The following is a 46441-nucleotide window of genomic DNA, read 5'->3' as shown; positions in this document are numbered from 1 at the left end:
CAACAAACAACAAACAACAAACAACAAACAACAAACAACAAACAACAAACAACAAACAACAAACAACAAACAACAAATAACAAACAACAAATAACAAATAACAAATAACAAACAACAAATAACAAACAACAAACAACAAATAACAAATAACAACAGTCAACAGTCAACAGTTAACAGTTAACTTACTATTCCGATACTAACGGATTTGAGATGAGGACTTGAGTCTCGATGGAAGTCAAAGGAATTTAGTTTTGACTGCGAACTTATCGGGCTTATTTTACGGATAGATATAAACTGAGTGAGAGTGAATTCGGAACGATATTTTTTGAGCTAAACTTCCAATTTCTTTCAAATCTAAAAAGATCCAGTAACAAACTTTTATAAAATATTTTCTAATTATAGTAGAGATTTTTTAAGTTTTGACTTGGGGAGCGATCGCCATTTAGTGAGAAAATATAAAACCGAGAGCGACATAAAAAATCAGGCTTAAGCCTGATTTTTGGCAACACTACCCTGTGCTATAACCACTGGTGCATCCTATATTTTAACTTTATGAAATCCCCAAGACTGTCGGAGACGGCAAAGCAAGCCTCAACAAAGGAAAATCGCCTGCATTTAGAGCGACTGGTGAGCGCGACAGCACCCACACCCGCAGAAATCAACGCAGGTAGCGAAGTCGTTAGCGGGTTGACTCAAAACCCTAAAACCCTGCCTCCCAAGTATTTCTACGACGATCGCGGATCGAAGCTGTTCGAGTTGATTTGTCAGTTGCCAGAATACTACGTGACACGCACGGAGACGGCAATTTTGCAAGAGTGTGCAGGGGCGATCGCCCGTTTGACGGGCCCGTGCGAAATCGTCGAACTCGGTAGCGGCAGTTCCACCAAAACTCGGATTCTCCTCGATGCTTACAGTCAACTCCAATATCCCCTGCACTATTTGCCGATCGACATCAGTCCGACTATCCTAGAAAGCAGCGCTTGTCAACTGCTAACAGATTATCCGTCCCTCCAGATTCACGGACTTGTCAGCACTTACGAACTAGCCCTAGCTAAAATTGCACCGTCACCGTTGCCAACCCGAATGATTTGCTTTCTAGGCAGTACCCTCGGCAATTTAAACCATCAAGAATGCGATGTATTTTTCTCGCAAATTGTCGGTGCATTGCAGCCAGGAGAATATTTTTTATTGGGAATTGACCTAGACAAATCTAAAGATATTTTAGAGCCGGCCTACGATGACAATCAAGGAGTGACAGCAGCCTTTAACTTAAATATGCTGCGACATTTAAATCGCAAGTATGAAGGAAATTTTGATTTAGCGCAGTTCGAGCATTGGGCATTTTACAATCAAGAAGAATGTCAAATTGAAATGCACTTGAGAAGTATGAAAGCGCAAACCGCGAACTTGCGCGCTCTCAATTTAACGGTAGAATTTGCCGCTGGAGAAACTATCCGCAGCGAAATTTCTCGTAAGTTTAATCTGAATACGGTAAAGAAAGAACTTTCTGAGCGCGGTTTAAAGTCGGTGCAAGTTTGGACAGATCCAAAACAGTGGTTTGGTTTGATGCTTTGTCAGTTGACAGTTGACAGTTGACTGTGGGCAGTTGTCATTAGTTAGTGCGAGGGAAAGAAACCGGGTTTCTACGATTTTTGACAACCGGAACGAGAAATATCGCAATAAACCCGGTTTCTGAAATGGTAAGTGCATCCATTAACTTCTGAATTATTACTTTAGGGTTCGTGTATGAGATCCACAAACTAAAGCTGTGTCTACTACGCCCCCTACTTATCAACTATCAACTATAGCAATCCTAAATCATTTGTGAATTTCTTATTCCCTCCCCTTGGTAAGGGGAGAGTTGGGGTGGGGTAAAAAGTTTACGACTCATTTAGGATTGCCCTATCAACTATCAACTATCAACTGACAACTGTCAACTGACAACTGACAACTGACAACTGACTAATTAACAAATCGGCCGCTGCCCGGGTTTGACTGCGTGAATGTACTCGCTGCCCGATGTCGGCCATCCCCGCTTGTAATAGGCTTCCTCCGGCTTCCCCCAGCCCAACTGCAACAAAATTTCGAGAAAATCCAACTTTTCCCACTTTGAAAGACTGGCCCATTCTGTGCGCTGAGCTAGAGCCTCTACATCCACCGGCTCGATCGATCGAAAATCCTTCCCGCTGTTAATACTCAAATACAAATCCATCCCCGCAGTTACCTGCTGCCAAAATTCTAACATCGCAATCTTAGCTGCTGTCAGAGTAATCAAATCAACCGGTAAAGCTATCAACTCATCATCCACCGCCGGATAGCGCAGAGTATTGCCTTTAACCGCCATTTCCCGCCAGACAATCCCAGAAACTTGATGTTCCCGCTGGTATTCGTGCACCGCAGCCTTAAAATTTTGATAAGCAGTAAACTTTTGAACGCCCTCAGATTTGAGAAAACGATCGATCACCGGATTCCCTGTAGCAGGAGTTTCAGTCAAGTTGAGACGTCGCCCGTGCAAGCAGGCTTGGCGCTCTTCTTCGAGGATTTTAATGAGTTGGGCCGTGCTGTAGACGTTAGACATCTTTATTCAAGCAAAATCAATACATTTGCTGGTTTGGCTGATTCGATCGGCTAATTTTTACTAAAGATTCTTTTTTTTGTGAACAATATCACTTTTGCCGCTATTGTAACCCACATTCTGCAGATGTGGCTGAGCTTACTGGTATTTTTAAGCAATCAAAACTATGAAAATTTTCCTAACCTAATTTTTTTAGGTTTGATTTTTGCTTTTCGTGAAAATAACTATAATGTAGAAAAACTTAAGTTATTTTGTTTGAATTAGTTTGATATCGCGTGCGATCGATTAACTTCAACAAGATTCGATCGCGCGTGCGGGCTGGAGTCCGCAACATAAGAGGGGACTCGCATTCCGCACTACCAACTATTTTTGTTATGGTAATCGACCGGAGATGATATTATGCAGTAATGCAAGTGTAATTAATTCTGCACGCCTTAATATGCACAGTCCATTTAAAACTTTTATGGCGAAGTCTAAGGCTCTAAAATTGACTGGCTTTTTCCAATGTTTATGGATTTTAAAAGCATTTTGAATCTTATACAAAGATATTTTTGCTGTTAAAAATTCCTGAGTTTGTTTTCACAGATAATTGCACGTCTCCCTTGCTTTTTCCTGCTTGTTTCAACATCTCCATTACCATTTTCCTGTGATTGCGTCCTTCAGCCTTAATTCTTCTCGACTGACTAGAGCTTCGTAATAATCGGGTTTGATTTCTAGGGCGACTCCGTAAGAGTTCATGGCGTCTTGAGTCCGCTGCAATTTTTGCAAAACGTCGCCCCGCTGTGCCCAAGCTTCCCAGTTGTCCGGCTTGAGTTGAATCACTTGGTCAAATGCGACGAGCGATTCGGAATAGCGCTGCATTTTCCCTAGCAGCAAACCTCGCTGCACCCAGCCTTGATAGCTATCGGGCCAGATAGTAATTGCTCGATCGTAGGATGCTAGAGCTTGTTCGTATTGCTGCAAAGTTGATAGAGCGTGGCCGCGTTTCAACCAAGCTTCAAAATTGTCGGGCACGATTTTAATTACGCGGTTGTAAGCTGCGACTGCTTCTTCGTAACGCTGCAATTTTTCCAGGGCCGCGCCTTGCTGCAATCCTACTTTTGATGTGATTTCTGTTTCTGAACTCAAAGAAATTACTTTGTCATAACAGGCGATCGCTTCTTCGTACTGCTGCAAGTTTTCTAGAGCTTCGCCTCGGAAATTCCAAGCTTCTAGAAAATTCCCTTCTATTTGTAGGGCATTGCTGTAAGCGATTATCGCATCTTTGTAGCGTTCCAATTCTGCTAGGGCGATGCCTCTACCCAGCCAAGCTTCGGGGAAGTTTGGATTAATTTGAATTGCTCTGTCAAAAGCAGCGATCGCCTCTTCATAATCTCTCGATTCTGACAGGGTTTGACCGCGCCCGATCCATACTTCTGGATAAAAAGAATTAATTTCAATTGCGCGATCGAAACAAGCAATTGCGCCATCGCGCCACTGGTGTTTGAGCGCCATTCCTTTATAAAACCAAGCTTCGCAATCGTTGGGTTGCAGTTGCAGCACGCGATCGTAAGCTGTGACTGCTTCTCCGTATTTGTGCAGTTTTGCTGAAGCAATACCCCGATTGAACCAAGCCAGACTGTTTTGTGGTTGTAGTTGAATGGTGCGATCGTAAGAAGTTACAGCTTCGGCGTAGCGCTCGGCCTTCATCAGAGCCAAACCTCGGTTCAGCCAAGCTTCTGCATTAGTCGAGACGAGTTTGAGCGATCGCTCGTAGGCCGCCACGGCTTCAGCGTAGCGCTCTGCTTGCAGCAATACGTTGCCTTGCCGGCACCACATCGCGGGCAAATTTGGGTGAATTTGGGTGGCTTTTTTGTAACAGCTTGCTGCTTTATCCCACTCCTGCAATTCCTCTAAAACTCTGCCTTGCTGGTACCAAGCTTCGTGCTTTTCTGGATTGATTTCAATTGCTTTGTCGAAAGCCGCGATCGCTTCTGAGTAATTCTGTAAATTTAACTGTGCGCTCCCGCGCAGCATCCAAGCCCAATATTCTTCTGGATTAATTGCTATAGCTCGATCGCAACAGGCCACTGTTTCTGCGTAGGAGTGCAGTTGCTTGTAAGCTTTGCCCAGATTCAGCCACGCCCGGGCCCAGTCCGGCTTAATTTGCACCGCTTTTCCATAGCAAATGATCGCCGCTTCGTACCTTCCCGATGCGTACAATCTATTGCCCCGATCGTAATCTGGAAATGCTGCCACAATTCTTAAAATCGGTGGCAGTAGAGCTGGTTGGGGGTTTGACGAGTTTTCCGTGGCTGAAGTCGAGAGGTCTGGCATACGCCTTACATATAAAAAATTTAGTGGGTTGACAAGCTTGCGGTCTTATATATTAACTTATGCTGTTCTTAACTCGCTGCGGTTTTGAAACCAATTTAGCATATCAGGTCTTCTGCCACAAATTATATTTACTTGAGAGCAACTTAAATCTATATGTATAAAATTATGCACAGTTCCCGCTTTCAGTATTCGGCTGTAAAATGCCGTCGGGAAACAAACAAATATCTCGTCATCCTGATTTCAAAATAAATTTCATATGCTAACTGTACACAGACTTTTAGATTTTGCGGACTGCTTTACCGATCGCAATTCAAGGTCGATCGACCTTTCCTGCAATTATTGGTACCAAGGTAATTGTCCTCAAAGCGGCGAACTGCTGAGACTGCCCCGCACTCGAATGTCAGAGGAGCTCGCCAGGGGTTTAATGCAGTACCTTGCTGCGGACGCTTCCTACGATCGCGAGGGCAAGATGTACGGCATATTGCTGGTAGAGATGGCTTCGGGGGAACAGGGGATACTCAAAGCATTTTCCGGGCTGCTGAACGGTTGCAGCGTTGTGGAGGGCTGGGTGCCGCCGATTCCGGGACGATCGCGAGTTCAAGGAGAGGAAGCGCGCGCCTTAACTCAATTAGAAGCGATGAAACAGGAACTGATTGCACTGAATCAACTGCCGCAGCGACAAGAGTATCAAGCTTTATTGAGCGAGTTTGAATTGCAATTGCAATTATTGAACGAACAGCACCGAAACTGCAAGCAACAGCGAGAACAAAAACGCCAATTACTGTCTCAAACTCTCGCAGCAGAAGCACTCTCAATTGCTCTCGAACAATTGAATCAAGCCAGCCGTTTGGAGAAAATTGAACGCAGGCAATTGAAACGGCGGCGGGATGAAACATTGCAGCCGCTAAAACTCTTAATTGAAGCTGCCGATGAGCGGATGCGGGCGCTGAAAAAGCAGCGAAAAGAGCTTTCCCGCGAACTTCAGGCGCAGATGCACGCGGCCTATACGCTGGTGAATTTTTTGGGTAAATCGCGATCGCTCTTGCAATTGATGCCTGCCGGTGCTATTCCCACGGGAACGGGCGATTGTTGCGCGCCCAAATTGCTGCACTATGCTGCTGCAAATCATTTAAAACCCCTAGCAATGGCAGAATTTTGGTGGGGGCCGAGTTCTGGAGATAAGATTCAAGGGGAATTTTATGGTGCTTGTGGCGATCGGTGTCAGCCGCTGATGGGTTTTTTGCTTTCTGGATTGGGTGAAAATAAATCAAAATTACCGATTCTTTATCAAGATGAGTGGTTGATTGCTGTCAACAAGCCCTGCGGATTGCTATCAGTTCCCGGTCGATATTTAGATACTCAAGATAGCGTTCAAAGCCGCTTACAAAACTATTTTTACGATGATTTGAATTTGAAGAATGTTCACCGATTGGATTTAGAAACATCGGGTATTTTGCTCCTGGCTCGCGACAAAGAAATCCACAGCCAATTGAGCGGCCAATTTGCTAACAAACAAGTTCGCAAAGTTTATGAAGCGGTGCTTTCTGGGACTGTAAAAATTGATGCCGGGACGATCGAACTTCCACTTTGGGGCGATCCCGAAAATCGCCCTTACCAGCAAGTGAACTGGGAGTGCGGAAAGCCCAGCGTTACTGGCTTTGAGGTAATGGCGAGGGAGGGAAATCATACTCGCGTCGAGTTTTTGCCGCTGACGGGGCGCACGCATCAGTTGCGGGTTCATGCAGCGGATGTGGGAGGGTTGGGAATACCGATTTTGGGCGATCGACTTTACGGATGTCGGGCACAGGCTAGCCGATTGCACTTACACGCGCGGGAACTTTCTTTTGCACACCCGCAGTCGGGAGAATGGCTGCACTTACAGGCGGCGACTCCATTTTGAGCACGCGGGCGATCGTGTAGCAAGCATTAATCGATCGGGCAATATGTGATGCCGCGAGCATTCCAGGCGATCTATTCAAGTTATATTAAGCTTATCCCCGACAATCCGTGCGGGAGATATCACCTTAATTAGGTTAACAGTTAACTGTTAACTGTTATGTAATTTCCCTGATTCTTCAGTTGAGTAAATATCAAAATTATGACCACTCAAACAACCTCTCCACTCCTGCTCAGTTCCTTCAAAATCGGAGATTTACCCTTAAAAAATCGGGTAGTCATGGCACCCCTGACGCGGAGCAGAGCCGGTGAATCGCGGATGCCCAACGCCTTGATGACAGAATATTACACTCAGCGAGCCTCCGCTGGTTTAATCATTACAGAAGCTACGGTGGTTTCTACTCAAGCTAACGGTTGGCTGAATACGCCCGGTATTTATTCAGACGAGCAAGGCGAAGCTTGGAAACAAATTGTGAATGCAGTTCATGACCGCGAAACACCGATTTTTATGCAGCTTTGGCACTGCGGACGAGCTTCCCACAGCAGTTTTCATGAAAACAATCAATTGCCAGTTGCAGCATCTGCCGTCAAAATCAACGGAGAAGGCATTCATACTCCTGCGGGAAAACAACCCTACCAAACCCCCCGCGCTCTAGAAACCGATGAAATCTCGCTGGTTGTAGAAGATTATCGCAAGGCGGCGGAACGGGCAAAAATGGCAGGTTTTGACGGTGTAGAAATTCACGCGGCAAACGGCTATCTCATTGACACATTTCTGCAAACCAGAACCAATCACCGCACTGATTCCTATGGTGGGACAGTCGAAAATCGCTACCGTTTTCTTAAGGAAATTGTAGAGGCGATTATCACAGTATTTCCGGCAAACAGAGTGGGAGTTAGACTTTCTCCCAATGGTGTTTACAATGATATGGGTTCTCCAGAATATCGAGAAGATTTTCTGTATTTCGCAGGGCAGTTAAATGCCTATGATTTAGCTTACCTTCACTTGGTGGACGGTCTGGCATTTGGCTTTCACGAATTGGGAACGCCGATGATGATAGGAGAGTTTCGCGATGTGTTTGCCGGGCCGCTGATTGGCAACTGCGGATACACTCAAGAACAGGCTGAAACGGCTTTGAGCAGCAAAGTTGCGGATTTAATTGCTTTTGGTCGCGATTTTATCAGCAATCCAGATTTGGTAGAGCGTTTCGCTAATGGTTGGCCGCTCAATCCGCCTGCAGAAGTTGGGGTGTGGTATTCTTTTGGGCCTGAAGGTTATATCGATTTCCCGACTTATCAGGAATCTCAAGCTATTTCCTGATGAGGTTTGATCGTTCGGACTTTAGTCCGCATCAAAATTAGCGGACTAAAGTTTTCACTACAAACCTGTGCTTTTGAATGTAGGAAAATGTGCTCCGGTGTCGATCGCCCATCGTCCAAGTTGAGATCGAGAACGTTTGGGCCTATCCTATTAAACTGAAGGCATCTCAAAACATCCGAGCTACTAGCTCAGGCTGAGAGTGTCCAAAAATAATCAATAGCGATCGAAGTATTTTTAAGAAAATGGCACAAAATCACAAGTCAACAGTTATCATCACCGGCGCATCCTCCGGCGTCGGCTTGTACGGCGCGAAAGCCCTTGCAGACAAAGGATGGCACGTAGTCATGGCCTGTCGCGACGTGCGGAAAGCCGGAGACGCAGCCCAAGAGTTGGGCATACCTCAAGGCAGTTTCTCCATCATGCAAATTGACTTGGGAGATTTGGAAAGCGTGCGACGGTTTGCTAGGGAATTCAAGGCTAGCGGCAGGCCTCTCGATGCTTTGGTGTGCAACGCGGCAATTTATATGCCTTTGATTAAGGAACCGCTGCGGACTCAGGAGGGTTACGAGTTGACGATGACTACGAATCACCTCGGTCATTTCCTGCTGTGCAACTTGATGATGGAAAATATGAAGCCTTCCTACTATAACGATGCGAGAATCGTGATTTTGGGAACCGTGACTCACAATCCAGACGAGTTGGGCGGGAAGATTCCGCCGCGCCCGGATTTGGGAAATTTTGAGGGCTTTGAAGCGGGTTTTAAAGACCCGGTTTCGATGGTTGACGCTAAGCAGTTTGAACCCGTCAAGGCTTATAAAGATAGCAAAGTTTGCAACGTGCTGACGATGCGGGAATTGCACCGCCGCTTTCACGAATCGACGGGGATTAATTTCACTTCGCTGTATCCCGGATGCGTTGCGGATACGCCGCTGTTCCGCAATCACTATCCTTTGTTTCAGAAGCTGTTCCCGCTGTTTCAGAAGAATATTACCGGGGGTTATGTGTCGCAGGAGTTGGCTGGGGAAAGGCTGGCGATGGTGGTTGCAGATCCCGAATACAAGCAATCTGGCGCTTATTGGAGTTGGGGAAATCGTCAGAAAAAAGATGGCAAATCTTTTGTGCAGAAGGTTTCTCCGCAGGCGCGGGATGATGAGAAAGGCGAGCGGATGTGGGAGTTGAGCGCTCGGTTGGTGGGTTTGACTGACGGGGCTCCAATGGGTGCTGCTAGTGCTGGTCGATCGGCATAATATTGTGTCTGCACTGCTAACCGGCTCAGGTCGTTTGCACTACAAACTGTTTGTGTCAGCGACTTGACATGATGTAGTTGATAGTTTGTGCACCACAATCTCAGAAACCGGGTTTTTTACTTTGTCTGCGGGCTGTGACGAAGTGAACGTATGAAAAACCCGGTTTTTTGCTATTGGTACGATCGCCCCATCAACCTCAAAGCACTGGTTGGGCGATCGAATAAATCGATTTTTTATACCGTTGGCGATCGAATGTCGAGATATTGTTGCGGATCAGCATCCGGTTGATGCGTAAGTTTTGGGGGACGAACACCGGAGCGATTTTTGGGTTTTTGGCCGTTGCGAAACTTTTGGTGGCGAAGGTTGTTGGCTTTTTTGCGGTTAAGATTAATTTTAAGTTTAGGGTGCACGGGTTCCTGAAAAGATTTTCACCCAATTATTCGAGATAATTAGATCCTATGGCTTGTCGATCGCAAAAACTTTTTTTAATCGCTGGAATTTTTGGCTTAGTTTGGTTGGGAAAACCAGCGAAAACATCCGCTAGCCATGTTGCAATTTTTACCTCCAATGTTGAGGATTTGACCGCAGTCAGTAGCGATCGCGATCGACACGAGCGAATCACTGATATTAATCTTGACACTCGCGAAGACTTGCTCGCCCCAGCATCAGAGCGATCGGCTTTGCCACCAATTATACCTGCAGGAACTCCCGATTTACAGTCAGAAGTTGCCAATTGGGCCGATCGCACCTCGATCGCCAAAACTCAAGAAACGGCGCTTTCTAACTCAGGTAAACCGCTAGAAGAAAGTATTAGCGCCCAAAAAACGGGTTTGGAGGGCGATCGAGATTCGCAACTAATTTCAAATCCGGTGACATCGGAATTAGAACCGAGTCCTGTCGCGATCGCGAGTACAGACAATTCTGATAACAATATCAGCCAACTGCCCAACCCAATTCAACCGAGAGAGCCGGAATTTCCCGCACCAATTACCCCCGAACCGCCTCCACCCTCTCCCCTCCAGCCAACCCCAGCAACACCTGTTCCCGGCGACACCAGACCGGGGATTCCGGGTACAATTCGGGTGGAGCGCTTTGAATTTGAGGGCAACACGGCTTTTAGCGATCGCGAACTGGCAGAAGTTACGCAGCAATTTGCGGGGCGCGAAATCACCTTTGCTGAACTGATCGCAGCCGAAGCAGCCGTCACTCAAAAATACGTAGCAGCCGGATACATCAATTCCGGGGCTGTAATTCCCGCCAACCAAAGCTTTCCCAGGGAAGGAGGCGTGGTAAAAATTCGGATTGTAGAAGGCGGGTTAGATGAAATTGTGATTACTGGAAACAGACGCTTGAATTCAAGTTACGTGCGATCGCGCCTCGAACGCGCCACCAGAAGGCCGCTCAATCGCGATCGGCTGCTGGAAGCCTTGCAAATGCTGCAACTCGACCCCTTAATTGCCAATATTTCCGCCGAATTGCAAGCCGGAAGCCGCCCGGAAAACAGCCGATTGGAAGTGCGGATTAAAGAAGCAGACAGCCTCAGCGGCGAAGTGTTCGCAGACAACAACCGATCGCCCAGCGTCGGCAGTTTTCGGCGCGGCGTGCGCGTCAATCAAGCAAATTTGCTGGGTTTGGGCGACGGATTGGAGGTATCCTACGCTAACACCGACGGTAGCAATGAATTTAACGGTAGCTACACAGTTCCCGTCAACGCGCGCAACGGCACAATTCGGTTTGCTGCGGGTGCTGCGAGCACCAACGTGATCGAGGAACCCTTTGCTGCGGCAGAAATTGAGGGTAAATCGCGCACTTACGAGTTAACTTACCGCCAGCCGATTGTCGAAAAGCCCGATCGCACTTTAGCTTTGGGAGTAAGTTTATCGCGCCAAGAAAGCGATACATTCCTGTTGGGGGAACCATTTGCGCTGTCGGCGGGAGCAAACGATCGCGGGGAAACGCGGGTTTCGGCGGTGCGGTTTTTTCAAGAATACGTGCAGCGAAATACCCGACAAGTGATCGCGGCGCGATCGCAGTTTTCCGTCGGTACCAATTTGTTCGGCGCTACTGAGAACAATAGCGGCCCTGACAGCCGTTTTCTGGCGTGGCGCGGACAAGCGCAGTACGTGCGGCTGTTAGCGCCGGAAACCTTGTTGATAGTGCGTTCCGACATTCAATTAGCCGATCGCCCCCTGCTGTCTCTCGAACAAATCGGGATCGGTGGCGTTCAAAGTGTGCGCGGATATCGCCAAGATTTACTGTTAACTGATAGCGGTGCGATCGCCAGTGCGGAAGTGCGAATCCCGGTTTGGCGGGTGCCGCAAGTCAAAGGATTGTTACAAGTGGCTCCGTTTGTCGATTTTGGGGTAGGCTGGAACCATTCAGGAGAAAAACCGAATCCTGACTCTGATAAGCTCCTGGGTGCGGGTTTGGGGCTGATTTGGCAGATGGGCGATCGGTTGAATGTGCGTCTCGACTATGGTATTCCTTTGATAAATGCTCGATCGGGCGATTCCCTACGGGATAGCTCCGCTTCACGAACTTTCCAAGAAAAAGGCTTATACTTTCGGATTAATTACTTTGCTTTCTAAATTTTAAGTTGGGTTACAAAATTGATAAGTAATACCAATTATTTATGAAGCTGCACATAATGGGAACCCTTATTTATTTCATTGCAGTTTCCCACCAAATCAGCAAAGGATGATTTCGAGGAGGTTGATATCTCGCTTTAACTCGAATTGCACTCAATGTGGCTTTTAATGTTACTGAGTCAATATTTGATTTTTCCGACCAATGTTCAATTACTTCCAGTGTTGATACAATTTGGATGTGAGGAGCCTCTTTTCTTAGAAAGGCGATCGCTCTCTTATCATCAGTTGCAACTGCCCATTCGCGGTGAAAGGCGATCGCAAATGTTGCAGATTCTCCTTCATCCCTCATTTGAGCAGTATAGTTGATGAAAGTTTCTGCCTCTGCTTCCGATTCAAAATCTACGATCGATATTAAACCTTCTTGAACCGCCTGGTCAAAATAAATTGCACCTTCACTCTCCTCATTCTCAATCCGCTGAAGCGTCTTTAATTCTTGCGATTTAACAACTTCAGCAACCACAATTTGAGCGGGAATAGCTGGCAATATTTCTAGAAATTTTCCCGAAGCATAGAAATTTAGAATACAGCAGGCATCTAGAACAATATGGGATTGTTTAATATTCATCGTTAATTACCCAATTATCCTACGCCTGACAAAGGTCTAAATCAGCAACTTCTTCGATTATTCCACTTGAATGTTCGCTTAATGATTCTGCAATTCGTCGGGCCTCCAGGCGATCGACACCAAGAAAATCAGCAAAGTGTCCTTCGGTAATTAACCCTCTATCTAGTGCTTCGATCGCTAAATGCTGATAGTGAATAGGAGCCATATCGATTCGTTCCATGATAGGTTCTAAACCCATTTCCTGTTGCACTTTTCGGACTTTTAATCCTCGATCACGCAGACGCTCCCAAGTTCCAGATGGTAACAGTTTAATTGATTCTAACCGATAGATTAGAGCTTCAATAGACACTCCATAATGGTGAGCTAAAGTGAATAAATTTGTTGCAGTAAACTTGCCATGAGAACGGTGCATATCGTTAAATCGCTTGAGTAAATCACTTGTCGGCATTAGGAAATAATTAGGGAAAGTGTCTGCTAGTCTCTCGCTCTCTGGTTTCCTTTTATACTGATCGTCAAAATCAACTATGGGCTTCCGTCGATGAGCGAGAAAATGTAGGTAATCATGTGCTAATGACCAGCGTTTTCTCTCTTCAGGATGTCTAGCATTGATGGCAATGCAGCCACCCATTTGTTCGTTGTAGCTATAGATGCCTGAGTATTTAGGTGGCATCTCTATATAAAAAATTCGTAATCCGACACTCTGTTCTAAAATATCTCGCAGACATGGAATAGGTGCATCACCAAGCCCAAGCCGTTGACGTTCTGAGATGGCAATACTTTCCGCTGCCGCCTCAAGTGGCATATTATCGATCTTGTACTCTTGTGGATAATTTCGAGGTAAGGGTGCATCCATCATCGCTTCTAGATCTAGATAGTTTTGGCACAGTTCCTCTAAGCGCAAAATACTGGGTTTAATCCGTGCTGCTTCAGCTTCATTCTGCCCAAATGCCGAGCGATATTGAACCTCAAAAGGTTCTGTAACAGCACGAGGCTGAACGAAATCGCCGATGGCTTTTCCATAAGCACGGGCGAGTTTAATCAGTTCGGTTGCTTTGATCCGGCGTTCTCCTTTCTCAATTGCAACAATAGTTGTTCTTGCAGTATCAATAATCTGGGCTGCTTGAGCTTGAGTTATGTCACAGCTTTTGCGGGCTTGTTGAAGGAGTGCCCCCAATCTCCCTAGATCGATGTTGTCTAATATATTAGTAGCCATTACAGTTTTCCTTAATCTTATTAAGCGATCGACTAGTTTCGATATAACGACTCACTCTCCGTATTCTTAATGAGGTTGACTGATAGTTGAGACTTTACATCATCCCACTCAGCGACATAGTTTTGATAAAGTCTAATTAACTTGCTCTGCATATCAAGAGTGGTCAACTTTTCTACGACTGAACATTGATCGACAATATCATCGATGATCGGAAATTTACGAGTTAACGCTTCCCACTGAACCTTATGTGAATTAGGTCGATTGAGTAAGCATCGTAGCGTCTCAACTTGTGCGAGCATATGTCGTAAACTCTCACTTGGATCTTTCGCTGGTGAATAATTTCCATGTAATATTAGATATCGAGTCTTATCCTCTATTTTAGCAGCACTAAGAGCTTGTCGTCGTAAAAGGCAAGAGGAGCAATATCCACACTGACTGATATTATGTCTGTGGGGGCTGTCGCATGACTTTGTTTGCGAAGATAGTCTACCCGTCACATCTTCTGCTAATATCTGACACATTTCAGATTTAGTTGAGAATAGGAATGGATTCCAGACCCGAAATGCCTCTCCTAGAAGCCCTGAGATGAGATCGCTCACTTTCAGCAAAGTCAATGGATGAACCGATCTGGTGTGATCTAATCCCAACGCAGATTCGCGATATGGAAGATTAATTGCACCAGTTCCGTTTTCATAAAAACAAAGATCTTGTCGCCCCATTAAAGATGCACAGGCAGCACCCAGCATCGCAAATACAACACCTCTTGCGCGGGTAATTTTGTTTTTTCTAACTGCATTGCTATCAAAGAAGCGAATTGGAACTCGGTATAAAGTACAACGATTTGGAAAAATAGATCTAATTTGTTTTTCTGTATCTTCCTGTAGCTTGTGAACGTTAACATTACCTCCAGTGCCAAAAAGTAAAAATGACTTTTCTGGATGCGATCGCAAACGTTGATAGAGACCAGCAAAGGCATCAAGACCACCACTCCACATAGCCACTTCACAATCCTGAGATGCTACGGGCAAAGATGGTTGGCGAACAACAGAACGTTCTGAATCTGATCTCTTTTGGAAGTCAAACAACCATAGACTTCCAGTAGCCCATTCAAGCAAAATTTCTAGCTGAGATCGAAATAATTCAGTATTCATTATTTCAGGATGACGGACTGCTAGTTTTACATAAATGCGACTTTGATCTTGGCGTAGATTTTGAAATGCAAGACGATCTGCGAAATGGATTGCAACAGCCAGATCGATTAGATCAGCAACTACAGATGGAAACTCTTGCTTGACTCGGTAGTTGAATTCTTCATCGTCTATCGTAATTCCAATAGAACTCTCCTTTTTAGTAGCATGATCTGTAAACTGAATACACCCATTATTATTTACCCCAGAGCCAAAATCTAGTGTGTAATCACTATCGTGAGCATGAAATTCCTTCTTCATTGTTAGCATAGGTCTTCATCCATATCTACTGGATTTACTTTACGGCGTGGTAGTCGTAATTTGGTTACACTTCCATCGATATTTGCCTTATTTGCCCAATTACCGATCGCAGAAACAACCGCAGGCTGAATTTCTTGAATTAGTTGTTTAAGAGTTCGATCATTCATCCCTGCAAGATGTTCATCGGTTAGTGGTATACGACCATGAAACCCTGATTCCAGGACTGTGGTCATGTATTGCCCCAAAATTGATTCCGAAATACTATTAGCAGTTAATCCTCGATCGTTGCCATACCTAAGCTCATGTAGGAAAGTCTTTCCAGCGCAAAGAATAAGCTCTTTAACGTCATGCCTTCCATTAACTTGAAGTATTTTTTCTATTTCCCTATTCGCAATACCCCAGTCAACAGAGTTATTCGCGCCCGCGATGTCAATAACCTGGGACAACCTTTCACCCATCTGTTGGGCAAGAACAATTGGTAGATTGCCTTTTTTTTGAAGATCTTGCTTCAGTGCTGAGATCGCCATCCGAGTACACTCATCGATACTCGCTTTCCCCTCACAGAGCGACTCATATAGCTTTTTATAGTACCCAAGCCCATTGCGGAAAATATCTCCATCAGCCATGTTCCGTGCTCCAAAAATAGGAGTTTGCTTACACCCTCAATTTAGAGCATTAACCTGACATTGTCAATAACTAAAAGTAAAAAAACTATAAAATGTCAGGTTAATGCGTAAGCCGATCGACTGTATTCGCGGTCTAAGTCTCTACAACATATGGGTGATCGTCCACTAAACTGGATCGATGACCAACACTACAGCCTAGGAATTGCCAGCCCTGTCAAGGTGCGATCAGACGTATTTACTTCATTCTAGGTGTTCTCTCACGAGAATCAACAAGATTTATTCTCGTGAACACTTGAAAAACAGCAGATCGGGTGATCGCCATTCTGTTTTCGACCTTGGTAAAAACCGTGGAAAGAGGCCCAAAGCCATCGGTGCATTATGATAAAGCAAGCAGCGATAAATTCTCGTCTTCATAAAATAATTTGATCGCGTTAAAATCCCGACGTAGCAAATTTTCAACTTGCAATGTCGAACAGTTTCCAAGGCGAAGCCAAATAACTTTCGGTGGATTCCCAAATACTAAACTCAGGTCGTGCATATCCGCGTCTTTTGAGACAATCATCAAATTATTGTATGAATGCATAATCCCAAACTATTGGGTCGATCGTTGCTTTCATTCCCATATCTCGAACGTGAAGCGAATTTGGGAAAATATCGCTCAAACGGTTCGGCAACTTGGGCGACAAGTTTTAATCAAAAAGTAATTTCATGCGGATAAGGGAGCAGTCATAAACCGACGCTCACGATCGGCAGCATAAGCAATGCAGGCTTTTAAATCTTCTCGCGTCAGATCGGGAAAATCATCAAGAATTTCTGCTTCGGTCATCTCAGAAGCCAGGTACTCAAGCACTTCATAAACCGTAATTCGCAAGCCGCGTACACAAGGCTTACCACCGCGTTTATTTGCTTCGATCGTGATGTGGTTGCGGTAGTTCATAAAAAAGCTTGGTAAGATTGTGTTCTCGACCTTTGCAAAATCTTAGCCTATGGCTGCGGATCTGGCAAGGTTGTTAATCTTGTTTTTAATACGATTTAACCCCTATTCTATGTCCCTAACTGCTGCAACAATTATTGAATGGATAAAACAGATATAGGCGAACTCAAAAAACCTTTATTATCGCGGGTCAGAATCGCATCCAACCCTTGAGCAACTGCACCAAAAATTTGAACAGCATCTTCAAAATCAACCAAACCAGAGTTGAAAGCTGATTCCAAAACGGCTCGATCAATAGGACAAATGACCATAGCAGTCAGCGTTTCTGAAACCGCTTGCCGTGCTTGCTCAACGCTGCGAGTATGTTTGCGAGAAATGTAGAAAATATCCGTGAGCGTTGTCGCCGTAACATAACCGATGAGTTGCCCAGCATCGATCGCTTGAAACAACAACTCTGCGTCTTGGAAAAATGGCTCTCGCTGTAACAGAAAATCTAGGACAATGTTGGTATCAATTAAAACTCTCACTAAAGATACTTCTCCACCCGTCGCGCTTCCAACATTGCAGCCACCTCCTCATCTGTCGGTGCGGGTTGGTCTGTCTTTAGCAAGCCTCGCATCCGCTGAATCGCACCAGCACGATCGACCCCGGTAACTCGCCGATCTTGTAAGGACTCAATGATGGCACCCACTAACGCAAGGCGATCGCTCGGTGGCAGTTTGAAAACGTGTTCCTTGACTTCTTGTAGTAACATAGACGGCTCCTAAGATTGAAGGTGTCTACCGTCTAGTATGAACGATTGCGTTTTCCATGACCAGCTTGATTCCCTCCATGACAGCTTCGTAAGAGCCATCACACCACTAAGCACCCTACAAGTTGGCATATTTCCTGTGGTTTCGGTAACTTGGGCGACAAGTTTTCATTGTCTTCTCGATCTTTGCCAAATATTAGCCTACGGCTGCGGAGCTGGCAAATTTGTCAGTTATCATTAACGCTGACTGTCAATTTTTATTAAGTGGCGGCCTCGCTACTTGGGTCGCGAACACTGGGGCGATCGCACTGATACGATCCAAATATATAATTCCGATGGAACCGGAAACGATATTATTTATCTAACAGGATTTAAGCTATGTCTCGCCTGTCTTCCGGCCTACTGTTTGCTTTCTTATTGCTATTTCCCTCGAAAACCTTCGCCCAAATCATTCCCGATAATACCCTGGGGCCGGAAAGTTCGCGCACAGTTGCCGATACTATCAACAATTTACCCTCCGATAGAATCACTGGCGGGGCAGCTCGCGGCGTTAACCTCTTTCACAGCTTGCGCGAATTTAACATCCGTGAAGGGCGGGGAGCTTATTTTGCCAATCCCAGCGGAATTGCTAACATTTTTACCCGCATCACGGGCGGTAACTCCTCAAATATTTTAGGAACTTTGGGAGTTTTAGGCAATGCTAATTTATTTTTAATTAACCCCAAAGGCATTGTCTTCGGGCCAAATGCGCGGTTAGATTTGCGCGGTTCGTTTGTAGGTTCAACGGCTGACAGTGTTGTGTTTGATAACGGCTTTGAATTCAGCAGCACCAACCCGCAAACATCACCGCTATTAACAGTTAATATTCCCATTGGCTTAAGATTTAGAGACAATCCCGGTACAATTGTCAATCAATCGACGGCGACGGGAAAGAGCAACCTGCCAGCATCTCCCGTACCAATTCCGATTACTAATCGAGTTGGTTTAGCCGTAGACCCAGGTCAAACTTTAGCACTGATTGGCGGTGACATCCAAATTCCAGGCGGCAATTTAACCGCCAATGGCGGACAAATTTTGCTCGGTAGCGCAGCCAGTCCCGGTTTAGTTAATTTGGCACTGACATCGGGCCCGCAGCAGGGGAGTTTAAGTTTAAATTATGACAAGATTCAGAACTTCGGCAATATTCAAATATCCGATGGAACGCTCATAAATACCAGTGGCATCGGTGGCGGCAGAATAGAGTTAAAAGGTGGCAATATCACCCTCGACGCTGCGCGATTTTATGCGATTACACTGGGCAATATTGATGGTAGAGGTATCGATATCGATGCCCAAAAATTGCGATCGCAAAACGGCACGCAATTTTCTACTTTGACTCTAGGAGATGGTGCCGGAGGTAATATCAACTTGCGCGCTGCTGATTCAATAGAAATGAGCGGGCTGGGAGTTGATGCCTTTCAACAGGTCGCAATTACATACCTGGTATCGGGAACCACAGACCCGTTCGATCCGCTATTTACGCTGTTTAATGCTAGTGCTGGTGCTGGTGCTGGGGGGAGTATTACCTTCGACACCGGACGCTTGCTATTCAACAATGGGGTACTCGGTAGCGGGATAACTTTTGGTAGTGGAAGGGGCGGCAATTTGATTGTTCGCGCCAATACTTTTGAGATGGTGGGTTCTGGAGTCAATAACGGGACGGCGAAAGAAAGTACCGGCGCGGGAGGAAGCATTACTGTTGATGTCAGTCGATTAATTATGCGCGACGGTTCTCTTCTGGGTACTACGAGTTACAGCAGCGGCCCGTCTGGGAGTATTAATGTTAAAGCTGCTGAATCAATCGAATTGTCTAACCGCGGCCCGAGAACAGTTGTGTCAACTGGAATTAGCACACTAACTATCGGTTCTACCGGCCCTGCGGGGAATATTAATGTTGAGACGAAGCGGTTGAGTCTCTCTGACGGTTCTGCGTTTACATTAGGAACGGGTGTTTTAGTTGGCAGGTTTTTGTTTTCTCAGGATGGCGGGCCTGCTGGAAATTTAACAGTTAGGGCTACTGAATCAGTAGAAATTTCAGGTATTTCTCAAGTTTTGACTAGCGGAATTCAGAATGCTAGCGCGCTGACTTCTGGAACTTTGAGTTCTAGTCGGGGCGGGGATATTCGTGTTGATACGCCCAGCCTCATTGTGCGGGATGGGGGGATAGTTTCTACGAGTTCTTTGGGTAGGGGAGATGTGGGGAATATTACTGTGAATGCCGATCGCATTCAAGTCAGCGGCAGCGGCAATAACGGTTTGTTTGTCAGTACAATAGATGCTTCGGTTGGTAAGACATTCGGTACTAATCCCGATGCTACAGCAAATGCTGGCTCGTTGAATCTGACGGCGCGCGATCGACTAACTGTCGCAAATGGAGCTACCATCACGGTGCAGGCTACGGGAACCGGACGCGCTGGTAATATTAATGTTGTCGCAAAGTCGATCGCCCTCGACAACAAAGCGAGAATAGACGGCACGACAGTATCGGGTACGGGTGCAAATATTAACCTGCAAGCGCAAGACATCCAATTGCGCCGCAACAGTCAAATTACCACCGATGCGGGCAATTCTGACGGCGGCAACATCAACATCAACAGCGGCATTCTTGTCGCCCTCCCCCAAGACAACAGCGACATCACCGCTAACGCCCGCACAGCAGCCGGCGGGCGCGTCAGCGTCAATGTCCCCAGTGTTTTTGGCTTTAGTGCAGTTACTCGCGAACAAGTCAGAAGCAGGTTGAATCTGGATGACGCTCAATTTGCCGATTTGCAAGTAAGTCCTACTTCCCTACTTGAGAGTAGCGACATCGCCGCGATTTCCCAAAGTGGGGGCCCGGCTTTGCAAGGGGCGGTAACATTCGGCGCCTCTGGGGTGAATCCCGCTCAAGGTTTAGTGGAACTGCCGCAAAATTTGGTCGATCGGGCGGCATTAATTGCTGCAAATCCCTGTCTCGAAGGGGGCGAAAATGAGTTTACAGTCAGTGGAAAAGGGGGAGTGCCACCGAGTCCTAACGATGTTCTCAACAGCGAATCTGCACCGTTTCAGTGGGTGGAAGAAGGAACTTCGGCAGCGAATTCTGGAACGGATTTAAGGGATGTTACGGATAGAAGTTCGAGGGAAGAAACGGAAAAAAAAGCTCAGGAAGTTGTTCCGGCGCGCGGTTGGGTGATGAATGCAAAAGGGGAAGTTACGCTGGTGGCTGCGGAAGTTGCGGGTCAATTTCCACAGCGCACGAGGCATCCTGTTTCGGTTTGTCAGTCCCGATGACCTGAAAATAGCTGATGCTGGAAAAATTATCTCCGAATGTCAGCTAACAAAAGGTTAATTATGTTTTTTCAAAATCTATAATTGTGGGAATTAAGCAGCATGACTCAGCTAAAAAGCCGAGAAAAATACTATATTTCAGTTTTCAAGTGGATGAAATACAGTAGGAAGGCAGCAGTGCCTTGTCCCTACCCGATATCGGTACTTAACTCTACAGAAAATCGCTATTTTTCAGGAGCTATTTACCTGTTACTTTTGAGTGGTTATTGGTGCTTTTTTCCCGGAAGCGCGATTGGCCAAATCATCCCCGACAGCAGCTTGGGTGCAGAAAGTTCGCGCACTGTTCCCGACACTATCAATAATTTACCCTTAGATAGAATCACTGGCGGTGCAACTCGTGGTTCTAATCTCTTTCACAGTTTCCGAGAATTTAATGTAGGTGAAGGACGCGCTACCTATTTTGATAATCCTAATGGGATTGCTAATATTTTTACCCGCGTTACTGGTGGCAACCCTTCCAATATTTTAGGTGTGTTGGGAGTGCAAGGCAATGCCAATTTATTTTTACTTAATCCCAAAGGAATTGTCTTTGGCCCCAATGCGAGGTTAGACTTGCGCGGTTCATTTATCGGTTCAACTGGTAGCGGTGTTCTCTTTGATAATGGGTTTGAATTTAGTGCAGCTAATGCTAATACAGTGCCATTGTTAGCGATTAATATTCCTGTGGGTTTAAGATTTCGAGAAAATTCTGGTACAATTGTCAACACTTCCCAAGCAATCGGCACCACACCAACCTTACCGCCATTGCCCGTAGAAATTCCTACTTCAAACAAACTTGGTTTAGCTGTAGACCCCGGTCAAACCTTAGCATTAATTGGCGGTGACATTCAACTGCAAGGAGGAAATTTAACAGCTTATACCGGACAAATATTACTGGGAAGTGTGAAAAGTCCAGGTTTAGTGCAATTTGAACCAACAGCTTTAGGTTTGAATTTAAACTATAGCAGTATTCAGAGCTTCGGCAATATTGAAATGAACGGCGCATTTATAAATACCAGCGGATTAGGAGGCGGGAAAATTGACATCAGGGGTGGAAATGTCACCGTCAGTAGTTCGGGAATTTATAGCCTAACATTGGGAAATATTGATGGCAGAAGTATTGATATTAATGCCCAAAACTTGCGAGTAGATAAAGGGTCGCAAATTCTCACCGCCACATTGGGAGATGGGAAGGGGAACAATTTAAATATCCACGCTACTGACTCAGTAGAAATGAGCGGGCTGGGAATTGAAGGCTATCAGCGGTTTTATAGCCAATATCTACCCTCTGGAACGTTCAACCCTTTTGACCCGCAAATAGTTCTGAGTGCTGGTACTGCTGGCAGTGGAGCCGCCGGAGAGATTAACATTGACACTGGACGGCTGCTTCTGCGCGATGGGGTACTGGGCGGTACAGTCACTTTTAGTCCTGGAAAGGCCGGAAATCTGAATATCCGTGCTAACACCGTTGAACTCGTCAGTTCTGCGCTCAGCAGCGGAACAAATCGCGGAAGTATCGGCTCTGGCGGCAGCATAACTGTTGAGGCTCAACGGTTAATCATGCGCGGTGGATCCAATCTCGTAACTATCAGCCGCAGTGATGGAGCATCGGGGAATATCGCCATTAAAACTTCTGAATCTGTAGAATTGTCGGGGAGTCTCCCTGGAAGTACGGCGCAAACTATCCTCGGCACCAACTCTTTCGATGGGAATGGGAAAGCTGGGGATATTACCATCGACACTAAGCGGCTGACTGTTTCTGATGGAGCCTCAATTACTTTATCTACGGGTTCGATTATTGGCGAAACCGTGTTTTCTACCAGTGGGGGGCCTGGAGGAAATTTAACTATCAGAGCTTCAGAGTCGATAGAAGTGAGCGGCGTGTCTGGAGTTTTAGGGGATGCGGGCTTCGCAGCGAGTTCTCTGGGTACTCAAAGTACAAGCTCTGCTAGGGGTGGAGATATCCGCCTCTCTACGCCCATGCTCACTGTAAAAAATGGGGGTATTATTTCTGCGGCTTCTTTGAGCGCAGCAGATGCGGGAGATATTACAATTTATGTCGATCGCATAGAAGTGCAAGGTATCGGGCGTAACAGTGGGTTGAGCAGTAGAATTGAGGCTTCGGCTGGTAGGGCGTTTGTTTTGGTCAATCCCAACGCTACGGGGAATGCTGGCTCATTGAATCTGAATGCGAATCGATTGAGTATCCGGGATGGAGCAACGGTTAGCGTTCAGTCTTTAGGAAGGGGAAGCGCAGGAAATATTAATGTTGTAACTGACTCAATTGCCTTGGATAACAAAGCCAGTATTGACGGTACAACTGACTCTGGCGGTGGGGGAAATATTAATATCAGGGCGCAAGATATCCAGTTGCGACGCGGGAGCAGAATTACTACCGATGCTGGTATTTCTGATGGTGGCAATATCAGGATTAATAGCGATACTTTGGTGGCTTTACCCAAGGAAAATAGCGATATTACTGCTAATGCGCGATCGGCCGCCGGTGGCCGCGTTAATATTAATGTCCCCAATGTTTTCGGCTTTAGCGCCGTTAACCGCGAACAGGTTCGAGGTACTTTGGGATTAACAGATGCTCAATTTGCAGATTTGCAAGTAAGTCCTACTTCTCTAGTTCCTACCAGCGATATTGCGGCGATTTCCCAAAGTGGGGGCCCGGCTTTGCAAGGGACAGTAACATTCAGCGCCTCTGGGGTGAATCCCGCTCAAGGTTTAGTGGAACTGCCGCAAAATTTGGTCGATCGGGCGGCGTTAATTGCTGCAAATCCCTGTCTGGAAGGGGGCGAGAACGAGTTTACCGTCACCGGGAAAGGGGGAGTGCCACCAAGTCCTAATGATGTTCTCAGCAGCGAATCTGCGCCGTTTCCGTGGGTGGAACCAGCGTTAGGTGGAAGTCAGCCAGTAGAAGGCCCCCTAGCATCCATAGAAGTTCGGCCAACAGAAATTATTCCCGCTCAAGCTTGGGTAATCGACGATCGAGGACAAGTAACGCTGGTAGCCTATAATTCAGGTGGTGGTGCATCTCTTCGCAGTCCGAAACCGACGGGTGTTTGCGTACCTCAATAGGTAATCTTCAGGTTTTAACTAACCCCTCGCTATTTTTCTAATACTAAATTAACCAGGCTTAAAAGATGCCCAGCCAATCTTCCGTCCTATTTTTTGCATTCTTACTGCTGTTTCCTTTCCCCGCGATCGCTCAAATTCTCCCAGATAATAGCTTGGGTGCGGAAAGTTCGCGCACAGTGCCCGGCACAATTAATAATTTACCATCGGACAGAATAGAAGGCGGTGCAACTCGCGGAGTAAATTTATTTCACAGTTTACAACAATTTAACGTGGGTGAAGGTAGGGGAGCCTATTTTGCCAATCCTAACGGGATTGCCAATATTTTTACCCGCGTTACTGGTGGCAACCCTTCCAATATTTTAGGTGTGTTGGGAGTGCAAGGCAATGCCAATTTATTTTTACTTAATCCCAAAGGAATTGTCTTTGGCCCCAATGCGAGGTTAGACTTGCGCGGTTCATTTATCGGTTCAACTGGTAGCGGCGTTCTCTTTGATAATGGCTTTGAATTTAGTGCAGCTAATTCTAATTCCGTGCCATTGTTAGCGATTAATATTCCTGTGGGTTTGAGATTTCGAGATAATCCTGGCACAATTGTCAATCAGTCAATTGCTCCTAACCCATCACCGCCTGACATTCCCTTACCCGTACCAATTTTTAAGAATATTGGTTTAGCAGTAGACCCCGGTCAAACCTTAGCGCTAGTAGGGGGAAATATTCAATTCGACGGGGGAATCGCTACCGCCAGTAGCGGACAAATTCTTCTGGGCAGCGTCAAAAGTCCAGGTTTAGTGCAATTTGAACCAACAGCTTTAGATCTGAATTTAAACTATAGCAATATTCAGAACTTCGGCAATATTGACATGAACAGTGCATTGATCAATACCAGCGGATTAGGAGGTGGAAGAATTGACATCAGGGGTGGAAATGTCACTCTCAGTAATTCAGGAATTTATGGCTTGACACTAGGAAATATAGATGGCAGAGGCATTAACATCAATGCCCAAAACTTACGATTAGATCGGGGATCGCAAATTTTCGCCTCTACACTGGGAGAGGGGAAAGGGAGCAATATTAATATTCGCGCTACTGACTTGGTAGAAATGATCGGCCTAGGAATTGAGGGCTATCAGCAGCTTACAGAAAATTTTCAGACATCTGGAACAGGGAACCCCTTTATTTCGCAAATTGTTTTGTTTACTAGCACTATTGGCAGTGGAGCCGCCGGGGATATTAACATTGAAGCGGGACGACTGTTGATGAGCAATGGGGTAGTGGCCGGTGCTCCCACCTTTGGTGCTGGGAATGGCGGAAATCTGACTATCCGCGCCAATACCGTCGAACTCGTCAGTTCAACGCTCTATAACGGAACAACGAACGAAAGCACCGGTCAAGGCGGAAACATTACTGTTGAAGCCCAACGGTTAATGCTGCGCGATGGCGGTGCTTTTGCCAGCTTCAGCCTTAGTGATGGAGCATCGGGGAATATTGCGATTAAAGCCAGTGAATCGGTGGAATTGTCGGGTAGTCTCCCTGTAGGTCTAGGGCAAACTCGGCTCGGCACGAATACTTTTGATGGGAATGGAAAAGGTGGGGATATCACCATCGACACTAAGCGGTTGAGTGTTTCTAATGGAGCCACAATTAGTTTAACGACTGGTGCGATTTTTGGCGAAGTCCTGTTTTCTACAAGTGGGGGGACTGGAGGAAATTTAACAGTGAGAGCCTCCGAGTCTATAGAAGTGAGCGGCGAGTCAAGATTTTTGGGGAATGCGGGTTATGTAGCAAGTTCTTTTGTTACTCAAACTGCAAGTTCTGGTAGGGGTGGAGATATCCGCCTCTCAACACCTAAACTAACTGTGCAGAATGGTGGCGTTATTTCTGCGGCTTCTTTGGGTATAGCAAATGCAGGAGATATTACAATTAATGCCGATCGCTTAGAAGTGCAAGGTATTGGGAGTAACAGTCGGTTGAGGAGTGGAATTGAGGCCTCGGCTGGTAGGGCGTTTAATGCTATTAATTCCAATGCTACCGGAAATGCAGGCTCGTTGAATTTGAGTGCTAATCAATTGATACTTAGGGATAGTGCAGTGGTTAATGTTCAATCTTCAGGAACAGGTAGGGCTGGCAATATTAACGTTGTAGCTAACTCAATTGCCCTGGATAATAAAAGCATAATTGATGGCACGACTGTCTCTGCTACAGGGGCAAATATTAACCTGCAAGCGCAAGACATTCAGTTGCGACGCGGCAGTAGAATCACCACGGATGCAGGTATTTCTGAGGGCGGTAATATCAGCATTAATAGCGATATTTTGATAGCTTTACCGCGAGAGAATAGTGATATTACAGCTAATGCTCGCACAGCTAGGGGCGGACAAGTTACGGTCAATGTACCAAATATCTTTGGCTTTACAAGCCTTAACCGCGAACAAGCCAGGAGTAATTTGGGATTAACAGATGCTCAATTTGCAGATTTGCAAGTAAGTCCTACTTCTCTAGTTCCTACCAGCGATATTGCGGCGATTTCCCAAAGTGGGGGCCCGGCTTTGCAAGGGACAGTAACATTCAGCGCCTCTGGGGTGAATCCCGCTCAAGGTTTAGTGGAACTGCCGCAAAATTTGGTCGATCGGGCGGCATTAATTGCTGCAAATCCCTGTCTGGAAGGGGGCGAGAACGAGTTTACCGTCACCGGGAAAGGGGGAGTGCCGCCGAGTCCCAATGATACCCTCAGCAGCCCTCCATCGCCGTTTCCGTGGGTGGAAGAGGCAGGAAGTTCGGCAACGAGCAATGTACGGGATTTAATGGATGTAACCGATAGAGGGAAGAAGGAAGAAGGGGAAATTCGGGATCGGGAAGTTGTTGCCGCGCGCGGTTGGGTGGTGAATGCAAAAGGGGAAGTTACGCTGGTTGGATACAATCCCGGTAATGGTGCTGACTCTCGCAATCCTCGATCGAACTCTCGTTGTGTGCCGCACTGAAAAGCTGAAAAAGGGGATCTTTCTTAAGTGAACCCTATTGAAATATATTATATATCCTCATCGAGGACTTCCAGCACTGATTTGGGCAACAATTTATCTTTAAACCAAACTACTTTTGCTGGCACATCTTTTACATTCACCCCAGCTTTTTCCAAATTTAGACGTTCGGAAATCGCTAAAATCAAATTATCGCATTCAGATTTTTGTACTTGAGCAAATTTTTTTTGTAAATACTCCGGCCGCCAATAGCCAACTATTTCTAATATAAACACTCGCCCGTCGGGATGCACTAAGCGAAAATCGGGAATCATCACGCTTCCGGGAATCGGAATTAAATCAACTTCTCGTTCGAGTTTCCACTCGGTCTTTAAGCTGTCCCACCTGTCGGCAAATGCTGCTTCTAACATACTATCATAGGGTTTGCCTGGGGGATAGTGGCTGACTAAACCGCAGTCGGAATTTAGCGTGAATTTACCTGTTTTCACAACCCCGCTAAAAGCATCTTTGGTTTGCAGGGTTGAGTGCATACTCCATTTTGTGACGTGTAGGAGTGCGGGCAGCATTTTGGCGAGGGCTAAGCCGTAGCGGGTGCTGGGTTTAAACAAGCTTGTGGGCCCGTCGATTGTGAGGGTAAAACCGTGGTCTGCATCGCCTTCAATGTAGGTCATTAACTGAAATAGTTTCAGATAGCGAAATAGGAGTTTGTATTCTCCTGGATCGTTGCGGTGGGCGGTTAATTTGACTTGACTGGCGCGATAAAATATGCCTTGAACTTGAGAAAGGTTGTATCTGTGAAGCAAGTTTTCGGGTGTTGGTGCGTCAAATTGGGTGAGGATTTTGTTTTCGTTTAAATCGGCGTATAAACCTGTTTTGATTTCCTCGGTAACGACTTCTCTGTTTAAGTCTTGGCTGAGCTCTGTGGCTACTGTTTCGAGGGTTAATTGGGTGGATTGCGGGCTGGGAGTCGATCGCGCTGACAACGCAAATACTCGCTGTCTCAAGTCTGATGGTTCTAGGGGGCTGACGACTTCCAAGGTGGAGAAACCGCCTTTGAGGAGGTGCGCTAATCCCCGTTTGAGGCGATAGTCGGGGCTGTCACCTTCTAATTCTAGTAATCGTCCGTCGAGTTCGCCTTGGGTTTTGCCGATCGACTCTTGAAAACAGTTGATCGTTTCCATAGCTGCTTCTAAGTTCTTAGCATCTATCTTCAGGCGGAGAGGGATGATTGATTCCCCATTTTGGCGGTGACTTAATAAATCGGTGGGTAACATAAGCAGTGAAAACTTTTACTCAATTTTTTGTTCGACAATCACCATAACTCCCCTAAGTTTTCCATCTTCTGTCAAGCTTTGGGTAGTCCGAATTCGCCGATTGTCACTGACAAGATTTATTGTTTCAACGGCCCTCAGAATGTTAGTTGCTTTGTCCCATATTTGAAAAACGATCAAATGATCTCCAACTTCTGTGGCTAGTGTCTTGTAGTTAGAAAAGATAGAGTCAGGACTTTCAATTTCCACCTGCCCTTCACCGACAACATGACCCACAAAGTTTTGGGTTTCAGTCTTGCCATTGGCATAAGTTTGAACGTTAGTTTGCCTCCACTCGTTGTCCACAATTTTCTGGGTTAACACGGCTGTAAAACGCTGGGTTTCTTGGAGGTCAGCATTGAGGATTGTCCAAGTTCCCTCCCAAACTCCTGTATGTTTGGGGAAGACTTTAAAGTTACTTATTTGTGTGATATCGATCATTTTCCAGTAATGTGAATTAGTTAATATTTAGATTATACACTAATTGGGAAATCTTAAAAATTCCGTGAAATCATCATTTTTGGCTCCCCAATTTCTGGGTGATTCTGCTGCTTTTTTAGTCGCCTCTCGGTTGACTCCGTAAATCGATTGTAGATTTTAGATTTTAAATAAACCTAGGAGTGATTTAATTATATAGCCATCTTTTCGCTAAGACTACCCATCTCATAACTAACTTTTTTAGGCTGACTACCAGGGAATTTCATCATCTTCTCCCCATTTTGCTGGTGATTCAGCCGCTTTTTTTGTTGTCTCTCGGTTGACTCCGTAAATTGGTGTTGGTTTGACAGTTTCTAATTTCGGATATGCTGTGGGCGGCGGTTCTATTTGTACTTTTGGTTGGGGTTTGTGAACTTGCATTCCTCCTCTGCGGCGCTGAGATGTTCTTTCTTCGCTGGTGTCTTCGGTGACGACTTCGTAGAGAATTGCTAATTTGTTTGCATCGCTGCTTTTGCGGAGAACTCGACCCAATCTCTGGATGTATTCGCGTTCGCTTCCTGTACCTGACAATATAATAGCAATTCTGGCATCGGGTACGTCCACTCCTTCGTTGAGGACGTGGGAGGCGACGAGGGTTTTGTATTCGCCGCTGCGGAAGCGATCGAGGATTTCGTGACGTTCTTTAACTGGGGTTTGGTGGGTGATTGTGGGGATGAGAAATTCTTGGGAAATTCGGTAAACTGTGGCGTTGTCTCCGGTGAAAATTAGGGTGCGCTGGGGAGAGTGTTCTGCTAATATTTGAGCTAAAATTCGCAGTTTTCCTTCGGTACAAAGGGCGATTTCTTTGGCTTGGCGGTGGGCTAGCATGGCGCGTCTTCCCAAGGGCGATCGCGCGCTGGCCATGATAAACTGTTTCCATCCTTCGAGGCTGGATATTTTGATGTTAGACTGTTTTAAGAAGTCGTTGCGAATGTTCATGAATTCGCTGTAGCGGTCGGTTTCTTCTTTTGACAGTTTGACCATGATTTGAACTATTTTATGGTCGGCTAAGGCATGGCCTGCCAAATCTTCGGGTCTTTTGCTATATACTGTCGGGCCGACGAGGAAATGTAAATCGCTGTGGCGGCCGTCGGTGCGATCTGGTGTTGCTGTCAGTCCGAGTCGAAAAGGGGCGATCGCATATTCGGATATTACTCGATAAAAGTCCGTTGGTAAATGGTGGCATTCGTCAAAAACCAACAACCCGTATTTATTACCTAAAGTTTCTGCATGAATGCTGGCGCTGTCGTAAGTTGCCACTAAAATTGGTGTTTTGTCCCGCGAACCTCCGCCCAACAATCCAATTTCGATGTCGGGAAAAGCAGCTTTCAAATTAGCGTACCACTGGTGCATTAAATCGAGAGTTGGTACTACAATTAATGTACTGCGACCCGTGACCTGCATGGCTAATTGTGCCAAATAAGTTTTGCCGGAAGCGGTGGGGAGGACTACTACTCCTTGGCTTCCTGCTTGCTGCCAAGCTGCTAAGGCTTCTTTTTGATGCGGGTAAGGCTGCATTTCGACGCTGGGTACGAGTTCGAGTGGTTCGTATCCCTTGGCTTCGTCGGTGAAATTAGTACACTCAGCTTGGAGAGATTCTACCAGCGGGCGGTAGTGAATTGCCCGAATTCGGAATTTTTCCACGCGATCGTCCCACGTAGCAAAGTCCACCCAGTCTCTGCCCTTGGGCGGCGGGTGCAACAATAGCGTTCCGCGATCGAATGTTAATGTAGGTATGCGTGACATTTGTTTTTGAGACGCGCTGAGTGCAAGCCTGTTAAATTATAGGCGATCGATCGAATATATTGACTCTTCTTGAAATTATCTGCGTTAATCCGTGTTAATCTACCCTAAATCTGCGATCGATCTAAAATTTAAGCAATTCAAATCCCACCGGATGAAAATCAAAAATTTGTTCGCCTAGCCCCAGCCGGATTGCCAAATCTAAAATTTCCAATGGTATTGTTCCGGTAGGAATTATTTTTAAGTTAGATTCGATCGGCATAAGCCTGAGATTTAGAGGTTGTAGATGGAAATAGGCGTTCCCAAAGAAATCAAAGATTTAGAGTTTCGAGTAGGGCTCAGTCCCACAAGTGTCCGGGCTTGTTCGGACAAAGGTCACGCAGTTTTCGTCGAAACGAATGCTGGTGTTGGGGCCGGTTTTACCGACGAGGACTACCTTCAAGCAGGGGCTAAGATTGTATCAAAGGCTTCAGATGTCTGGAACCGGCAACTAATTGTTAAAGTTAAGGAACCACTTCCCGTTGAGTATCCGCTGCTTCAAAAAGAGCAGTTGCTATTTACATATTTGCACTTAGCAGCCGATCGCGCATTAACCCAGCAATTAATCAACAGCGGAGTCCAAGCCATCGCCTACGAAACCGTCGAACTCCCCGACCGGAAATTGCCACTGCTAACACCGATGAGCATTATTGCAGGGCGTTTGGCCGTGCAGTTCGGAGCTCGGTTTTTGGAACGACAGCAAGGCGGCAGAGGCGTACTTTTGGGCGGCGTACCGGGGGTACAACCGGGCAAAGTCGTGATTTTGGGCGGCGGAATCGTCGGCACGGAAGCAGCCCGTATTGCTGTAGGAATGGGCGCTAGAGTGCAGATTTTGGATGTAAATGTCGATCGCTTAGCCTACTTAGAAACTCTGTTCGGTTCCAGAGTAGAATACCTCTACAGCAGTCCTTTACAAATAGAAGCAGTTATCTCCGATGCAGATTTGTTAATCGGCGCAGTTTTAGTATTGGGCAAAAAAGCCCCCGTGCTCGTTTCTCGCGCATTTGTTGCCAAAATGCACCCCGGTTCTGTAATTGTTGACGTAGCCGTTGACCAAGGCGGCTGCGTGGAAACTTTGCGAGTAACTTCTCACACAAATCCTACTTATATTGAGGAAGAAGTTGTGCATTACGGCGTACCAAATATGCCCGGTGCCGTTCCTTGGACAGCGACTCTAGCTTTGAATAACAGCACTTTGCCCTATGTTTTGCAGTTAGCAAATAACGGGATTAAAGCATTGGAAATGAATCCGAGTTTGGCGAAGGGATTGAACGTACAGAATTACAGATTGGTGCATCCGGCGGTGCGCGAAGTTTTCCCAGATTTAGCCGATTAATATCGTGTTCGGTCGATTTACAACGATAAAATTGGTTCGTAGTGTAGACTAAAGTCTGCACTACGAACCAAGCGTTAAATTGCTCGTTATATCAAATCCTGTAGCATCCGAATGATTCAGATATATATTCTCGGACTCTGTGTACTCTGTGTTCTAGCGCCGGTTAAATCATTCCAATGCAAGCGGAAACAATATTACCAGGCTCTACCTCTCTTTACCTCACCGCTTCTGAAGAGAGAAAAGTGTGGCAGATGTTTAAATTATTAAATTTTCATTTCTCAATTAGTGCGTCGAAACCCGGTTTCTCCGATAAATTTGAGTTGAACAGGAAAAATATAGGAAGAAACCGGGTTTCTGAGATTAGCGGGCGCTCTAATTTGTGTCGCTTGGCGCGGGCGGGTTGTTGGAGATTGTCTGTGGGAATTAAAAAATGTTGGTGAACCCGCCCCTAGCAAAAATTATTATGATATAATTGCCAATTAAACAAACATGATATTACTAACTTTGTAAAATTATGATTGATAAATTTGGGGAATTTCATCGAGGTTGTTGGCTGCTGCTATGCCAGATGCGATCGCCTGCAAAACAGCAACATCAGAAAATGCCGAAATTTCATCAAGCAGCAGCAATCCTTCCTCTCCAAACTTCAAATTCAAACCGAGCTCGATCATCTGAATAAATGCTCGTTTAGTCCGCGCTTGTTCCTCCAATAACTGAGCATCTTTTTGAGATAACTGAACATCTTTTTGATCCGCCATTTCGCCGCCTGTAGGAATGGGATCGCCGCTAGGATAGCACCAGCGCAACCAAGTACCACCAACCTTTTCAAATTCACCTTCCCACAGAGTTAGTCCCAAACCGACTTCGGGAAACCAAGCATCAGTTTTGGGCGCGTAGGATTGATTCTGCAACTCAAAAACTCGCAGCGTGCTACCTCTCAACTCCCGTAGCGGATCGTACACAACATAATAGGGGATTCGCATTCGAGCGTAGTCTATTAACTTGCTGCTTAATTCATTTCCCGGAGTTGCGGAAACAATTTCGATCGCAATTTCGGGAGGTTTGCCAAATTCCCAAAATAAATACGATCGCACTTTTCTTTCCCACCAATCCTCAGCACCAGTAATATTGATACTGAGAAAAACATCCGGGGCGACTCCCGGTTGACGTATGCTGCTGAACAAACCAACATTTGCCGCCGCAATAAACGGAACAGTAATTCCTGTATCGCCACCGCTATACAAAACCGTTGTCAGCAGTCGCTGCTGTTTTTCGTTAATGAAGCTATCCAAAGGAGTATCGTCTTCTAGAACTAAGTTGCTAATATCTGGCAACTGACTCGGATCGAGGATTAATGGCTCAGACATAGGTAGCCGAGATGAGAACTATCTGCCCATACAATTTTAACATCATCAGCCAAGGGACTCAGGCAATATTAAGTTTTTCCACCAATGTCAGCATTCAACTTGAATTCGCTTCATTCGATCGCTAAAAAATCGAAATTATCTCCGTCAATCTGTGTCAATCTGCCTTAAATTTGCGGTTGACAGGGCGATCGAACATTTATGCCGTGTAATGAAGTTTAGTCAACACTTGCATTCCCCCATAAAAATTTAATTGCCAAAAACAGTTGACAAATTCGGGAACATAGTGCATAGTATTAATTCGTGACCGATGCGGAACTGGCGGAATTGGTAGACGCGCATGATTCAGGTTCATGTGGTGCAAGCCTTCCGGGTTCAAGTCCCGGGTTCCGCATTCTCAAGGCAGAAAAAAGTTTGGGGTTAACCCGATACAGGAAATAACCCCATTCGCTCTGCTGAATTAAGAAAATGCTGACAAGTATTCAAAACCCCCTAGTCAAAGAAATCCGCAAGCTGCACAGCTCGAAGGGACGCAGGGAACAACAATTATTTTTACTAGAAGGGACGCATTTGCTCGAAGAAGCTTGCGCCGCTAAACACCCGCTAGAAACAGTTTGCTGCACTCCCGAATGGTTGGATCGCCACGGGAAATTGTGGGAGCAAATTGGTAGTTTGGCCGATCGCACAGAATTAGTCAGTGAAAAAGTATTAGAGTCGATCGCCACCACAGTTCAACCAGACGGCATTATCGCCACCGCACCCCGCACCGCCATCGCGCCTGCAGAAATTTCAACTTTAGGAATAGCCCTCGAAACCATCCAAGATCCAGGCAACTTGGGGGCGATCGTCCGCACGGCTGCGGCTGCTAATGCCGACGGTTTGCTGCTGAGCGCCGACAGCGCCGATTTTGACCATCCCAAAGTGCTGCGCGCCTCAGCAGGAGCTTGGTTTAAGCTGCCCGTAGCAGTCACTCCAGATTTAACCGCCGAAGTCTCCGGGTACAAAAATCGGGGAATGCAAATATTAGCAACCGTTGCCGGTGCGAGTTTAACTTATTGGGAAGTAGATTTGCGAGTACCGACTCTGATCGTTTTGGGTAACGAAGGTGCTGGATTGTCAGCCGAATTGAGAAGTTTGGCCGATCGACAAATCCAAATCCCCCTAAGCCGCAACGTAGAATCATTAAATGTGTCCATCGCCTCTGCCCTCATCCTGTACGAAGCTCAACGACAAAGAAGTCATTAGTCAGTTGACTGTTGTCAGTTGTCCGTTGTCAGTTGTCCGTTGTCCGTTGTCCGTTGTCCGTTTTTGGGAGCATCAAGGAAGATTTTTCTAATTCTCCCTCTCCCCCTCTCCCTCTCTCCCTCTTTCCCTCTCCCCCTCTCCCCCTCTCCCCATCTCCCCCTCCCCATCTCCCCCTCTGAGATTTGGCTGATTTTGTTTAACACGATGCAACTCTAAAATTAGTTTGCGGGTACTCTCAAACCTATACAGTGCAGCCTTGCATGAAATAAATGTAAAGAAATGTAGCTAACCGCTCTCACAAATGTTAAGATTCTTAACACAAGTAGTATTTTGCACCCCCCAACCAAAACCTAACCTGAGATGGTGCTGAGTGGGAGTAGCAGCTAGCTACCATAAAACGAAGCCTCTTTAAATGGAAGGAAAGCGCAAATCCCCGCCCGCTTTCCTTCTCAACTAAAACTAAAGGTTTGCGACTACCGCAAACCTTTATAGGCAAAGATCCTCAGCGGGAAAAGCTCATGAAAACTCTTAAGTCCTCAGATACAGATTCTGTTCGTGCTTACTTGCGGGAAATCGGCCGCGTTCCCCTGTTGACCCATGAGCAAGAAATACTCTACGGGAAACAGGTACAGCGATCTGCCGCACTGCATCAGGAGAAAAAGATTTTAGCCGAAGAGTTAGGCCGCGACCCGACGGCGGCTGAATGGGCACAGGCAGTCGGGCTGTCTGAGGCACAGTTGCAGCGGACGATCGACCACGGCGAAAGGGCCAAACGCCAAATGGTGGAAGCAAATCTCCGCCTGGTAGTGTCTGTCGCCAAAAAATATATCAAGCGCAACGTAGATTTACTCGACCTCATTCAGGAAGGGACGATCGGGATGCAGCGGGGAGTAGAAAAATTTGACCCGACAAAGGGCTACAGATTTTCAACTTATGCTTATTGGTGGATTCGTCAGGCAATTACGCGGGCGATCGCCGAAAAAGGTCGCACCATTCGCCTGCCGATCCACATTACCGAAAAACTCAACAAAATTAAAAAAGCTCAGCGCCAGCTAGCTCAACAGCTCGGCCGCGCGGCTACTCCTGCTGAATTGGCTGCTGAGTTAGATTTGACTCCCAAGCAAATTCGCGAATATCTCGATCGCGCGCGCCTCCCGCTTTCCCTAGACTTGCGCGTGGGAGACAATCAAGATACAGAGTTGGGCGATTTGTTGGAAGATACCGGTACTACCCCAGAAGATTTTGCCCTGCAATCTTCCCTGCGGACTGACCTAGATCACCTGATGGCGGAACTGACTCAGCAACAGCGAGAAGTCCTCGCCTTGCGGTTCGGTTTAGAAGACGGTCAAACCTTAACTTTGGCAAAAATAGGCGATCGTCTCAACATCAGTCGGGAACGGGTGCGGCAAATCGAACGGGAAGCCTTGACCAAACTCCGCAAGCGCAAGCAAGATATCAACGATTATCTCGCCAGCTAGCTAGATTGGGGATTGCGCCCGCACACACCCGAGCGCGAATTCCCAATCTAAAATAGTAAAAACCGTCGCCTTTAATTCGGTTGTGCCCACTTGGTTGTGCCGACTGTCCTGCTACATTAGTAATTACTTAGTAATAAAGATCAACAGCGATCGGATAAGGTAAGGGTTATTTAATTTAACTGCCCGCATCTCAAATAATAAGCTGTCTCTGAAACGGAGGTACTCGTGAGTAATTCATCTAATAAGTCCCCAGAATTTTTTGAAGAAGACGGAGAAAATGCCAATTTATTATGGCAATACGTGCAGTCAATGGCTCCCGACACTGTTTCTCAGTTGTCTAAACCGACTTCTCATGAAGTGTTTCAAGTAATGGAGCGAAATATTGTCGGACTCTTGGGAAATTTGCCTTCGGAACACTTCGGGGTGACAGTGACTACCAGTCGCGAACATTTGGGTAGATTGCTCGCCTCGGCCATGATTAGCGGTTATTTTCTCAAAAATGCCGAACAGCGCATGACTTTTGAAAAGTCGATACAAGCCAGTGAGAGACACGGCTCGGAAGATTAGTCGGTTACTAACATTTAAGCTCTGCAAATGTCAAGCCCCCCTCGGAAGATGGGGGCTTAATATTTTAGATTTTAGATTTTAGATTTTAGATTAAATAATTGAATAATTATTGATATTATTACTAAATTACCGATGACCAATGACCAATGACCAATTCCCAATTCCCAATTCCCAATTCCCAATTCCCAATTCCCAATGACCAATTCCCAATGACCAATTCCCAATTCCCAATTAATATAATATGTCTCTTTCTCCTGTGCCCCACAAAGTTATCGGCGTTGCTGCGATCTGGAATGACCGACAACAAATTTTGATTGACAAGCGCCGACAACACGGACTACACGGGGGTTTTTGGGAGTTTCCGGGCGGTAAAATAGAGCCTGGGGAAACGATCGAAGCTTGCATACAACGGGAAATTATGGAAGAGTTGGGAATTGTCGTCGAAGTGGGCGATCGCCTGATTACAATTGACCACGACTACACTAAATTTACAGTTAGACTCTACGTACACCACTGCCGCCACGTCAGCGGGGAACCGCAAACGATCGAGTGCGATGAAATTCGCTGGGTGTCACTCGACGAAATTGACCAGTTTACTTTCCCCAAAGCCAACGAACAGATTATCGCTGCACTGCGATCGAGTTGAACAGTCAACAGTCAACAGTGAACAGTCAACCATCAACTATTTTTGAAGAGGCAAAGTAAAGTGAAAACAAGTGCCTCGATCGGGTACAGAGTCCACCCAAATTTGACCGTAATGGGCGCGGATAATGCCTTGACAAAGAGACAGCCCAATGCCGTAACCGTATTTTGATTTATCTCGCTGCAAGCGAAAGCTGTCTTCAAAAATGCTTGCACAATCTTCTTGAGGAATACCAGGGCCGCTGTTACAAATGCTCACTTGAACCTTGTAAGCAGTGCGGTGGAGCATAGAAATACTAACAGTTCCTTCCTCTGGGGTGTACTTGCTGGCGTTGTCTAGCAGGTTAGCAATCACTTGTTTCATGCGATCGGGATCGGCATAAACCAAGGGCAAATCTGCGGGAATGTCTATTTCTAATTTCAGACTTTTCGCCTGAAATTTATCTTGAAATTCCAGGATTACATCTTGACAAATCGCTCCCAGTTCAATTTTTTTTGTTTGGATGTGAAGTTGAGCGTTTGTGCCCCTGGCCGCTTCGAGGATATCTGTAATCATTCGATCAACAATTCGGATTTGGTTGCGGGCTTGTTTCATCAAATAAGCCGCCAGAGCGGGTGTCAAACGCGACTTTTCCCCCTCTTTCACCTTCTGAGTTGACTCCAAAGTCTCCAAAGCCAAAGATGCCGCCGTCAAAGGATTCCGCAAGTCGTGAGCCAGCATCGCAATAATCCGATCTTTCAACTGCAACTGCTCTTGCAGGTGTTCTTTTTCCTGTTTTAGCCGAAAAACTTCATCCGCAAGTTGCACGAGCTCAGTAGCGCAAGCAACCGAATAAATTGGTTTTGGGTCTGCCAGAGCTGATGCCGTCAGAGCTGGGGCAGACTGCTGCTGGGCGGCATATTCTTCTACAGCACGCTTCCAGCGGGGCCAGCACTGTTTGAGTTGGGCGATCAGATTGGTGCCGGCGAGAGTTTGTCGGGGCTCTGGATGAATTTTGAGCAGGGAGGGACTAGCTACAAGTTTAAAGTGTTCGGCTAAATCCGGCTGTTCTCCTACATCGACGATTTGAAGATCGAAATCGCACTCTGCCTTCAAATCCTGTAGAAACTTGCGGATGTGTCTGGTCTGTTCCCTAGAAGAGGAACGCTTGTCTACGAACAGCAAAAGCTGTAAAAGCGGTGCGGGATTGGCCGGCAGTTCGGGAGAACTGTCGGTGTCGCCGGTGCCTGGTGCGGGATTGACGCTGTTGACTTTTTCGATCGGGTGAAAATAATTGACCATTGCCGAGCCGAGTTATTTCACTTCTACTTTAATTTAATACTTGCTTTAGATTTATGCTAATGTCCGATGATTTCATTACGGCGGGCCAATGACATTTTTGAGATGGAAGAAAAATGAGTCGCTGCAGGTGGTGGTAAAAGTGGCTGTCGCCTTTTTTGTGCTGTGCCTGCTGCTGACGCTGCACCGCTACTACAACTTTTACGCTACTTACGACCAAGGCATTTTCAATCAACTTTTTTGGAACGGCACTCGGGGTCACTTGTTTGAGAGTTCCCTGTCTTCGGCTTTGTCCACTAATGTGGTTCACCAAAATGAGCTCCCGTCGGTATCCTATTACCGATTGGGGCAGCATTTCACCCCGGCACTGATGCTGTGGCTGCCTATTTACTCCTTGTTTCCCTCGCCTGTCACTTTGACGGTGTTGCAGGTGACTTTAGTTACGGCGGCTGGTTTAGTGCTCTGGGTTCTCGCCAGACACTATCTAGAACCGCGGCTGTCGGCGGCAATTGTGTTGAGCTATTATTGCGCTAACGCGGTGATCGGCCCGACTTTGGGCAATTTTCATGATGTTTGTCAAATTCCGCTTTATGTTTTTAGCTTGCTGCTGGCGATGGAGAAGCGCTGGTGGCCATTGTTTGGGGTTCTGGCCACTTTAATTTTGGCTGTGCGAGAAGATGGGGGAGTTGTTTTATTTGGGGTGGGAGTTTATCTAATTTTGAGCCGACGCTATCCTCGGACTGGTTTAGCTGTCTGCGCGCTCAGTTTTGGTTATATGATCGTCCTGACGAATCTGATTATGCCTTTGTTTTCTGCGGACATCTCCCAGCGGTTTATGATCGAACGCTTCGGTCAATATGCCGATGGAGATGAAGCTTCGACGCTGGAAATTCTTTGGGGAATGGTTAGCAATCCCGGCCGGTTGGCGGCTGCGTTATTTACGCCGTTCTTTGGTAAAATCAAATACTTGCTCGGTCAGTGGTTGCCGTTAGCTTTGGTTCCTGCCTTCGCGCCTGCGTCTTGGACGATCGCTGGATTTCCGCTGCTGAAGCTATTTTTAGCGAAAGGAGAGTCTGTGCTGGCGATTAATATTCGCTATGCGATGACTGTGGTTCCAGGGCTGTTTTACGGGGCGATTTTGTGGTGGGCCGATCGCCAAAAGGAAGAGGATAAAATTAAGAGGGGAGAACAAACAATTTTGCGTTTTCCTTCAGCAGTTTTGCCTTTCTCTTCGTCTTCAAAGTTTCGCCGCTTTTGGGGGTTTTGCATCTGCTTGTCGCTATTTTTTACCTTCACGTCTAACCCAAACCGGACTTTTTCTTGGATTTTACCCGATGCGATCGCCCCTTGGGTGCAGGTTCCTTTGATCCGACAGTGGCAGCACGTTTCTCAAGTCCGGCCACTTTTGGCTCAAATTCCTGCGGATGCTAGCGTGGCCGCAACGAATAGTATTGTGCCGATTTTGTCAAGCCGCCGCGAAATTCTCAGGTTTCCGATGTTTGAACTGCGTAATGATGCGGGGAAAGCGGTGAAGATGGAATACGTAATTGCCGATATGTGGCAGTTACAGCAGTATCAGGCTGCGTTTCGGCGGGAACGGGGACAGTTGCAGGCGATCGTCCCGCAGATCGATCGAATGTCCAAATCAGGAGAATACGGAATAGTTGGCTTTGAAGACGGCGCGATTTTGATGCGTAAGGGTGCTGCTTCTAACTCTGCATCGGCGGCTGCTTGGATGAGTTTTCGCCGCGAATTAGAACCGATTTTGAAGCAAGGGTAAGCCCGATCGCCCGAAACTGGCGCAGCCCAACTATTGCAGAAACCGGGTTTTGGAGGCAACAAGCGGGCGATCGAGCAATTCCTGCCAACACCCGGTTTCTGCATAATTTTCCATGCTGTCAGCCTTCGGGCATAAATTTGCCTTTACTAAAAAATAAGGTATGCGATTATACAATAAAATAGTTAACAATCAACATTAAGATATATAAATTCTTGGGAGCACAGAAATATGAAAATTTTGGTATTAGCCTGGGAATTTCCTCCCAGAATAGTAGGCGGCATCGCTCGCCACGTATCGGAACTGTATCCAGAATTGGTGAAGCTAGGCCACTCGATTCACCTAATTACTGTAGAGTTCGGACACGCGCCGATGTATGAAGTGGTAGAAGGAATACAGGTGCATCGGGTGGTAGTGGGACACGCCACGGACTTTTTTCACTGGGTGGCCAACCTCAACCAAAGCATGGGCCACCTTGGTGGCAAACTGATACTAGAAGAAGGCTCCTTCGATCTGATCCACGCTCACGACTGGTTAGTGGGAGATGCTGCGATCGCCCTCAAGCATACCTTTAAAATCCCCCTAATTGCCACCATCCACGCCACCGAATACGGGCGCTTCAACGGCATCCACAATGACGGACAGCGCTACATTAACACCAAGGAAAACAACCTCGCTTACAACGCTTGGCGGGTAATTGTTTGCAGCGACTATATGCGGCGGGAAGTCGAACGGGTACTATCGACTCCGTGGAACAAAATAGAGGTAATTTACAACGGAATTAGAGCCGAAAAAAAACCCAGGCTGCCCGAATCTGACGCGATAAACTTCCGCCGTCAATTTGCAGCAGACGATGAAAAAATTGTTTATTATGTAGGAAGAATTAGCTATGAAAAAGGTATTTCTGTATTTTTGAATGCTGCACCTAAAGTAATTTGGGAAATGGGGGGAAAAGCTAAAATTGTAATTATTGGCGGTGGCAATACAGACTATCTAAAACATCAGGCTTGGGATTTAGGAATTTGGCATAAGTGTTATTTTACCGGCTTCATGTTTGAGGAACATCTCGACAAATTCCAGACGGTGGCTGACTGCGCGGTTTTCCCCAGTCTTTACGAACCTTTTGGGATTGTAGCGTTAGAAAGTTTTGCAGCCCGGGTGCCGGTGGTAGTTTCCGATACGGGCGGCTTACCGGAAGTTGTGCAGCATACTAAAACTGGCGTTGTTACTAAAGCAAATAATCGGGATTCTTTGGCTTGGGGAATTTTGGAAGTGCTGAAAAATCAGGGTTATGGGCGGTGGTTGGTTGACAATGCTTATGAGGATTTGGAACGCCGGTTTAGTTGGCCGAAGTTGGCGATGGAAACCGAGTGGGTTTATCAGCGGGTGATAGAGGAAAGCGCAGAGGTTAATTGGTAAGACTGTTGATTGTTGATTGTTGACTGTTGGCTGTTGACTGCTGACTGTTTGCGGTTGACTGTTAAGTTAAGAGGGCGGGCACGGGGGCACCGCCCCTACTGACTGCTGACTGTTAACTGTTTGCGGTTGACTGTGAGTAGAATATTAACTTTTTTAGTTGCAAATATTAAGAAATTGCAACACAATGATAGATACACTTGACCTCAGCTTGAGCGCACTCAGAAAATTTAAAGGGAATTCGCATCTTGAATATTTTTAGGGACATCGAGCCCCAACGCAAACGCGGCTTGCTGACTTTGTTTGCCGCAGGCTTGTTATTTTGGTCGAGTTTGGCTTCGCTGCTGCCAACTTTGCCGTTGTACGTTCAATCTGTAGGCGGTACAAAACAGCAAATTGGCTTTGTGATGGGTGCATTTGCGATCGGGCTTTTGCTGTCGAGGCCGCAGTTGGGTAAAATAGCCGACAGCAGGGGGCGAAAACAAGTTTTGCTGCTAGGGGTGTCAGTGGCTGCCCTTGCCCCCATAACCTACCTGTTCGCTAAATCTATCCCCTTACTGTTATGTATCAGGGCTTTTCATGGCATTAGCATCGCCGCTTTTACCACAGCTTACAGCGCTTTGGTGACAGATTTGTCGCCCCCAGGAAAGCGGGGCGAATTAATCGGTTATATGAGTTTGGTAACTCCTATCGGTTTGGCCTTTGGCCCGGCGATTGGCGGCTTTGTGCAAGCTGGGCTCGGCTATCCTTTTTTGTTTGCGATGTCGGCGGCTTTAGCCACAATTGGTGTATTTCTCACTACCAAAATTGCCGAACCTAATTTTGCTGAGTTAACAAAATCCGATTCGCTATTTGAGGAAAAAAAACGCCAAAAATACTGGCAAATGTTGTGGAATCCCAGGGTGCGGATTCCGGCTTTGGTGTTATTGCTGGTTGGTTTGGTCTTCGGAACTTTGAGCACTTTCATGCCTTTGTTTCTCCAAGAAACTAAGGTTAATTTGAATCCGGGATTATTTTATTCTACAGCGGCTGTGGCTAGTTTCGGTGTGCGGTTGTTGACGGGGCGAGCTTCGGACAAATACGGGCGCGGTTTGTTTATTTCTGCCGGCTTGATCTGTTATTCCGTGTCGATGTTATTGTTGTATTTTGCTAACAACAGCAATGCTTTTTTGCTAGCAGCTTTGTTTGAAGGTGCGGCGGGCGGTACTGTTATGCCGATGATGGTGACGCTGATGTCGGACAGGTGCGAACCTCAAGAAAGGGGCCGATTGTTTTCGCTTTGTATTGGCGGGTTTGATTTGGGAATTGCGCTGGCTGGCCCGATTTTAGGCTTTGCTGCTGAACAAGTCGGCTACAGAAATATGTTTGGTTTGGCGGCTGCTGTCAGTGTGTTAGCTTTCCTGATTTTTGTTACTTTGTCTAGCAAGAGTTTGTCTCATTCGCTGCAATTTGCGATCGGGCGCGGCAAAGATGTCTATGCTTTGAATAGGTGACAATCGGTTTGATCGTTCGGACTTTAGTGCTGCTTAACTCCCAGTAAAAAAGACGACTGAGGTTTTGGTTAGTAGTGAGGACTTTAGTCCTTCTTAACTCCCAATAAAAAAGAGGACTGAAGTCCTCACTACCAACTTATTATCTGTTTAATGGGCTTGGAGGGATTCGAACCCCCGACCTCATGGTTCGTAGCCATGCACTCTATCCAACTAAGCTACAAGCCCCTGTTGCTTGGAGAGTTGAAATTTTAGATTTAATCTAAAATTGAACAATCTCTGTTCCGCACAGAATCTAACAGTAACACCATTCTCAAAATAATGCAAGACCTTTCTCAAAATATTTCTAAATTGCCCGATCGCCCGCAGCTAACTCACCTCGACAACAGCGGGGAAGCCCAAATGGTGGATGTTTCGGCAAAAGTGGCAACTGTACGGCAAGCTGTGGCCGCGGGGCGGGTGCGGATGTCGGCGGATACGTTTGCTGCGATCGAAGCGGGGAATGCGCCGAAAGGGGATGTGTTGGGCACTGCGAGGCTGGCTGGGATTATGGCGGCTAAGCAGACGGCTAATTTGATTCCTCTGTGTCACCCTCTGCAGCTGAGTAGCGTGAAGGTGCAGGTGATACCGGATGCTGGGTTGCCGGGATATCAAATTCGGGCGACGGTGAAGATCAAGGCGGAAACTGGGGTGGAAATGGAGGCGCTGACGGCGGTTTCGGTGGCGGCGCTGACTTTGTACGATATGGCGAAGGCTTTGGAAAAGTCGATCGCCATTGAATCGATTCGTCTGGTAAGCAAAAGCGGCGGCAAATCGGGGGATTATCAAAATTTAGAGGAATAAATTTCCTGTCTTGAGAGGGATGCAGAATTCAAAAAGCTGCGCTTAAGATTAAAATAGGCACAGAACTACTAATATCATGTGAAAAACTATGCCTCCTCGTTGGCCCCGCAAACCCGATCGCAACGATCCAGAGTACCGCCGCTTAGATGACCGGATGAATTTTGCCATCCACGTCGGTCTTTTTTCTGCTACAAATTCTGGTTTGTGGTTTGTTCAAAATTTGCAAAAGGCTGATTGGCCTTGGGCAGTTTCGGTAACGGGTGTATGGGCTCTAGTAGTTTTGGCCCACGCGATTTTCATTTTTGCGATCGCCGATTATTCGCCCCTCACCAAAGATTCTGGCTGAAGGCAGTTGTCGGCGATTGGTTAACTTTTTTTGACGGATCACCAATAACGTTCTGCTTTTTATATGGCTAATACTACTCAGGCGATCGAATCCTTAGCAGCCGAAATCGGCGAAAATGTCTACATTGACATTGCCAAGTGGCATTTGTATCTCCGCGATGCCCACCTGCATACGGTGGTTGCCCAACAACTTTATTCAATGCTGGAAAAGGGCAATTTAGATACTGACAAAGTTGAAGGAGTTTTGCAAGGAATTTCAATCAAGTTGGGCGGCGGCAAGCGAGAAGTGCCGCTGGCCGATTTGATTCCGATGCAGTGTCAAGTTAAGTTGATGGATGTTTTGGAGGAATTTCAGCGTCAGATGTGATATCAATTGTTGATTTGGATTTAAGTGCGATCGCCCTTTGTGGATTTAATGGGCGATCGCACTTTTCTTAATTTCCTAAACCAGCATGAAGTTAGCCACTGTAATTGCATCCGCCTTTACTCCGACCATAACACCTAACTGTTCCCCTGTCAAGAGGTTTTTGATGATTGTACCCTGAGTATTTTGAGTTATTTCCAACTGTCCAAAACTCAAACCACCGCTCAATCCAATCAAATCTTGACCAGCGGTAAAATCAGCAATAATGTCAAATCCTTGAGCTGCATTTAAGACAAAGATATCATTGCCGCTACCGCCAATCAAACTGTCACTTCCCATACCTCCATCAATGAAATCGTCGCCTTTTCCACCAGTAAGAGTATCGTTATCTGCACCTCCAAAAAGAGTATCATTTCCCGCACAGCCTCCCAGGATATCTGCTCCTGTGTCACCGTTGATTAAATCGTTACCTTCACCGCCACAGATGGTATCTGAGCCCTCATTTCCTAACAAATAATCATCTCCCTCACTGCCAAGGATTATGTCATCACCTTTGCCTCCAAATAAGCTGTCATTACCCTTACCGCCGTCGATGAAATCATCATTTCTGTTCCCATAAACGATGTCGTCACCTTCGCGGCCGTTGATAGAGTCATTGCCTTTGCCTCCAAAGATTAAATCGTTGCCCAATTCGCCCAGAATAATGTCATTATTTTCATCTCCAAATAAGATGTCATCACCTGTGCCGCCGCTGATAAAATCATTGCCTTTGTTACCGTTGAGAATGTCGCTGCTATCGCCACCATACAAGTTGTCATCCCCGGATTTGGCATCGAATATATTGCCCGTGTTGCTACCCAGTAATTCATCATTTTTGGCAGTCCCTATTTGAATGCCCGGTACACCGAGTATGGTGTTTTCAACTGAATTCGGTTGGTTTAAATTGGGATAGTCAATGTCATCGCAGATGCAGTCATCGTTGGGGATGTTGTTGGTTGTTGGTGTTCCCGATGGAGTCGGTGTTCCCAATGGCGTCGGTGTTCCCGATGGCGTCGGTGTTCCCGATGGCGTCGGTGTTACCGATGGCGTTACCGATGGCGTCGGTGTTCCCGATGGAGTCGGTGTTCCCGATGGCGTCGGTGTTCCCGATGGCGTCGGTGTTACCGATGGCGTTACCGATGGCGTCGGTGTTCCCGATGGAGTCGGTGTTCCCAATGGCGTCGGTGTTACCGATGGCGTCGGTGTTCCCGTTGGTGTTACCGATGGCGTCGGTGTTCCCGATGGAGTCGGTGTTCCCAATGGCGTCGGTGTTACCGATGGTGTTCCCGATGGCGTCGGTGTTCCCGTTGGTGTTCCCGATGGCGTCGGTGTTCCCGATGGTGTTGGTGTCGGTTGCGGTGTTACCGGCGGAATTGGTGCAGTATTTACAGTCAGATTAACTGGAGTAGAAGCCCCAGAAATATTACCCGCAGCATCCTTAGCTGTAGCAGTGAAGGCATAAGTGCCATCGGCTAAAGCTGTTGTGGGGGTAAATGTCCAGTTACCCGAAGCATCCGCTGTGGCAGTACCCAAAGGCGTTGTGCCTTGTAAGATGTTCACGGTACTGTTCGGTTCTGCCTTACCCGCGATCGCGCCTTTGGTACTCCCAGAAGTTGTGATCGTGGGTACGCTGGATGCTGTGGCATCGATTGTCAAATTAACTGGAGTTGAAGCCCCAGAAATATTACCCGCAGCATCCTTAGCTGTAGCAGTGAAGGCATAAGTGCCATCGGCTAAAGCTGTTGT

37 protein-coding genes and 2 tRNA genes are annotated in these 46441 nt (G+C 46.5%); 20 read left to right on the top strand and 19 right to left on the bottom strand.

Translation table 11 applies throughout. The annotated features are described in order from the left end of the window. Positions 1-552: 552 nt before the first annotated feature. The gene (gene egtD / locus QT998_RS04960; RefSeq protein ID WP_333115612.1) at positions 553-1596 is read left to right on the top strand and encodes an L-histidine N(alpha)-methyltransferase; all 1044 of its coding nucleotides are present in this window, start codon (positions 553-555) and stop codon (positions 1594-1596) included. A gap of 370 nt (positions 1597-1966) precedes the next feature. Here egtD and QT998_RS04955 read toward each other — a convergent pair whose 3' ends face one another. Together QT998_RS04955 and QT998_RS04950 are read right to left on the bottom strand one after the other, a co-directional pair. Continuing rightward, positions 1967-2578: a hypothetical protein gene (locus QT998_RS04955; RefSeq protein ID WP_333091008.1), complete on the bottom strand. Its 612-nt coding sequence runs from the start codon at positions 2576-2578 to the stop codon at positions 1967-1969. A 630-nt stretch (positions 2579-3208) separates the two neighbouring features. After that, on the bottom strand, positions 3209-4891 hold the full coding sequence (locus tag QT998_RS04950; RefSeq protein ID WP_333091006.1) for a tetratricopeptide repeat protein: 1683 nt from the start codon (positions 4889-4891) through the stop codon (positions 3209-3211). 256 nt (positions 4892-5147) lie between these two features. Here QT998_RS04950 and QT998_RS04945 point away from each other — a divergent pair, with 256 nt between their 5' ends. From QT998_RS04945 to QT998_RS04935, 3 genes are all read left to right on the top strand, one after another. Next, positions 5148-6791, top strand: a complete 1644-nt coding sequence (locus QT998_RS04945; protein WP_333115609.1) for an RluA family pseudouridine synthase — start codon at positions 5148-5150, stop codon at positions 6789-6791. Between the two features lie 198 nt (positions 6792-6989). After that, entirely contained in the window at positions 6990-8108 is a 1119-nt protein-coding gene (locus tag QT998_RS04940; protein ID WP_333115607.1) for an alkene reductase, read from the top strand. Between the two features lie 242 nt (positions 8109-8350). Next, a complete protein-coding gene (locus QT998_RS04935; protein WP_333115605.1) occupies positions 8351-9355 on the top strand; it encodes a protochlorophyllide reductase in 1005 nt (334 codons plus the stop codon). Between the two features lie 233 nt (positions 9356-9588). Here QT998_RS04935 and QT998_RS04930 read toward each other — a convergent pair whose 3' ends face one another. Further along, the gene (locus QT998_RS04930) at positions 9589-9765 is read right to left on the bottom strand and encodes a hypothetical protein (protein ID WP_333090997.1); all 177 of its coding nucleotides are present in this window, start codon (positions 9763-9765) and stop codon (positions 9589-9591) included. Between the two features lie 48 nt (positions 9766-9813). Here QT998_RS04930 and QT998_RS04925 point away from each other — a divergent pair, with 48 nt between their 5' ends. Next, on the top strand, positions 9814-11943 hold the full coding sequence (locus QT998_RS04925; protein WP_333115602.1) for a ShlB/FhaC/HecB family hemolysin secretion/activation protein: 2130 nt from the start codon (positions 9814-9816) through the stop codon (positions 11941-11943). A 73-nt stretch (positions 11944-12016) separates the two neighbouring features. On the opposite strand, the gene QT998_RS04920 is transcribed toward QT998_RS04925, so the two are convergent. From QT998_RS04920 to QT998_RS04880, 9 genes are all read right to left on the bottom strand, one after another. Continuing rightward, positions 12017-12568 (bottom strand): hypothetical protein, encoded by a 552-nt coding sequence (locus QT998_RS04920; protein WP_333115601.1) that lies wholly within the window; start codon positions 12566-12568, stop codon positions 12017-12019. Between the two features lie 19 nt (positions 12569-12587). Continuing rightward, complete coding sequence (locus tag QT998_RS04915) at positions 12588-13781, bottom strand: ImmA/IrrE family metallo-endopeptidase (protein WP_333115600.1); 1194 nt, start codon at positions 13779-13781, stop codon at positions 12588-12590. 32 nt (positions 13782-13813) lie between these two features. After that, on the bottom strand, positions 13814-15238 hold the full coding sequence (locus QT998_RS04910; protein WP_333115598.1) for a 7-cyano-7-deazaguanine synthase: 1425 nt from the start codon (positions 15236-15238) through the stop codon (positions 13814-13816). Further along, on the bottom strand, positions 15232-15855 hold the full coding sequence (locus QT998_RS04905) for a hypothetical protein (protein WP_333115596.1): 624 nt from the start codon (positions 15853-15855) through the stop codon (positions 15232-15234). Before QT998_RS04905 ends, QT998_RS04910 begins: the two co-directional genes overlap by 7 nt. A gap of 376 nt (positions 15856-16231) precedes the next feature. Next, positions 16232-16393, bottom strand: a complete 162-nt coding sequence (locus QT998_RS04900) for a DUF5615 family PIN-like protein (RefSeq protein WP_333115748.1) — start codon at positions 16391-16393, stop codon at positions 16232-16234. Positions 16394-16421: 28 nt separating this feature from the next. Further along, positions 16422-16517 carry a hypothetical protein gene (locus tag QT998_RS04895; RefSeq protein WP_333115745.1) on the bottom strand — a complete coding sequence of 32 codons (96 nt, stop codon included), beginning with the start codon at positions 16515-16517 and terminating at the stop codon, positions 16422-16424. Between the two features lie 44 nt (positions 16518-16561). Next, positions 16562-16792, bottom strand: coding sequence for a DUF433 domain-containing protein (locus QT998_RS04890; protein WP_333044896.1), 231 nt, complete (start codon positions 16790-16792; stop codon positions 16562-16564). A 131-nt stretch (positions 16793-16923) separates the two neighbouring features. After that, positions 16924-17316 (bottom strand): type II toxin-antitoxin system VapC family toxin, encoded by a 393-nt coding sequence (locus QT998_RS04885; protein WP_333115594.1) that lies wholly within the window; start codon positions 17314-17316, stop codon positions 16924-16926. Continuing rightward, positions 17316-17543, bottom strand: a complete 228-nt coding sequence (locus QT998_RS04880; protein WP_333115591.1) for a hypothetical protein — start codon at positions 17541-17543, stop codon at positions 17316-17318. Before QT998_RS04880 ends, QT998_RS04885 begins: the two co-directional genes overlap by 1 nt. A 375-nt stretch (positions 17544-17918) precedes the next feature. On the opposite strand from QT998_RS04880, the gene QT998_RS04875 reads away from it, so the two are divergent. From QT998_RS04875 to QT998_RS04865, 3 genes are all read left to right on the top strand, one after another. Continuing rightward, a complete protein-coding gene (locus QT998_RS04875; protein WP_333115588.1) occupies positions 17919-20846 on the top strand; it encodes an S-layer family protein in 2928 nt (975 codons plus the stop codon). A gap of 99 nt (positions 20847-20945) precedes the next feature. After that, positions 20946-23966 (top strand): S-layer family protein, encoded by a 3021-nt coding sequence (locus tag QT998_RS04870; RefSeq protein WP_333115585.1) that lies wholly within the window; start codon positions 20946-20948, stop codon positions 23964-23966. Positions 23967-24031: 65 nt separating this feature from the next. Continuing rightward, entirely contained in the window at positions 24032-26944 is a 2913-nt protein-coding gene (locus tag QT998_RS04865; protein WP_333090984.1) for a two-partner secretion domain-containing protein, read from the top strand. Positions 26945-26991: 47 nt separating this feature from the next. Here QT998_RS04865 and QT998_RS04860 read toward each other — a convergent pair whose 3' ends face one another. From QT998_RS04860 to QT998_RS04850, 3 genes are all read right to left on the bottom strand, one after another. Then, entirely contained in the window at positions 26992-28215 is a 1224-nt protein-coding gene (locus QT998_RS04860; protein ID WP_333090983.1) for a DUF790 family protein, read from the bottom strand. A 15-nt stretch (positions 28216-28230) separates the two neighbouring features. After that, entirely contained in the window at positions 28231-28692 is a 462-nt protein-coding gene (locus QT998_RS04855; RefSeq protein WP_333115582.1) for a DUF3598 family protein, read from the bottom strand. Between the two features lie 246 nt (positions 28693-28938). After that, positions 28939-30474 (bottom strand): DEAD/DEAH box helicase, encoded by a 1536-nt coding sequence (locus tag QT998_RS04850; protein WP_333115579.1) that lies wholly within the window; start codon positions 30472-30474, stop codon positions 28939-28941. Positions 30475-30757: 283 nt separating this feature from the next. Here QT998_RS04850 and ald point away from each other — a divergent pair, with 283 nt between their 5' ends. Further along, entirely contained in the window at positions 30758-31846 is a 1089-nt protein-coding gene (gene ald, locus QT998_RS04845; RefSeq protein ID WP_333115577.1) for an alanine dehydrogenase, read from the top strand. A gap of 512 nt (positions 31847-32358) precedes the next feature. Here ald and QT998_RS04840 read toward each other — a convergent pair. Then, positions 32359-33213, bottom strand: a complete 855-nt coding sequence (locus QT998_RS04840) for a Uma2 family endonuclease (protein ID WP_333115575.1) — start codon at positions 33211-33213, stop codon at positions 32359-32361. A gap of 309 nt (positions 33214-33522) precedes the next feature. Between QT998_RS04840 and QT998_RS04835 the strand changes: the two genes are divergently transcribed. The 5 genes from QT998_RS04835 (at position 33523) to mutT (ending at position 37146) form a co-directional block, all read left to right on the top strand. Further along, positions 33523-33604 (top strand) — tRNA-Leu (locus QT998_RS04835). A gap of 74 nt (positions 33605-33678) precedes the next feature. After that, positions 33679-34455, top strand: a complete 777-nt coding sequence (locus QT998_RS04830) for a TrmH family RNA methyltransferase (protein ID WP_333115573.1) — start codon at positions 33679-33681, stop codon at positions 34453-34455. A 518-nt stretch (positions 34456-34973) separates the two neighbouring features. Then, positions 34974-35933 (top strand): RNA polymerase sigma factor, RpoD/SigA family, encoded by a 960-nt coding sequence (locus QT998_RS04825; protein ID WP_194066910.1) that lies wholly within the window; start codon positions 34974-34976, stop codon positions 35931-35933. A 225-nt stretch (positions 35934-36158) separates the two neighbouring features. Beyond that, complete coding sequence (locus tag QT998_RS04820; RefSeq protein ID WP_194009546.1) at positions 36159-36500, top strand: DUF760 domain-containing protein; 342 nt, start codon at positions 36159-36161, stop codon at positions 36498-36500. A 241-nt stretch (positions 36501-36741) separates the two neighbouring features. Then, positions 36742-37146 carry an 8-oxo-dGTP diphosphatase MutT gene (gene mutT / locus QT998_RS04815; RefSeq protein WP_333090974.1) on the top strand — a complete coding sequence of 135 codons (405 nt, stop codon included), beginning with the start codon at positions 36742-36744 and terminating at the stop codon, positions 37144-37146. Between the two features lie 36 nt (positions 37147-37182). Here the strand turns inward: mutT and QT998_RS04810 are convergent, their stop codons facing one another. After that, a complete protein-coding gene (locus QT998_RS04810; RefSeq protein ID WP_333090972.1) occupies positions 37183-38424 on the bottom strand; it encodes a histidine kinase in 1242 nt (413 codons plus the stop codon). Between the two features lie 88 nt (positions 38425-38512). Between QT998_RS04810 and QT998_RS04805 the strand changes: the two genes are divergently transcribed. From QT998_RS04805 to QT998_RS04795, 3 genes are all read left to right on the top strand, one after another. Beyond that, entirely contained in the window at positions 38513-40201 is a 1689-nt protein-coding gene (locus QT998_RS04805) for a DUF2079 domain-containing protein (protein WP_333090971.1), read from the top strand. A 228-nt stretch (positions 40202-40429) separates the two neighbouring features. Then, complete coding sequence (locus QT998_RS04800) at positions 40430-41617, top strand: glycosyltransferase family 4 protein (protein ID WP_333090970.1); 1188 nt, start codon at positions 40430-40432, stop codon at positions 41615-41617. A gap of 245 nt (positions 41618-41862) precedes the next feature. Continuing rightward, complete coding sequence (locus tag QT998_RS04795) at positions 41863-43107, top strand: MFS transporter (RefSeq protein WP_333090969.1); 1245 nt, start codon at positions 41863-41865, stop codon at positions 43105-43107. Positions 43108-43258: 151 nt separating this feature from the next. Here the strand turns inward: QT998_RS04795 and QT998_RS04790 are convergent. Continuing rightward, positions 43259-43332: transfer RNA gene (locus QT998_RS04790), tRNA-Arg, on the bottom strand. 93 nt (positions 43333-43425) lie between these two features. Between QT998_RS04790 and moaC the strand changes: the two genes are divergently transcribed. From moaC to QT998_RS04775, 3 genes are all read left to right on the top strand, one after another. Then, the gene (gene moaC, locus QT998_RS04785) at positions 43426-43947 is read left to right on the top strand and encodes a cyclic pyranopterin monophosphate synthase MoaC (RefSeq protein WP_333090967.1); all 522 of its coding nucleotides are present in this window, start codon (positions 43426-43428) and stop codon (positions 43945-43947) included. A gap of 88 nt (positions 43948-44035) precedes the next feature. Further along, the gene (locus QT998_RS04780; protein ID WP_333115571.1) at positions 44036-44293 is read left to right on the top strand and encodes a 2TM domain-containing protein; all 258 of its coding nucleotides are present in this window, start codon (positions 44036-44038) and stop codon (positions 44291-44293) included. Positions 44294-44356: 63 nt separating this feature from the next. After that, a complete protein-coding gene (locus QT998_RS04775; protein ID WP_333115568.1) occupies positions 44357-44659 on the top strand; it encodes a DUF3181 family protein in 303 nt (100 codons plus the stop codon). A gap of 75 nt (positions 44660-44734) precedes the next feature. Here the strand turns inward: QT998_RS04775 and QT998_RS04770 are convergent. Continuing rightward, positions 44735-46441 (bottom strand): Ig-like domain-containing protein (locus tag QT998_RS04770; RefSeq protein ID WP_333115565.1); only part of this gene is annotated, 1707 nt, incomplete at its 5' end.

Source organism: Microcoleus sp. S1D4 (assembly GCF_036700765.1).
In the GTDB taxonomy this organism is placed as follows: Bacteria; Cyanobacteriota; Cyanobacteriia; order Cyanobacteriales; family Microcoleaceae; genus Microcoleus.
Note: the sequence above shows the minus strand (reverse complement) of the source record. Positions and strands in the feature narration are given on the sequence as shown.

Coding starts and splice junctions, on each gene's coding strand:
- egtD (WP_333115612.1), top strand. CDS start 553: ATGAAATCCCCAAGACTGTCGGAGACGGCAAAGCAAGCCTCAACAAAG.
- QT998_RS04955 (WP_333091008.1), bottom strand. CDS start 2,578: ATGTCTAACGTCTACAGCACGGCCCAACTCATTAAAATCCTCGAAGAA.
- QT998_RS04950 (WP_333091006.1), bottom strand. CDS start 4,891: ATGCCAGACCTCTCGACTTCAGCCACGGAAAACTCGTCAAACCCCCAA.
- QT998_RS04945 (WP_333115609.1), top strand. CDS start 5,148: ATGCTAACTGTACACAGACTTTTAGATTTTGCGGACTGCTTTACCGAT.
- QT998_RS04940 (WP_333115607.1), top strand. CDS start 6,990: ATGACCACTCAAACAACCTCTCCACTCCTGCTCAGTTCCTTCAAAATC.
- QT998_RS04935 (WP_333115605.1), top strand. CDS start 8,351: ATGGCACAAAATCACAAGTCAACAGTTATCATCACCGGCGCATCCTCC.
- QT998_RS04925 (WP_333115602.1), top strand. CDS start 9,814: ATGGCTTGTCGATCGCAAAAACTTTTTTTAATCGCTGGAATTTTTGGC.
- QT998_RS04920 (WP_333115601.1), bottom strand. CDS start 12,568: ATGAATATTAAACAATCCCATATTGTTCTAGATGCCTGCTGTATTCTA.
- QT998_RS04915 (WP_333115600.1), bottom strand. CDS start 13,781: ATGGCTACTAATATATTAGACAACATCGATCTAGGGAGATTGGGGGCA.
- QT998_RS04910 (WP_333115598.1), bottom strand. CDS start 15,238: ATGCTAACAATGAAGAAGGAATTTCATGCTCACGATAGTGATTACACA.
- QT998_RS04905 (WP_333115596.1), bottom strand. CDS start 15,855: ATGGCTGATGGAGATATTTTCCGCAATGGGCTTGGGTACTATAAAAAG.
- QT998_RS04900 (WP_333115748.1), bottom strand. CDS start 16,393: ATGCACGACCTGAGTTTAGTATTTGGGAATCCACCGAAAGTTATTTGG.
- QT998_RS04890 (WP_333044896.1), bottom strand. CDS start 16,792: ATGAACTACCGCAACCACATCACGATCGAAGCAAATAAACGCGGTGGT.
- QT998_RS04880 (WP_333115591.1), bottom strand. CDS start 17,543: ATGTTACTACAAGAAGTCAAGGAACACGTTTTCAAACTGCCACCGAGC.
- QT998_RS04875 (WP_333115588.1), top strand. CDS start 17,919: ATGTCTCGCCTGTCTTCCGGCCTACTGTTTGCTTTCTTATTGCTATTT.
- QT998_RS04870 (WP_333115585.1), top strand. CDS start 20,946: ATGACTCAGCTAAAAAGCCGAGAAAAATACTATATTTCAGTTTTCAAG.
- QT998_RS04865 (WP_333090984.1), top strand. CDS start 24,032: ATGCCCAGCCAATCTTCCGTCCTATTTTTTGCATTCTTACTGCTGTTT.
- QT998_RS04860 (WP_333090983.1), bottom strand. CDS start 28,215: ATGTTACCCACCGATTTATTAAGTCACCGCCAAAATGGGGAATCAATC.
- QT998_RS04855 (WP_333115582.1), bottom strand. CDS start 28,692: ATGATCGATATCACACAAATAAGTAACTTTAAAGTCTTCCCCAAACAT.
- QT998_RS04850 (WP_333115579.1), bottom strand. CDS start 30,474: ATGTCACGCATACCTACATTAACATTCGATCGCGGAACGCTATTGTTG.
- ald (WP_333115577.1), top strand. CDS start 30,758: ATGGAAATAGGCGTTCCCAAAGAAATCAAAGATTTAGAGTTTCGAGTA.
- QT998_RS04840 (WP_333115575.1), bottom strand. CDS start 33,213: ATGTCTGAGCCATTAATCCTCGATCCGAGTCAGTTGCCAGATATTAGC.
- QT998_RS04830 (WP_333115573.1), top strand. CDS start 33,679: ATGCTGACAAGTATTCAAAACCCCCTAGTCAAAGAAATCCGCAAGCTG.
- QT998_RS04825 (WP_194066910.1), top strand. CDS start 34,974: ATGAAAACTCTTAAGTCCTCAGATACAGATTCTGTTCGTGCTTACTTG.
- mutT (WP_333090974.1), top strand. CDS start 36,742: ATGTCTCTTTCTCCTGTGCCCCACAAAGTTATCGGCGTTGCTGCGATC.
- QT998_RS04810 (WP_333090972.1), bottom strand. CDS start 38,424: ATGGTCAATTATTTTCACCCGATCGAAAAAGTCAACAGCGTCAATCCC.
- QT998_RS04805 (WP_333090971.1), top strand. CDS start 38,513: ATGACATTTTTGAGATGGAAGAAAAATGAGTCGCTGCAGGTGGTGGTA.
- QT998_RS04800 (WP_333090970.1), top strand. CDS start 40,430: ATGAAAATTTTGGTATTAGCCTGGGAATTTCCTCCCAGAATAGTAGGC.
- moaC (WP_333090967.1), top strand. CDS start 43,426: ATGCAAGACCTTTCTCAAAATATTTCTAAATTGCCCGATCGCCCGCAG.
- QT998_RS04780 (WP_333115571.1), top strand. CDS start 44,036: ATGCCTCCTCGTTGGCCCCGCAAACCCGATCGCAACGATCCAGAGTAC.
- QT998_RS04775 (WP_333115568.1), top strand. CDS start 44,357: ATGGCTAATACTACTCAGGCGATCGAATCCTTAGCAGCCGAAATCGGC.